The organism is Sporomusa acidovorans, assembly GCF_900101845.1.
GTDB classification, from domain to species: Bacteria; Bacillota; Negativicutes; order Sporomusales; family Sporomusaceae; genus Sporomusa; species Sporomusa acidovorans.
In genome coordinates this window covers 1-57,671 of record NZ_FNAM01000014.1, presented here as the reverse complement: position 1 = coordinate 57,671, position 57,671 = coordinate 1, and the positions used below count along the sequence as shown (strand labels likewise).

Below are 57,671 nucleotides of genomic sequence, written 5' to 3'. Positions count from 1 at the left end.
TTTTTGTAGAAGCGTTTAAAACCCAACTCGGTTAATTCTTCCGCAACCCGGTATACGCGCTCATAAGCAACATCAGGCGGCACCTTACGCGAATCGGTATTAACCGATAACACGTCAATTCCGGTACAAGGACTTACTAACTCATAATCAAGCATTACTTGCGTACTATAACCAAACTTTCGAAACTGAACTCCCGCGTCACTCGCACCCGTAAGGTTATCTGCAATGATTGCCAACTGCTCCATCTTCTATCCATCCTCATTTCTAGTAGCTACCTAATGCATTTTTCATGCCAACTTACCAATTATAATTGGGCAGGGGAAAAGTGCAGTATTTATCTGCAATTATGGCACTATCTATACTATTGAAAACGTTGCACCGATTTTGTCTTGATTTCAAAATGAAAGCCAGGTATATAGTTATACTATATTACCTGGCAAAACAGCTATATATTACAGAGGGTTATCCATCTATTGCAAATTGAAATGTTGTCTTTCATTTTGAAATGATTTTATTTTTCGCCAGATTGTTGTCGTACTAATACCCAAAGTTTTTGCTGTCAGTTCATGACTGCCCGTTTCTTTCAAAACTTGCATAATGATGGCATACTCTATTTCTTCCATAGTCCCTTTCGGTACCGTTCTAACGTCATCATTCAAACATTGCCTGCTTATATCCAAAACCTTGTTTACATCTTCGGCAGTCACAAGGGTATCTTTTTTTAGAATCATTAGCCGTTCAACAACACCTTCCAGTTCCCTTACATTCCCCGGCCACCGGTAGCGCGTGAGAATGTTCATCGCCCCGGCACTAAATTGCAACGTTTTTTTTAACAACTTAGCCGCATATTTTCTGCCAATAGTTTCAACAAGCGGGGGTATATCCTCCGTTCTGGCAGAAAGCGGCAATAATCGCAATTGCAGGATACTCAGACGATGATAAAGGTCGCGGCGAAATGCGCCCTTTTCGATCAACTCCGGCAGATTTCTGTGAGTCGCCGCGATAATGCCTACGTCCACAGGGATAACTTTATCCCCGCCAATTCGCATAATTTCCCGCTGTTGCAGCACCCGCAGCAATCTGGCCTGCATACTTAACGATATTTCGCCAATTTCATCAAGAAAAATTGTCCCCTTATCCGCTTGTTCAAACAGGCCTTTCTTGCCATTTTTGCGGGCACCGGTAAACGCCCCGGACTCATAGCCAAAAAGCTCGCTTTCCAGTAAACTTTCCGGCAACGCGGCACAGTTCACGGCAACAAACGGTCCCTGGCAGCGCGGACTATAGTTGTGGATGCTTTGGGCAATAATTTCTTTGCCGGTACCTGTGTCGCCATGAATCAAAATTGTCGAATCCACACACGCATAACTTTTAGCAGCTTCTAAAGTTTCCTGCATAAAGGGATTGGCAGTAATAAAGTCCTCAAAATGATAAACCGCCTTATAGCCGCTTTCATCCAGAGCCTTGTTTGCTTTATCCTTATCTCTGACGGAAAATGGTACTTCGTTAATGGCTAATACAGCCCCCACGGTTTGACCGCCAATAAGCATCGGTACGATCCTGCAGGTAAAGCTTTGGTCGCCGCTTGTCAAAGGTGCAACTCTTGTCTGCCCATACCGCAAAGTATCGTCAAGATTGATATCAGGCAGAACAGCGGCAGCAAGCTTGCCGACAATCTGCTCCCTGCTCTTATTTAATAGCCGCTCCGCGGTATGATTGATATAGGAAATCCGCCGCCTGCTGTCAACAGCAATAATCCCTTCACCGGTAAATTCCATGATCGCTTTAAACTGTTCCAGCTTAACTCGCTCTACCCTCCCGGCCATCACCAGCTCGCGTGCCTGCTGCAGCGCTTTAAAAACGGTTTCCCGTCCTACGGTTACCTGGAAACAAGGAACAGTATGAAAAGTAGAGACCGGTTCACATGGTTGATTATCATCAATAATAGTAACTTCCTTGACAACAGCTGCAATTTCCGACAGGTCTTCCCTCTGCTCACCGGACAGATTTTTCGTCTCTATACCCAAAATAGCGGCAACCGCGGCAGCGTCAGTCCCAATCGCGTCGCCAATTAACCCAACCACCGGCTGGGAACTCACGGTTTTCCCGTTGTTTATTAGCCAATTTTTAACTGCTTGCAGGCACTGCAACAAATCAAGCAAACTGGGGCGGAGCGATACCGTCGGAATATTGACCGTTGTTTTGATTGTCTCGTTAAAAGTCGCATAACAGATGAGCGCATCCGCCCCTCTTTCGCTGAGCTGCTGCCCGATGGTAACGACGTCTTCCTTGGTGGCCACTGCCACGTGGATTTTTTCTCCCCATTCGCCGAATAAGTCCAAAGCTCGCAAAGTAAAATTCTTGTTGGGAGCAATCAATGCGATTTTATTTGTCAGCAATGGTTAATCCCCTCCCACCAACATCGTACCTGAAAAGAAGCTTGCCAACAAGTATTTTTTACTAAAGTTTCATCACCGCACCCTTAGCGGCCGAGCTTGCCAGCTTGGAATAGATGCCTAAATAACCGTGGGTAAATTTAGGCTGCGGCCTTTGCCATTTTTCCAGTCTCGCCTTGATTTCCTCGTCGGCAAGGTGTAAATGCAATAATCCCTTAGTAATATCAATGGTAATCTTATCACCATTTTCTACAGCGGCTAACGGCCCGCCTTCAGCCGCTTCCGGTGAGATATGCCCTACAAAACAGCCGTTATTCGTACCGGAAAAACGCCCATCGGTAATCAATGCTGTCTTCTTGGCTAATCCCATGCCGTAAATATATTTCATCGCCTTGTACATTTCCCGCATGCCCGGGCCGCCTTTCGGTCCTTCATAACGGATAACCACAACATCACCGGTGGCAATTTTACCGCTTAATATCGCCTCTTCCGCCGCCTCTTCACAATCAAAAACCTTGGCACTGCCTGTAAACACATGCATAGCCGGATCAATGGCGGCCGGTTTTGTCACGGCGGTAGCCGGCGCCAGATTTCCCCGCAAAATAGCCAGTCCTTTTTGTATGCTGAACGGTTTATCCAGCGTACTGATTACGTTATGGTTACAGGGATATTTAAATTTATAGTCGGCAAGATTTTGTTTTACGGTATTGCCGGTTACGGTAATGCACTCCTCATGCAAGAGATGCTTTATCTCCTGCATAACTTTCGGGATGCCGCCCGCCTGATGGAAATCTTCCATATCATATTGCGACGCCGGATTAACTTTGGCGATCTGCGGGGTCGACTGACTGAGCCTGTCATAAGCCTCCATCATTGTCTCAGCCTCAATTCCTAATTCTGCCGCAATCGCCGACAGGTGTAAAACAGCATTGGTCGAGCCGCCGGTAGCCATCAAGACCCGGATAGCATTCTCCAGCGACTGATAGGAAATAACTTTGTCGGCCGTAATCTCTTTAGTAACCAAAGCTACTATGGCTTTGCCCGTATTTTCCGCCAACCGTAAGCGATCGGCATAAACGGCAGGCACAAGCGCCGCTCCCGGCAGGGACATGCCTAGTGCCTCGGCCATACAGCACATCGTATTGGCGGTTCCATAAAAAGCGCAGGACCCGCAGGTCGGGCCACATAATTCCTCAAGTTGTTCATAAGTTTGTCCATCAATTTTATCACTTTTTAGCATCCCCAGCGCTTCCGACATAGTCGTCAAATCGGATTTGCGGCCATCAAACTTTACGCCGCCCAACATCGGCCCGCCAGCCAGAAAAATAGCCGGAATTTTAAGTCTGGCGGCCGCCATTAACATGCCGGGTACAATTTTGTCACAAGATCCAAGCAGCACAATTCCATCCAGCCGATGGGCTTCCACCATGATTTCAATATCATTAGCGATAAGATCGCGGGAAGGCAGAATATAGTGCATGCCGGCATGTCCCTGCGCCGTGCCGTCGCAGGCGCCGATAACGCCAAATTCGGCAACAGCCCCGCCCGCCCGGTAAATTCCCTTGCGCACATGTTCGGCAATTTGCCGCAGATTGGCGTGCCCCGGCACCAGTTCATTCCAGGAATTAGCAATTCCAATAACAGGTCTGCTCAAATCATCATCAGAAAACCCCACTGCTTTAAATACGCTGCGGTTGAAACACCACTCCGGTTTGCTTAAAATATCATTGCTTCTATTTCCCATTCTTCCTGTTCCTCCTCCCGATATATTGCTTCGATATAGTCGAATATAGTTCGTATTGTTCTGTAAAAAAATAATATAAATATACTACAGGTAAATAAGCTGCACAGCCATTATTTATTGCAAAATCAGATTACAGCAGTTCGACATTATCATTCATAGTTTGACTATTTAATTATTCGTTAGTCTATTCCATATTCCTGCTTAGAGACTATCTGCCAATAGCCCTACAGAACACCTGCCTTCTTCAGTAAGTTTTGGATTGTCTGTAGATGCGCAGGTGTCACTTCCACAGCCGGTTCTTTTACCGTCGGGACGATCGGTTCCCCCATCACGGCAACAGCAGCCTTAATCCCGGCAATAAAAGGCTGGGTTACATCATAAAGATTCATAAGTAAGGAAATTTGCGCCTGGGCTGCCCAAACCTTATCCAAATCTTTGGCGGCGTAAGCCTTCATCAAAGCGGCAAAGACCTGCGGCACAATATTGGTCAACCCGCTTAAAACGCCATCCCCGCCTGCCGTTAAATTGGGAATCAAATATTCGTCATAGCCTGATAAAACGCTGAAATCCGGCCGTACGCTTTTAACCGTCTGAATCATTTTTCTGGTATGACTGATTGTATCCACTGTATCTTTAATTGCCACAATATGATCAAATTCTTTAACTAAACGAACAACCAGCTCCGGAGCAAGGTCATAGGCTGTCCTGTCAGGAAAATTGTAGAGCATAATCGGTAAAGACGTGCTTCTGGCGATGCCGGCATAATAACGGAAGATGGTGTCCGCCTCAAGTTTGAAATAGTAAGGTGAAATAATCACCGCCGCATCAGCGCCCGCCTGCTCGGCAAAGCGGGTCAACTCAATAACCTCTGTCTGCACTGTGCCACCGGTGCCAATAAGTACAGGCACCCGCTTATTGACTGTTTTTACGGCAAAAGTAATAAACTCTTTTTTCTCTGCCAGCGAAAGTGCAAAAAATTCACCGATACTGCCCAGAAAGAGAATTCCATTAATTCCATTGTCGATCAGCCGGTTAATATGCCGCTCATTTCCCTTAAAATCAAGTTTGCCTTGGGCATCAAAAACGGTAATAATCGGTGATAGTATTCCTTTAAACATGTGATCACCTCAGATTTATATTTTTAATGTAAACTAATGTTGATCAGGAGCCCGCCTTGCCTGCAGACGCAGTAAATGCGCTTGGCGACTGGTGATAATGCTTTTTGAAAACACTGCTAAAATAACTGGCGTCACGAAACCCAACCATCCGGGCAACCTCATTTACCGTATACCGGCCTGTCAGTAAGATCTCTTTGGCTTTTTCCAGACGAATATTGGTTAGGTAGGTTGCATAGCCTTCACCGGCGTATTTCTTGAATATGCGACAGAAGTACCCTGTGCTCATGAATAATTTCTCGGCAAACTGCTCAAGCGTAAGATCTTTATGATAATTGGTATTAATATACTCGATTGCCCATTTAACAGCCTGTTCAGCCTGATTTTGTTCCAAAGAGCCGCTATTGCTCTCCAGCTTATCGATCAAGACGCATAAACATTGTTCCAAATCATCTACGGAAACTGCCCGGTTAACTTCAGCAAGAAAGTTCTTGCGGAGCTTCCCGGCCTCATCGGCCGAAATCATGTACTCCGCATATTTTTCGATAAGGTTGTTGGCAATTTTTATAATGGCGGCATACATATATTCAGGCTGACAAAAGCTTTGTTTTGCCTCACTCAAGAATTGACGAAACGCCACTTTCGCCTTTTCGGGTTTACGTTCCAGCACATACTGCCGAATCTGTTTCTGGATAGCTTCGCATTCGATTTCTTTAGATCCTTCAACAGTGCCGTCAATGACTAACAGGCCCTGTTGACGCCAAAACATTCCCGCTTCCCGTTTCTTTTTCGCATGTTTATAATCCCTGCCAATTTGCGAAGGATCTGTCACCAAACTGATTCCGGCGCAAATTGTAATGGCATACTTGCTTTCCCAGTCTTCAAGTCGATTTTGCAAGGCCCAGCGCAGCCCATGATCCCAATTGGCAACAAGCATCACGATTTCATCACTAAAGGAAGCAAGAATTGCCTGTTCCCCCAGAAAGTCCTGTGCTTCCTGCAGCAGATGCACCTCAATTCCCACAGGCAGGTGTTCCGCATTAAACCAATAGGAAACCGAAATAACTGCCTGTGGCGTAAAATCATCCTTTTTCGAGATACTTCTGAGTATTTTCAAAGCATTAGGATTTACACTATCGTTCTTTAATAAGTCAAACAATCGCTGTTGCGCCACCACAGGTCTGTCCTTGGCGATTTGCTGTTCCAGGCGTTCCAGCCGTTGTTTCGACATCCGCTGGCTCAAGGCGGCGGCAATGCCTTTGCGAAGAGTCTCAACCAACTGAGCCGGCTTGATGGGTTTAAGCAAATAATCGGCCACGTGTGTTTGTACTGCCTGGTGGGCGTAATCAAACTGGCTATAGGCGGTTAGGATATAAATCATGGTTTCCCGATACTTTTTCCTGATAGCTTTAGCCGCCTCAAGGCCATTCATAATCGGCATATTAATATCAAGGATAACAAATTCCGGTTGATGCATGTCGACCAAATGTACGGCCTGTGCGCCATCTTCTGCCTCACCGCAAATTTGAAAAGGCAAATTGTACTGTTTGACAATATAGCGCAGGTATTGTCGCACCGCAGGCTCGTCATCGGCAATAACCATTTTGTACATTTGTACTCCTCCTAATCACTCGCGTTGAAGTTATAACGGCAACACAATCCTGGCCAAGGTTCCGCCCGTCTTAGACCGGCTTATGGTAAACTCAAAAAGTTCTCCGTAATAATGCTTTAAGCGCAAGAAAATATTTTTAATGCCAATTCCTTTCAGACTTGGCGGATCATACTCGTGATTAGGGAGTTCCCGCACTGCTGCCACAATATTATCCGGTATGCCGCAGCCATTGTCCTGAACTTCGATAACCCCGCAGGGTCCTTCTTTATAGCCGCGAATAACCAGCTTTCCTTCCCGGCGGACATCCTTAAAGCCGTGCAATATTGAATTTTCTATAAGAACCATGATGGTCATAAAAGGGATTTTAATTTCTAGAATCTCAGGCTCAATGCTAATGGTAACCGTAAATTTCTTAGGAAACCGTGTCTGCTGAATAAAAAGATAATCTTTAATATAGCTTAACTCTTCTTCAATTGTCACTAATGAATCGGCCTTTCCCAGGCTTAAGCGAAGCAGATTGGAAAGCGAGTAGGTTAAGGAAGCCAATTTGCTGGCGCCGTCCATTTCAGCCTGCTGCGCAATAGTATTTAACGTGTTAAAAAGAAAATGGGGATTGACTTGCGACTCTAAAAATTTGAGCCGGGCCTGACTGAGCGAGTGATGCAGCAACGCTTGCTTCTCTCTCTCCTGCGATAAATTGATTCGGTAGTCGCTTAATTCTTTTTCTTTCAACGAGTTGATCATTAGCTGAATAAGCGAAGCACTCACTAATGACAGCGTCTCAGCCACGGAATTCAGGTGATTGCGATGGATAAAGTTCAGTTTAAAATAAGCCTCCTGGGCACTGTCGGCGGCAAACTTATCGGAAATAGGCTCAACCTGGGTTATGTTTGTCGACAGTCTGCCATAACCGCACCCTAAATAACCAAGCACCCGGCCATTAATGATAAACGGGCTTTGGATTGCCGACACACCAAACTTGCAATGAAAAATCCTCTGTTCCATCGGCCGCTCTACAGTTGCCGTGTTTAAAATACAATCCCCTGATTTGCCCTGCATGCAGCACTGACAAATTTCCGGTAAATTTTCTTTGTCGGTTAAAAAATTACCAGCCGTGTCGATAAGTGTCACGGTCATTTGCACAGATTGCGCAAACTTTTCAACAATAGCATCCAGGTTAATTAGTTTAGCCACTTCACTAAGTTCAATATCCCAGCTACTAATTACCTCTTTTAACGGCTTAGGAATTGTTGAGTAAACAACACTCAAAAAAGAACTCTGCTGCTGCGAGGTATTCACAATTCGATGCTGACTGCCCTCACGGACATAGCCGACTTTACCTTTGTCCAGCTTTATTTTCCGCTCATTGCACCAATGAGTTGTTTCGCCCTCAAGGCCAATAATAATTTCCGTAAAACCGGAATGCATATGGGACAGTTGCTCCGCGCCGGGATAAACCGTTGCTACGGATACAGTCGGCTGAAGCTCGGCATTGCCCGGATCCAACTGCAGCCAGTGCTGCTCGCCCCAATCGAACTGCTGATCGCCAACAATGTCCACCTGAAAAGTTTCTTTTATTTTGTTAGTAACATTACTGGACATACAAACTACCTCGTGACCTTTTCTAAATATGTCTGTCATCGCTAATTATTTACTCCATTTGACAATAAAATTCCTGCCTAAGCGCTAAATATACGAAAAGACTTGGGGCTTGTGCCAAGTCCCTCAGGACGCCGGCAGAAGCCACCTGTACCCCTTTAGGGGGTATAGTCGTTCTTACTTTTTATCAGAAAGGTTAACCTTTCTGATAATGGAAAAAAGGGCTGCGGGGGATATCTCCTCCGCAACCCCTTTTTACTTTTCACAGAACTACTTCGCTACCGGGGTTGATGCATCAGTAACTCCGGGTTCGCTTTTTTTGCCAAGAGCAAGTACAGATAGCGTTCCCATAATGGCAAAAGATGCCAGGAAGTACATGCTCAAGGTCGTGGAACCGCCGCTCATATCTTTGAGGAAGCCTACGACATAAGGCCCAATAAAGCCTCCCAGGTTAGCCGTCGAGTTAATGATAGCAATACCAACTGCTGCCGTAGCCTCTGTCAGATACATATTCGGGAAAACCCAGAAAGTGCCGACAAAGCAGTAGATACCCATCTGGCTTAAGCAAATAAGCGCCATAGATATATACAAATCATTGGTCATAGTCAAACCGATCAAGCCGAAAAAGGATAGCGCGATCGGCAGAGACCCATGGTACCGGCGTTCTCCGGTATTGTCCGAATGGCGGGCGCAAAGCACCATCGCAACTACCGCAAAGAAATAAGGAATAGTGGAAATAAGGCCAATGTTAGTGATACTCAGCGCCTTTGACAGGCCTTTAATAATCTGCGGCATCCACAATCCCAAGCCGTATAAGGCGATAACATAGCACAAGTAGCAGAAGGACAGGTGCCAAACTTTGCCCATTTTGAATACTTCCCATTTGTTGGCAGGCACTTGCGCCAGTTTTGCTTCATGCTCTTTTTGCAATTCGGCAAGCAGCCATTCTTTCTCATCTTTGTCCAGGAATTTTGCCTGATCCGGACGGTCAATCATCGTGAAATAGGTTATAAACCCAAGCAGTACCGCCGGTGCTCCTTCAATGATGAACAACCAGCGCCAGCCGGCTAAGTCCAACCACATAACATTATCCATGATCCAGGTCGAAATCGGGCCGGTTATAATATTGGCCAACGCCATACCGCACATAAAAATGGAAACGGCGCTGGCAAAATACTTGCCAGGGAACCAGAAGGTTAAATACAAGATGATACAGGGATAAAAGCCAGCTTCAGCAACACCAAGCAAAACGCGAAGAATGGCGAACTGAGTTGAAGTGTGAACAAAGCCTGTAAATACAGTAACCAAACCCCAGCTGATAAGAATTCGGGTAATCCATTTACGGGCTCCGACTCTGTGCATAATAACATTACTAGGAACTTCAAAAAAGAAATAAGCAATAAAGAAGATACCAGCGATAAAGCCAAACATACTTGGGGTTATACCCAATTCCTGATTCATTTGCAAGGCAGCAAAACCGATGTTTACTCTGTCAATCATCGCCATGATATACAGCAACATCAAATACGGCAATAAATGCCAGCGCAGCTTGCTGATTGTTTTTTCCACATTCACTGTTGTACTTGCCATAATGTCCTCCTTTTATTTTTGAGTACCTTATTGATTATTCTGATTTTATCACCTCCAACGGTACTATGATGACCCTGGCCAGGGAAACCTTCAATCAAAAGATTTATTATCTTTACATATTTGCCAATTGTCGCTCAATTACCTCTGTAGTTTATTGATGAGCATCATGAATATATTGCACTCCGCATTCCATTTTTGCCCATTACAGCAAATTTACGGCAAAATCGAGCCATATCTCCTTATATTTCCCGTTTATATCCAAAAAAATCTCTTTTCGCGGCCTTGGCGAGCACAGCCTCGGCATTTTCTATCTCACTCAGTTCTATAACGGTGGTTATATCCGCCAACCCCGACTCCCAGTACACAGCGCAGCGACAGCAGTAAAAAAAATCCGCTAAAAACTTAACGGATTGCCGCTTACCACCGTTTCTATAACGGCATGCGGCAAACAGAAAAGCCTTAGCGGACTCTTACATCACTTGATTACCGCAAAATAGGCAGTGTATTGGCCCCCTGCGGCATCACGGTATAGGTGGGTTTCGCCACACCGCATTTTTCTCTGGCGATTTTGAGTGCTTCTTCAATGCTGGTTGTAGGAATCATGCCGGTTTTGCGGACAAACTCGGCATTTTCGGCACGGGTTATCATGATATAGGTGGCATGATTACTGCATTCCACTTCTTTTAGGGCTACCCAACCGGGAATCCCAAAGTCTGCACGCAATGCTTTTTCCATTGACACCTTATCGTCATATTTAAACCAGCGGGAGAATTCCTCCGGCTCATAAATATCGGCGCACTCGCTTAACAGTACGACCACACCGCCTTTTTTTACGGCATAATAGGCATTATCCATAGTTTTGCCGGTTTGATATAAATTAATATCCTTTGGGAAGCCGCCTGCTGTGGTAATGACAATATCGGCAAGGCTGTCAATTTCCACACCGTAAAGCTGATCCACTAATTTGCAGCCTTCCTTCCAGGCAGAAACCCAGTTGCCGGCGAATACGCCGCCAAATTTTCCCTCAGGCGTCGGCACCATATTGACAATAAAGTCTGGTTTAACAAAACCGGCAATTTCCATCATATCTTCATGCAATTCATTCCCCAGTGTTTTCCTGGAGGCAGCATTCGGATTAGAACCGGCGCCTACCTCACGGCCAAGTCCCCATAAATGGTTCTGGCGAATGGTTTTTATGGAACTGATGCCGGGAATAATGCTCTTGCGGCCGCCGCCAAATCCAGCCATATAGTGATAAATAATACCGCCTGTCAGAATTAGGCGATCGGCATCGGCCGCGATTTTATTAATGGAAACTTCGGTGCCTGTACTCGTTTTCCCTAAATACACCATATTATCGGCATCAAAGGCATCATGATTTACGATTTTAATTCGATCATAAATTTCTTTGCCGCACAGTTGAACAAACTCTTCTTCGGTATTTTTACGGTGTCCGCCTACGGCGATGATAATGGTAATATTGCTGTCCGGTACACCGGCTTTGTTCAAAGTGGCAATCACTTCCGGCAATACCAGCGGCATCTGCTGCCAGGCGCGGGTAATATCGCTAACGGCGATTGCCACGGTTTCACCAGGCCTTACCAGTTCAGCAAGCGGCGGTGCATCAATGGGCTTAGCCAAGGCCTGGCGCACAGCCCCCGGAATATCGCTAATCGGCGGATACTCTTTACCAACGATTTCGTGGAGCAACTGTTCACTGGGGATAGAAAAACTCATCTCTTCCTTGCCATACTTCAACGTAAATTTTCTCATCTTCCTACACCTCTATCACATTTATTTAACTATCATCTACTGATGCGCACCGCGGGCCACATGCGCGGCAAACTCAATGGCGGCAGTCATGCTGCCGCTATCGGCTAATCCCTTGCCGGCAATATCAAACGCTGTTCCGTGGTCAACCGACGTGCGGAGAAACGGCAGACCGACCGTAACATTGATGCCATCCTCAAAACCTAAAAGTTTAATAGGAATATGCCCTTGGTCGTGATACATAACAACGACAATATCGAATTCCTTACGGCGTGCAGCCCGGAAAAACACGGTATCAGGCGGAACCGGGCCGGTAACCTGTATCCCCTGTGCCTTTGCCGCTGCTATTGCCGGGTTAATTTCCTCAATTTCTTCCCGCCCAAACAAGCCATTTTCGCCTGCATGCGCATTAAAGCCGGCAACAGCGATTCTTGGGGTTTCAATTCCCAGCAGACGCAACGTACGATCGGCCAAAGAAATAATTTTAAGCACCCGTTCCCGGGTAATAAGGTCGGCCGCTTCCCGCATCGAAACATGCGTTGTTACATGAATGACCCGCAGGGCATCGCCGGCCAGCATCATGGCATAATCGTCGGTATGGCTGAGCTGGGCCAGAATCTCAGTATGCCCCGGAAAATTATGCCCGCCTTTATGGAGAGCTTCTTTGTTAAGCGGCGCCGTAACAACGGCGGCTACCGTCTTTTGCATGGCCTGTTCAATCGCACCCGCTAAATATTCGTAAGCGGCGTGACCGGCTCTGGCATCCACCTGGCCAAAAGGAAGATCTGCCGGAATATTGGCAAAATCCAGAACATCAATTTTTCCATATTGATAATCGCCTTCCCGGGCACCGACAACCCGCTGTATCACCAGCTGGCTACCAACAATGCCGGCAGCCAGCTTGATTCTTGCCGCATCGCCAAACACCAGCGGACAGCATAATTGATACACTTTTTCATCATTTAAAGCCTTCACAATGACTTCAGGGCCACAGCCTGCGGCATCCCCCATCGTAATAGCCAAAATTGGTCGTTGTTCCATTGCGTTTATCTCCTTTGCATTTGCTCAAGTGCCTTGACTAAAACATCGGGAGTACCGAATGCACCTGCTTTTGTGAGAACATGTATTGTTTTTCCTGTTGCTGTTTCCATTTCACCAAGCGGCATGGCCGGCGCCAGTTCCTCCAGAATACGGATGCCTGTCACGCCAAGTGCCTGACAAACGGCAGCAGCCGTGTCCCCGCCGGTCAAAACCATACAGGATATTTCCTGCTTTGCCAATATGGCAGAACCCAGCCAACCAAGGACTTCAGAAACACTTTCGCTGATCTTTGCCAGTGGCATACCATATTTTGCACCAATACTTTTAGCCTGCTCCAATGCATCTTCCTGGTAGCCTGAAGCCAGCACAACATTTTTCCCGTTGGCTAAATGAATAAGCGCATGCCGTAAACAGGAATCAAAATGAGCTTTCTGCCAGGGAAAACTACTAACGATTACTTCGACCAACACATAATTTTTGTCCAAAAGCCGTTTGACTTGTTCTCTAGTTACTGAGCTGATACTACCGGCAATAACCAGCACCGGCTTTTTCTTCTCCGCTTTTTTACTTAAGCCCAGTAACAGTTGCGGTATATACTCAGCCAGCCCGGCCGATCCAACCCAGAGAACGCGTTCCGATATTTTAGACACAGCCTGAATAGCTATGGGAAAATGGTCTTCCTGCCAGGCATCGCAGCTCACAATCCGGCAGCCTTCAGCCAAATAGCCCCGGATAGCCGCAATGATCGCCTCTTCCCCCTGACAAATTTCCTTGATGCCAATATGCCCTACCTTGCCACCGGACTGTGCTGCCAGCAACGCCGGCAGTATAGTTTCATGAACAGGACACTTGGGGTCGCAAGCAATCTCCGTGGCTGCCAGCGGAACTCCCTGCAGAAGATGATGTCCTCCCACTGTTGTGCGCCCATTCTTAGGAAATGCGGGCATTACAAAAGCAAAGTCATGAATTTCCAAGTCGAGAATGGCGTTTAATTCAACACCGATGTTTCCGCGCAAAGTAGAATCAATCTTTTTATAAAAGTGAGAAAAACCGGCAGCCTGGGCCTGTTTTGCCACTTGGTTTACCTTGCGGTAAGCCTCTTCGGCAGGCAGCGCCCGGCTGTTCGTGTCGGCAACCACAACCACTTTGCCGGTAGAACTTGTTATGGAGTTCCCCTCTAAAATAACTTCTGTTGATAATCCATTGCGCGCAAACTGTAACCCGGTATCGTTCGCGCCAGTCAAATCATCGGCAATCACGACTATTGACTTACCTGCTATGCTCAGAATTTTTTCCCCCTTTATTTGGTCATTGTTCGTATAAAGTAATTCCCCAAAAAAAGAGTACTTCTCTTTGCATCTCGCAAAAACCTCCAGAATATAGGGTTTACCTGTATCGTGAAAATAGTAATTAATTTTAACTGTATCATGTCCAATAAAGATTTATAGGCAGGGTGTTAGTAAAAGCGGAAGTCAAGCGCCAGCGGTGGAGCGTTACTAACGCCCTGCCAGAAAGAAATCTTTATTGGATTTCCTATGCAATGTGCAAAAAAGGCTGGAGGAAGTTCCCCGCAGCCTTTTTTTAGCCCTTGCTTATTTATCCGATGACTAACCCGTTCTAATACTCCCGTCCTCTGCAGACGGGAGTAAAGAACGGCTAAGTCCCTGGATAATTCGACTAAGATTCAGATGGGGTTAACCCCCCATCTGAATCAAGTCTCATTTACCCAACAAAGCAAGAAACTCTTTTACTTCTGCTTCGCTCATCTTGTAGGTATGCTCATTATCGTCAGGGAATTGACCCTTTCTGACTTCTTCCGTATAATCTTTAAAAGCCTTTGTCAGGACTTCGCCGACACTTGCATATTTCTTGACGAATTTCGGCGTAAAGTTATCGTACATGCCAACCATATCCGCATAAATCAGCAGTTGTCCGTGCGTATAAGAACCGGCCCCGATACCTAAAATGGGAATACCTGCTTTTTCGGTAATAGCCTTACCGACAGCAGCGGGTACGCCTTCTACCAGGATAGCGAAAGCGCCGGCTTCTTCAATAGCTTTTGCCTCCTCAACAAGCTTCATCGCTGCCGCAGCGCTGCGGCCCTGCGCCCGGTAACCGCCGATTTGGCCCATGAACTGCGGCGTTAAACCGATATGACCGAATACTAAGATACCGGCTTGTTGAATGGCTTTAACCCGGCGGGCGATCAGCTCACCGCCGCCCTCAAGTTTAATACTGTCAACACCGGCTTCTTTTACCAAACGGCCGGCATTGGCTATAGCTTCTTCATCAGACTTCTGATAGGACATATACGGCATATCGCCGACAATAAAGGTATTAGGCGCGCCACGGCGGACAGCCTGGCAATGGCGGACCATATCATCCATGGTTACCGGGAAAGTAGTATCATAGCCCAGGCTTACCATGCCAAGAGAATCGCCAACCAGGATCATATCCACCCCGGCTTTTTCTTGCATTTTGGCAGTGAGATAGTCGTAGGCAGTTAACCATACAATTTTCTCGCCTTTTTCCACCATTTGTTTGAAATCATTAATTGTTTTTTTGGCCATTATCCATCCATCTCCTCATATATGCTAAGAACTTAGTAAAGGCGTTTCAAATCCTCATCCTTCATAGTGAAGCAATGTTTTTCCTCGGGGAAAGTGCCATCGTCAATTTCTTTGCACCAGGTGTCAAACACGTCGACCATTTGCTGTCCCATTTGTGCATACTGTTTAACGAATTTGGGTACAAATTTGTCAAAGATGCCAACAAGGTCATAGGCGTTGAGGTTGTGTCCGTTGCAGTCAGGACCGCCGCCAACACTGATGGTCGCAGCATGAATTTTTTCCGTAATTAATTTGCACAGGCTGGAAGGCATGCATTCAAGCACCATGGCAAATACACCGGCGTTATCAATGGCCTGGGCGTCCTGCATAAGCTTTTCAGCAGCCTCCGCGCTTTTACCCTGAACTTTAAAGCCACCCATCATGGCAGCGGTTTGCGGCGTTAAGCCGATGTGCCCCATAACCGGTATACCGGCGTCTGCAACTGCCTTTACTGTTTCGGCGATTTTAATGCCGCCTTCCATTTTAACACAATCGGCACCGGCTTTTAACAGGATACCGGCATGGCGAATGGCTTCGTCACGGTTAACCTGGTAGGATAAGAACGGCATATCACCAACAATAAAAGTATTGGGTGCGCCGCGACGGACAAGTTTTACATGATACAGAATATCTTCAAAATTTACCGGCACAGTGCTGTCATGGCCCTGGATAACCATTCCCAGGGAATCGCCCACTAAGATAAGCTCGGCGGCGGAACGGTCAACAATACCGGCCATCGGGTAATCATATACGGTAATCATTTTAAACTTCTTCCCGTTTTGCTTGGTCTCCAGAATCTGAGGAATTGTAATTTTTGTTTTAGCCATTTTTATAGCCCCCTATAATTATCGTTATTATTTAAATACGGCGCCATCCATTGCTGATGAAACCATTTTTGAATAGCGATCAAGATAACTGCCCTTAATAACATGATCTGGATTCATCGGTTTCCAGGCTGCTTTACGGCGGGCCAGTTCTTCATCGCTTACATGCAGATGAACAGTACCTTTAGGAATATCGATTTCAATCATATCGCCCTCTTCAATTAAGGCAATCGGGCCGCCTTCGGCTGCTTCCGGCGAAACATGTCCCACCGCAGCACCGGCTGTAGCACCGGAGAAACGACCGTCAGTTATCAGGGCAACTTCCTTGGATAAGCCCATGCCAACGATGGCAGCCGTAGCGGTAAGCATTTCCCGCATACCAGGGCCGCCTTTTGGTCCTTCGTATCTTACGACAACGACATCACCCGGTTTAATCTGTCCGCCGTAAATAGCCGCCACTGCAGGTTCTTCCTGATTAAAGATCCTGGCAGGTCCTTTATGGTGATACATTTCCGGAACAACAGCCGCGCTCTTGCAGACTGAACCATGAGGTGCCAGGTTGCCGTACAGCAACTGCAAGCCGCCTTTGGCCGAATAGGGATTGTCCATGGGTCTGATGACCGTGTTATTGATCACCTTAGCTTCACTAACATTTTCAGCAACGGTTTTACCGGTTACTGTCATTGCATCTTTGTGCAACAGGCCATTCTTACATAATTGCCCCATCAATGCCGTTATACCGCCGGCATTATGCACATCGGCAGGATAGTGGCCATTATTGGCAGGTTTTATTTTTACAAGATGAGGAACTTTTTGGGCTAGTTCGGCAAAGCAATTCACATCAAAATCAATACCGGCTGTTTTGGCTAATGCGGTCAAATGGAGAATGGTATTCGTGGATCCGCCAATAGCCAGGTCTACCGTAATTGTATTTTCAATAGCTTCTTTGGTGACAATCTGGCGCGGTAAAATTGATTTATTAAAAAGCTCCATAATCTTCATACCGGTTTGTTTGGCCAAAGCCAGTCTTCTGCCAGTCCCGGCCATACAGGTTGCTCCCGGCAGGCACATGCCAAGCGCTTCGGTAAGGAAGTTCATCGTATTGGCTGTTCCCAGCAAGTTGCAGGCACCGCAGCCAGGCAGCGCGTCTCTTTCTCTTCTTGATAATTCTTCACGGGTAATAATTCCTCTGGCCACATCGCCCTGAGCGGCCATCAAATCGGTGTAACCGATTTCCTGGCCGTCAACGCAACCGGTCGCCATCGGGCCGCCGCTAATCATAATGGCCGGAATGTTGAGGCGAACAGCCGACATTAGTAAACCTGGAGTTATTTTATCACAGTTGGTGATAAGCACCATAGCGTCATATTGATGACCGTTGACCATACATTCTACCGAGTCACAAATTAATTCCCGGCTGGCCAGCGGGTAGTGCATGCCATAGTTGCCTTGCGCAATCCCATCACAAAGACCAATGGTCGGGAATTCAATCGGCGTACCGCCGGCGGCAATAATACCTTCCTTGACGGCCTTGGCAATGCTGTCCAAATGAACATGTCCGGGCATCGTCTCATTCTGCGTATTTACCACAGCAATGAGCGGCTTATCCAAATCTTCCGGCAGAAAACCCATAGAATAGTACAACGCGCGGTGTGTTGCCCGTTCTAATCCCCTGGTGGTTATATGACTTCTCATTATTATGATTGCCTCCTCTTTCTAATATACATCTTCTACATACATACCAGCATCAACCAACAAAATTCTGCATACCCGTATTCTGTTTGCTATACCTATTCCTCTAGTGCATCGTTTCTACCTTCTGAATTTTTTGACATCACCATTAGGAATCTTGTCTTATTGCCTAAGCCCATTTCAGGAAGCACTAAACTAATTCACTGTTCATAGGCGTAAAGCATTTTTCCCTCAACCGGACAGACTTGCTCATTCACTATCCGCATGCGGATTATCAATGATCAGCACTAAAATCAAGATAATTCCTTCCACAATATATTGAACCCCAATTGGCAAACCGCTTATAACCATAAGCGTTACCATTAACATCAGCATCAGTGCGCCAAAAGCTGCTCCGACAGGCGACGCTTTGCCGCCTGCAACTAATGTTCCGCCAATGACTACCGCCCCAACCGACTGCAGCATATAAGCCTGTCCCATTTCCAGGAACGCTCCGTCTATCCTGGCGCCAATTAAGGCCCCCCCTGCTGCTGCCAGCAAGCCGCTTATCATATAGGCAATCATAATCGTTTTATTTACGTTGATCCCGGCAAGAAAAGCGGCAAGCCTGTTTTGTCCTACTGCAATGAGTGCCCGTCCATAAGACATCTTTTCAAAGCTAAACACAATCATCAAGAGTAAAACAAGCGCAAATACTATAATAATTGGAATCCCTAAGAATCTCCCATTGGCAATGGTTGTCAGAACGACACTGGTTTTATGCGAAGAATAGCTGGATGAATAAACCAGTACTGCCGAATTGACGATAAAACCAATAGCCATTGTAGCAATAATAGGGGGAATCTTGAAAATTATGATGGAAATAGCATTTAAAAAACCAATCAGCAGCCCGACAGCCGCTATAATTGCCATAGCCAGTATTAAATTACTTTCTACCCCTTGGATAATTCCAAAAGACATAAAAGCCGACAAAGTAATAACATAAGGAATTGACAAATCAATTCCGCCATCGCCTGAGGTGATAGCGTACATCTGCCCAAAAGATACAATAGCCAGCAGCGATGCCAGGGCCGCATTGACTAAAAGAGACTGAAAATCCAGTTTTGACAAAACCAGACCTGTAATAAGCCAGCAGATCAGACTGCCAAGGCAGGCCCAAATCCAGGGTTTATCTTTGCCTATATTATTAATAGCAATTTTCATTATTCTTCCTCCTAATAGCGACCCGGATTGCCAGAATGATAAACATGAGACATCCTTGAACTGCCGGCTGATAGTTACTGCCAATATGAACAAAGCCGACCAAAGCACCGATAAGCGAAAGAGTTACCGCACCAAACACCACGCCAAACGGTTCGACAATTCCGCCGACAAGTTCACCTCCACCCATGATCACAGCTGCGATACTGAGCATCGTATAAGAGGATGCGGCATTCGCGTCAGCGGCCGTTGTTATTCCTGTCAATGAAATGCCTGCCAGGACACCAAAGAAACCCGCCAGCGTATATAACGCTACTTTTGCTTTCATTGTCGACCAACCGCTTCTGGCTATAGCTTTGGGATTATTGCCAAAGCCTCTGAGAACCGTTCCATATTTAGAACGTATAATAATCAAATAAGCGACAACGGCAATGACTAATGTTAGTACAATTGATTCCGGTATAAGCGGAAATTCCATGTTAAAAAAGCTGACCAATGCAGCCGGCGCACTACCACCGGGCTTTTCCATAACACTTAAAGCAATACCAAGCCAAATAAAGGATGAGCCCAATGTTACAACAATAGCCGGAATTTTTCTTATATGAATGATGGCTCCTAAAACCGCATACCCTGCTATCCCCAAAAACAAAATAAGCATTCCTAAGAATGGATTAGAAACCAGTATCGTGGCACTGATAACATTTGCAAATCCCAAAAATGCCCCCATTCCCAAGTCTATATCGCTGGCAGCAATAATGAACATTTGGCTTATGGATGCCAAAATTAAAGGTATCGCCGACCCAATGAGCAGATTGATGCCAAAAGCCGTAACAGCGTGTGGATTAATATAGCTGATAACCGCAACAATAAGCGCCAAGGCTATGCAAGGCATCGCCGTCCGTTGCCTGCTGAAAAAATTGGCAATCTTATGCTGGTCTTTGCTATTGTTTTTTTCTTTATTTTTACGATAATCATCCGCAGTGATAAACGACGCATCAATAATATTAGCCTTAGAGATTTCATTGTTAGCTAATTCTTTAACTAAATAGCCATCATGCATTACCAGCACTCTATCGCATTCTGTCAATTCTTCTTCTTCTGTGCTATGCCAGATGATTAACTTTCCCTGGTCCGCAGCTTCACGATAAAGCTGGGCAAGCTGCCGTTTGGTTTCCACATCTACCCCGCGGCTTGGATCATCGAGAAGTATAATATTGGCATCAGACAAAAATGCCCTGGCAATTAATGCTTTTTGCTGGTTGCCGCCGCTCAAACTGACTAAGGGGACATGTATGTCCGCTGCTTTGATCTTGAGGCGCTCAAACCATGTTTTTCCCCATTGCTCCTCCTGTTTTTTATCAACAAGCCTGTCTTTATTAAACTTCGTCAGCGCTGTTATACTCATATTTTCCAAAATAGACCATAATGGGAAGACACCTTCTTTAGACCGGTCACCGGAAACATACGCCACTGTGTCATGAATGGAAATACACTTGTTTTTTCCCGGCTGCCGGCTAGCCTGATAAAGAATATTCAAAAGCGCCTTTTGGCCGCTGCCTTCTAAACCAGTAACCCCGATCACTTCACCGGCATACATTTTCGTGCTGATGTTATGAACCTGATCATTATCTAAGTTGCTTATCTCGATTTTGAGATTTGCCTGCTCACGAGTTGCATTCCTGTTTTCCGTTTTGCTTGTTTGATTTTTCTCCGCCTGTGATACGCCGCCCATCTGTTGAATCAAAATTGCCTCATTTATATCACAGGATTGATTGGTACAGCTTAGCCGGCCATTATTCATTACGGTAACATTGTTACATATTTTTAAAACCTCCTGCAGCCTATGAGAAATAAAGATAAAAGCCATGCCTGTCTCCCTTGCCTTCAGAACAAACTGTATCAATTGCTCGGTCTGTTCAGCGCCTAACGAAGAAGTAGGCTCATCCAAAATAAGCAACTTTAATTCCGGATCACAGGCTGCTCTTGCAATTTCAATCATTTGTCGCTGAGCGATAGAAAGGTTTGATACGGTTTCTGTCGTATCAATGTTATTTCCCGGAAAAACTTTTTCCAAAAATTCACGCGCCGTCTCGTTTGCCCGTTTTCGCCAGTTGCTTCCCTTAAAAATCTGATGCTGTTCAATAAAAAAATTCTCATAAACTTTAAGGTTCGTGCAAAGCGAAAGCTCCTGATACACCACGCGAATACCAAGTTGGCGTGCAACCGCAGTCGAATATTGGGCGCTATTTAATTCCTTTCCTAAAAAATTAAGTGAGCCTGAATCGGGTTTTGTTACGCCGGCAATAATACGCATCATCGTACTTTTTCCCGCACCATTGGCTCCAACCAACCCCAATACTTCGCCCTTGTTTAATGATATAAACATTTCGTCAACTGCTTTGGTAGCGCCATAAGTTTTCAGTATGTGGGACGCCTCCAACAACACTTCTTTTGTATTTGTTTGGGTCTTAGATTCCTCGCTGATCATGAAAGGCCTCCTTTATGCTATTTTAAAATGTATTCTTATTCCAACGTTAGTTACTTACAGCCTTGTATCTTTTGAAAAATGAACCTTGAGTGTTTGCTCAAGGTTCATCATCAAACCGCACTTATAAAGTTAGCCAAAGGAGATCTTAAAAAGCAATTGTACGAACCCCTTTATCCAACTTTACTGCTTATTTTTTATTTAAGAGATTTTGATAAACCCATTCCTTCGAATAATCAGGACTTACAATTGTCCCCGGCTGCATGCTCTGATATTTTTGCAGATCTTGCTGTGAAATTTCAGCAAAAGGCATAATCATATCTTTAGGAACATTTTCGCCATTAGCTAATGCAATAGAAAGCCAAACAGCCACACTGCCAATTCCAGGAGTAGAACATTCTCCCCAGGTTGTATATCCGTTTTTCTTATTTTCTTCATACCACCATTTTACAAACTCGGCAGATCCATTAGCGAGAATTTTGGGGACAGGTTTTCCTGCTGTTTGGAAAGCCTGGACAGCACCATAATCATCGCCGCCGCTTTGTAAAATTACAACATCAACATTGGGCAAACTCGGCAGAATACTGCTGATCTGAGAATTTGTTACAGAAGTTGTGCACTGACCGTAAACGGTTCCAACCACTTTCATATCCGGCTGGTTTTTTAATACTTCCATAGTGCCTTCATACATGTCATTATCAGGGGCCGAGCCTGCAACACCACGGACAATCAAGACATTAGCCTTCCCGTTAAATTCCTTAACCGCATAGTTTGCCATGTCACGACCAAATTTAGGAAAATCGAAATTCAATTTATAATTATCTTTCTCAGTTGCAATGGAGTCAAACGACAGTACCTTAATGCCAGCCTTTTCCGCCTTCTCAATCACGCCATTCATGGCTGTGGGAGAAAAAGAATCTATGGCAATAACATCAACATGCTTTAAAATCAGGTCATTCATTTGTGTCATTTGCGTTTGTTGTGTGCCATCGCCATTAAGGATAATATAATCGGCAATTACTCCTTCCGCTTTAGCCTGTTTGGCGGCAGCCTCATAAGCATCAACCATTTGATGTCTCCAGGTATTGCCATAGAAAGAATTAGATATGGCAATTACCGGCTTTTTACCTGAGTTTTTTTGTTCTGTCTTACTTGAAGGTTGTGAATTGCTGCAAGCAGCACTGACTAGAAGAATACCTAAAGCTAAAATTACTAACAAAATGCGACTCATTACATTCTTCAAAATAAATTCCTCCTCTTATTTAGTCCCGGAAAGCGATAGTTCATAAATATTTCATGCAATCACCGTCCTCTGGCTCAAGTAAAGGCTGCCAAATAATCTGAGAAAATCACCCCTTCAACTTATACGTCAAGGTTGTACACCGAAATTGCATTTGTAGCGAATATTTTTTCCAAATCGCCCTGATTTTTTATAAGCGACTTATATTTCGCCATCTCGACAGGTATGTTGCTTATGGAGTCAGAAGAAAACAGTATTTTGCCACAGCCAACCTGTTTAATCATTTTTTCCACGCCAAGCACGCCGACCCAACTGGGTTCCAGATAGACATTATCATATTTCTTAGCAATATATGTCGCTTGTTGATTGTGCATCTCAGAACCGGCATGAGCAAGTACAACAATAACATCTTTAAAACTTTCAAGCGCCCCGGTTACACTGATTGGATCAGAAAAAGGTACACCGGCGCCGGTGTGAATCATTAAAGGAACCTTGAGTGCCCGGGCAATCTCAAAAGTATGTAAAGCATCCCGGGAAGAGGGGTGAACAGCGTGGGCGATAGGCGTTATCTTTAGCCCGACAAATCCTAACTCTTTTATACAGCGAGTAGCCTCCTTATCATAATCCTCCGGCCTAAAATGCGGGTTAATGGAAGCCATACCCCAGAAACGTTTATCCTTGCTTTTTGTTAATTCATAAATTCGATTATGAATTTGGCGGGTATCCTCAAGATATGGCCGGCATATGTAGGGCTGCACAATGGCCCCATCGATACGATGCTCCTTATAGCCTGCGATCAACTGCTCCTCGGATTGCTCTTCATCAAAAACAACATCATGACCTAAATGTGCATGTACATCAATTATCACTCAATTCACTCCTTTTATAAGATTAAAACATCTTAGCTTATAAGCTAAGGAGACTTCACAACATAATAAAAATAACCGGAAAAAGTTGATTGTTTTGCATAAATAGTGTATATCTTGCAAATTTTTCTATTATTCTATAGTTTTTACAATTATCTTACAATTACCTCCAGATTATATTGATATCCACCATAACTTTTTTGACTTGTTATCTAGCTTATTAACAGTTTCTTAATATTTGTAAACCGAACAATTCGCTATATTAAATTAACCCCCGCTCTCTTATCATCATTTGCGAAAGCGGGGGTTCTTTATAAGTTACACCTATGTAGTGCCAAATTAGTAATTCAGCCCATTTTTCCGGGGTACAACACTAACCCTAAATCAACGAACAAACTTAAACAAATTCAGTCCGATTTCCTCACTAAATTGTCTTTCAACCCGCCCCGCAATTACATCAACTATCAATTCGCAGGTAGCCCCCACCCAGGCCGCATTCAGGTGTCCGCCAAAAGCACGGTAAGAAGAGTCGGTTAAGCTGATATGCAAATGCGGATAAACCGTACCGTCTTTTTGGGTAATTGTACCCAGCAGACTGACGATTTCCATCTGCCGGAAAATTCCTGAGGATGATATTCTTTGGTATCCTGCATAAAAATGCCGACACTGACTTTATTGACCGCGCCGATGGCGGCAACCGAAGCCAATCCTATGTTCTGCTGCTCGCAAAATTGTTTAACCGCAGCAACAATCTCTTCTCCCTTGTCAAGCCGCATTGCGATTTTTGAACCAAAACGTGCATATTCCATAAAAATCCTCCTCCTTACCCTATATTTCGTTTTGTATTGTAAGAGAACCTCCTATCTGCTGATAAGAGGTTCTCGCGACTACCGCTTCACTTCAATTTGAGCCAGCTTTTCATAATATTTGACCAAACTGGCATGATCGGCTTCACCCAGGCCGTCAATTTTCAGTGATTGCATCATTTCCATCACAGCGGCAGTAAGCGGCAGTGGTACGCCAACCTCGTGAGATGTTTCCAGTACATTATTTAAATCTTTAATGTGCAGGTTAATTCTAAAACCGGGATCAAATTTACGGTCCATCATTAACGGAGCTTTAGCGTCAAGAACTGTACTGCCTGCCAACCCGCCCCTGATTGCCTGGTACACTAATTCGGGCTCGACGCCTGCTTTACTGGCCAGCACCAGTGCTTCCGACACAGCCGCAATATTAAGAGCCACAATAATTTGATTGGCTAGTTTAGTGATATTGCCTGCACCCACATCACCGGTATGCACCACCGAACCGGCCATTGCCTTTAATACGGGACAGCATTGATCAAATACCGCTTTTTTGCCTCCAACCATGACGGAAATCGTACCGTCAATCGCTTTCGGTTCCCCGCCGCTTACCGGTGCATCAAGCATTTCCACGCCTTTTTCCGCTAGTTTTTGCGCCAGCTCACGGCTAACCAGAGGCGCGATAGAGCTCATATCCGCTACGATCAGGCCTTTATGGGCGCCTTCAATAATACCGTTTTCCCCTAAAACAACCTCTTTTACATGTGGTGAATTGGGCAGCATGGTAATAACGATGTCGGCTTGCTGAGCCACTGCTTTAGGAGTTGCCGCCGCTTGGGCACCGGCAGCCACAACCTCGTCGACTGCTTTTTGGTTCCTGTCCATAACTACCAGTTCATAGCCAGCCTTGAGCAAATTCTTACTCATCGGCTTGCCCATAATCCCCAGTCCAATAAATCCAATTTTCATTGTGCATCTCTCCTTTGTTTTCATTTACATAATGCTGGTTAATCAATGCCAAATCCAAAATCTTTATAGGCAATGTTGCCGGATTTAACCGTCATTTGCGGGACCAGCAACATCGACCCCATACATTCCTGTCCATAGATATCCACAAACTTAACTTTGCGATTTTCCAGGCGGAAGATAGCGATATCCGCACAAGCGCCCGGGGCAAGTGTCCCAATTTCATCACTCATATGCAGGCAGCGGGCCGGTGTAGCCGTACAGGCGGCCACAACCTGCACAAGCGGCATCCCCATAGCCAGATATTTTGACATCAAAAAGGGCAAGCCAAAGGCAGGTTGCCGGTAGAGATTTAAAGGAGTCAAATCCGAACTGATAATATCCGGATAAAAGCCCGCTTTAATCGCCGGCCAAGCGGTCTTGAAGGCAAAGTTGCTTCGCCCGTTGGCAGCGTCAAACATTACGCCTTTGCCCTTGGCCGCAGTAACCGTTCTGTTAATCATTCCTTTTTCATCAAGTATGCCATTACCCATGCCATGATAGACGTGGGTAAATACGTCTCCCGGCCGTAACCGTTCAACAAGCTCGGCGATTGTACAAGGAGGGTCATTAGGGTGAACCATAATAGGACAGTGATTCTCAGATGCAATGCACAGCGTCTTTTCCAGTGCCGCCAGTCCAAAATTCTTAACAATTCCTGCAGTAAAACGGATTTTAATGCCGGCAAGAACCGCTCTGTACTGTTGAAATAAAGCAGCGATTTTCTCACTGTCAAAACAGCCAGGGTCCAGGTTTTCGTCATATTTTACGGTAGTCTGGCCGGCGGAGGAAATATTGAGATAGGCAATAATTCGTACCATACTGGTACGTATCACCTGATGATAAAACGCCTCAAAGTTGGCACTGCCGGCGCTGCCACCATCCACTGCCGTGGTGACACCCGAAGGTAACAAGCCAACATCCGGCGCAATACTGTTTTCCGTACCACGATAAAAGACATGGGTATGGAAGTCGATGAGTCCGGGTGTGACAATACACTCACGGGCATCAACGATTAATTCCGGCTGATAGTGCGTTAGATCATCTGCCGGCAGCAACTTCTTGCCTTTAACAACGATGTCGGCAATGGTATCGACAGCCCGCAACGGGTCAATCACACGACCGCCTTTAATAAGCATATCGCATTTCATAGTCATTCTCCTCTAATACCAAATCACTCGTAATAAAGATCAAGCAGATACAGAAGCCGTATTATCAGGAATTGGTTTTACAAAAAATGCAATAGCGAGTAGGCCAATAATTGCTAAGCCACCGGCAACCAAAAAGGGAATGGTAAAGCTGCCTGTGGTTTGTACCAGATAGCCGGTAGCTGCCGGGCCGATAATACCGGACAAATTCGATAAAAAGTGTACAAAACCACCTACCCCGCCAACATTTTCGCCCCGCACCGTATCCTGAATAACAGCCCAGAAATTAGCTGTCGTTAAATATTGGAAGAATATCGATACAGACATCAGCGCAACCACACTGGTAACGGATGATACCATCCCACTAAAGCCGACGCCAAGAGCGGAAGCCAGCAGCGAGACAACAATGACAATTTTTCTGGAAAACATCAGATTACCGGTCTTTTTAAACACCATATCGGAAATAAAGCCGCCGCCAACCTGTCCCAAAAAACCAACCAACCAGGGAATAACCGACACAATCGCCATGTTCTTAATGCTGAGATTATGGGCCATAACTAAATAACTGGGGAACCAGGTCAGGAAAAAATATAAAATGTAGTTACTGGCAAAAAAGGCAATAGCCGTGGCCAGGACAGTAGGCTGTTTCAAAAAATAGCTTAAAGGAAGCTTGGCGGCTGTCGGCGAAGGTTTGGTCTGTCCTGCTTCAATAACCTTCAGTTCTTCAGCCGAGACACGTGAATTTTCCCGGGGGTAATCGGTAATTAATTTTGACCAGACATATGTCCAGACCAGTCCCATAACCATCAAAACAAGAAAGGGAGTACGCCATCCCCAATTAATTGCCATGAAACCTACAATCGGTCCTGTTAATGCCGCTCCCAGAGACATACCGCCTGTCGCAATCCCCACGGCACGCGCTCTTTCCCCGGCCGGAAACCAGTTATTAATCGTCTTGTTATTTCCCGAACCGATAGGTCCTTCCCCCAAGCCAAACAGAACGCGTACCACATACAAAGACCAAAAGTTAAAAACGGCTGCCGTCAGACCGCCAAAAACAGACCAAACGGCCATCGCTCCGCCAAAGATTTTCCTCGGACCATAAATATCGGACAAATAGCCCCCCACAAAATTAAATAAAGCATAGCCTACGAAAAAACTACTGAATATAAGTCCCATATCGGCAGGATTAAGATTAAATTCCTTGGAAATATAAGGTGCCGCAATAGACAAAGCCGCTCTGTCCACATAATTAATAAAGGCTGCGCAAAATAGCATTGTTAGGACAACATGACGGAAATTACGAAACATACTATTTCCCTCCTATTTTATCACTCAATTAACTTATTAGTAGTTTTGAAGACAATAATAACGGAAAAAGATTTATGTAAGCGCACCGATTTTCAGCAAAATTTCTTTAATTTTTTCTTTATTGGCATCCGACATATGCTGAATCGGTCTAATGGGATGACCAACGTCGACACCCATAAGATTAAGCGCATCTTTGGGCACTACCGGGAAGCTGCCCAGACTGTAGGCATTGCGGAACAACGCCAGCCGGTACTGGGCATCAAGTGAACCTTGGAGATCGCCGGCCATATATTTGTCGTATATTTCCACAACAAGTTTCGGCAGTACATTAGCCGTTCCGGCTACGCAGCCTGTGCCGCCATAAACCAAAGTCGCCAAAATCATGGTATCCCGCCCGGCCATTACGCTAAAGCCTTTGCCTTGTGTGCGCCTGATATATTCGGCTGTGAGTGTCATATCGCCGCTGGTATCTTTCGCTCCCACAATATTAGGTACATCAGCCAGTTTTTCGATAAGTCCGGCCGACATATTTACACCTGTCCGATCAGGATTGTTGTAGAGAATAATGGGAATGTCCGCAGACTCGGCAATCGTTCGAAAATGATCGTATAATTCGGTTTCCGTAGGATTAATAAACATAGGTGTTAAAACAGTAACAGCGTCCGCGCCGGATTGCTTGGCCATGCGGGTTAGTTTTACACACTCTTTGGTCGTAATGGCACTTGCACCGACATAAACCGGCACCCGGCCGTTGACCTGTTCCAAAGTAGTTTCCACTACCCTTACCTTATCAGCATAATCAAGACCATAAAACTCGCCCGTACTTCCCAGCACAAATATTCCATGTACGCCGCCATCAATAACATATTCAATCAAATTGCGCAAAGCCCGGATATCCAGTTTTTCCTCCGCATCAAGCGGAGTAATCAGCGGCGGCACAACTCCTTTTATTTGAAACATCGCCACTCCTCCTTATATTTTGAATCGCGTTCCGGCCTGCGCACATCAGGTGATCGGCGCAGGGTTAAACACGCATAAATCATTATGCAGCCCCCAATGATCTGCCCAAGTCTTTTTACGTCCGCCGGCCACCTCCAGAATAAACTTGAAGACTTCCCAGCCTACTTCTTCAAGCGTCACTTCGCCGGTAGCAATACGTCCGGCGTTGATATCAATCAAATCATGCCACTGTTCCTTTAAGGCATTGCGTGTGCCCACTTTAATAACCGGCGCCATAGCAAGACCATAAGGCGTACCGCGGCCGGTGGTAAATACCTGCAGATGTATCCCCGAGGCTAACTGACAAGTGCCGCATACAAAATCACTGGCCGGTGTCGCCGCATAAATAAGCCCTTTTTGTCTGACTTTTTCTCCTGGCGATAAAACACCCATAATAGCACTTTTACCCGACTTGGCGATTGAACCCATAGATTTTTCAACAATATTGGCTAAACCGCCTTTTTTATTGCCCGGCGTAGTATTCGCACTACGGTCTACCTCGCCAAGTTTTAGGTAATGGTCATACCACTTCATTTCCCGGATCAAATCACGGCCCACTTGTTCATTAACCACGCGGGGAGTCAGCAGATGCACAGCATCGCGTACTTCGGTGACTTCAGAAAACAACACAGTAGCTCCCGCCCGCACCAGCAAATCAGCTGCATAGCCTACAGCCGGATTGGCCGTAACACCCGACAGGGCGTCGCTGCCGCCGCATTGGAGTCCGACGATCAAATCGGCGGCCGGACAGGTTACACGCCGGCGCTTATCGAGGCGCTGCAAACGTTCTTCAGCCGCCTGCATGATCTTTGTTACCATGCTGTCAAACCCCTGATAATCCTGCAGCGAAATAATATTGATCCTATTGCCGCCGGGAGCGATTTTTTCCGGCGACAGCTTCTCACATCCCAGACCAAGAACCATAATTTCCCCGCCAAAGTTAGGGTGGGTTGCCAGATTTTGAATCGTCCGGATGGGCACAACCGCTTCCGGCGCATTAATCGCCACACCACAGCCATAGGCATGGTTGAGGGCCACGACTCCGTCAACATGCGGATATTTAGGAAGGATTTCGGCGTTAATTCGTTTAACTGCATAATTAAGTACGCCAACCACACATTGTACACTGGTGCAAATGCCCAAAAGATTTTTGGTGCCGACACTGCCGTCCGGATTGCGATACCCTTCGAAAGTATACCCCGCCAGCGCAGGCAAGACTTTTGGCACTTTCGTGGCCAACGGCAATTCGTCAAGCCCCGGGGCAGTTGGCAACTCAACTAAAGACTCCTGCACCCAGCTGCCTTGTTTTATCGCTTGCGCCGCATAGCCGATAACCTCACCATAGCGGATAATAGCCTGACCGGGCTCTAAATCAGTCAAAGCCACTTTATGCCCCTGAGGTACCTGCTGCAACAGTTTAAGTCCACTGGGAAACACCGCCCCCTCAGGTACTCCCCCGTCATTCGCAACAACAGCCACATTATCTGTTTCGTCCATTTTTATATATAAGGGAGCTTGTCCTATTTCTGCCATATATCCTTGTTTCATCCTTTCACCTTAATTTTCCGGAATTCCGCTAGCTAGCTAGTAAATATAAAACCTTCTGTCTTTCGCTAATTATAAATTGCAATTTTTATGCCAATTTAAAAACCATTGAATATACTGTATATTCCGTTTTAGGAATTAGCACAAATGTAGTATTTCTTACAACATTTGTTGCGTTATCACAACATTTGTTGCAGTAATTATCGAAATACGCTACACTAGCTATGAGCCTATGCTGTTATCGGCGTTTCATAAAAGGGGATTATAAAAAATGTCACGAATCGTCTTCATCGCTCCTGATAAATATCTATTTTTACAAGGCAAAAAAATCATCGAGGAACTTGGCTTACATAATAATGTTGATATTTATTTAGCCAGATTAAATCGTGCCGTCCGGCTGACTAAGCGGTTGCAGAATGAAGCCGTCGATGTAATCGTTTGCCGGGGCGGTACCGCTCATGTCATTATCAAATCCGGAGTACGCATTCCGGTTGTTGAAATTGTAATAACCGGCCAGGACCTGGCGCAGGTTTTTTATGAAGCCAAAAAACTGACCAATCTTCCCCGTCCCAAAGTGGCCATTCTGGCTTTTAAAAACATGGTCTACAACATTGAAAACCTGTCAAAGATCCTGAATATTGATCTGACGATCTATCCGCTGGAAGAAACAGACGATATTCCGGCCAAAGTTGCTGAAGTTGTCAAAACCGACACCGATGTTGTTGTCGGCGGCATTAAAACACTCATTTTAGCCAAACAGGCCGGGGTAAAGGTCTTGCCGATTCGTTCCAGTGAGTTCGCCATACGCAACGCTTTTATCGAAGCACGGAAAATCGCCCTGGCCCGTAAAATAGAAAAAGAGCAGGCGCAGGAATTTAAAGCATTGATCGATTATTCAATTGAAGGAATTATCAGCATCAATCAGGATAAAATTATCAAAGTGTTCAACCCGGCTGCCGAACGCCTTTTAAAAAGGCCGGCTAAACAGGTCTTGGGGCAGCGAATTGATTCCATTCTCACCATTATCGATGTGGAACCTTGTTTAGCAAACGGCCGGGAGATTATCGGTCAAACCATTCAGCTTGGCCCTGTATGGCTCAGTTTTAATGTCGCCCCTATTATTGTCGACCACAGAATCATTGGCGCTATCCTCACCTTTCAGGATATTACCCGCATTCAGGAAATTGAGGCGAAAATCCGCAACAACGTATTGGCCAGAAGAATGGCGGCAAAATATACCTTTACGGATATCCTGGGAACTTCCGAACAACTGGCCGAAGCAAAAAGAATCTCGCGGGAAATTGCTTTGGTTGATGCCACAGTCTTAATTTCCGGCGAATCGGGAACAGGCAAAGAACTGTTTGCCCAAAGTATCCATAATCAAAGCAGGCGCTGTAACGGCCCCTTTGTGGCCATCAACTGCGCCGCACTGCCGGCCAATTTGCTGGAAAGCGAATTATTCGGCTACGTGGAGGGCGCCTTCACCGGCGCTACCAAGAAAGGAAAACAGGGCTTATTTGAAATGGCCCACCGGGGCACAATTTTCCTCGATGAAATTTCCGAAATGGATAAATACGGTCAAAGCCGCTTGCTCCGTGTATTGCAGGAAAAACAGGTTATGCGTTTAGGCGATGATAAATATATCCCGATTGACGTCAGGATCATTGCGGCCACAAACAGGAATTTACAACAGCTGGTTAATCAGGGTGAATTCAGGCAGGACCTATTCTACCGGCTCAAAGTGCTTACCATCCACTTACCGCCACTGCGCAAACGCATCGGCGATGTAAAAATCCTGATTGAACACTTTTTAGCACTCTACAACCGGCAATATTTTAAAGATGTTGCTATGACCGCCGATGCCTATGCCTATCTGACTGCTTATCACTGGCCGGGTAACGTGAGAGAACTGCGCTATTTCATTGAAAGACTGGTGGTCATTTCCAGAGAAGCCGTTGTCAGCCAAGAGGTAATTCAAAAGTATTGGGAAGATAGGGAATTAATTGGGGAAACACCCACTCAGCAAATGGACATACTCCCGCCGCAGTCTGAAGAAGCAAACATCAAAGCAGCCCTTGTCCAAAGCCATGCCAATATAACCAAAGCTGCCGCATTGCTTGGTATAGACAGAAGTACACTATACCGAAAACTTAAAACCTATAAAATCGCGATAAAGAAAACATATTAAAGCCTCTGCAGCTTCTCCACCGCAGAGGCTTTCCTCGCATCGACCATATTACGGACCATAACACTTTCCTAAGTTACGTGCTTTTATATCGATTAAGCCGGCAATACTTATTTACCTTGAATCAATAACCACTAGACCAAACTGCCACCTCACGGTGGCAGTTTTTTCTTAACACTAGTTATAAAATTTAAGTGACATAAATGACTTCCCTATAGTATAGTGTAACTATATAATAGACACTTGATAAGGAGTTGGTTATTTTGTCACTTTCAAAATATGAAATATTCAGTACGATTGTTGAAGTTGGCAGCCTAACCAAAGCCGCGGAAAAACTCAATTTAACCCAATCAGGAGTCAGCTATGCCATTTCCACACTGGAATCAGAATTTGGATTTTCCCTACTTAAGCGTGATCGTTCAGGAATTAGCCTAACAAGTAACGGCGAACGCATTCTTAAACATGTCCACAGAATTTTACATGAAGAAGATCTTCTGCGGCAAGAAGCAGCTGCAATTAAAGGTTTTGAAATCGGAACGGTTCGCATCGGAACATTGTCCAGTGTCTCCACAAAATGGCTGCCCGGCATTTTAGCGCAATTTAACGAGATATACCCCAATATTGAAGTAAAAACATACTTAGGCTGCTATGATGAGATGAATGATTGGATTGCCAACGGGACGGTAGACTTTGGCTTTGTATCGCTGCCCATCTCCAAACCCTTTGAGACCATTCCCTTAAAAAAGGACAAGCTAATGGCCATCTTGCCGGCCACTCACCCACTTAGCCGGCAAAGATCAATTTCTTATTCGCAAATCAAAGAAGAATCCTTCATCATGCCGCAGTGGGGCAGTGACGATAATATCAAACGCATTCTCAATGAAAATAAGTTAAATTTACAGATTAAATATGAATTAATGGAAGAACGGACCATTTTAGCCATGGTGCAACGCGGCTTGGGTATCAGCATTCTGCCTGAATTAATTTTAGACAATATCCCCGAGGGTGTGCGTGTCGTCGACATAAAAGAAGCCGACTGCCGCGTCCTGGGAATAGCGGCTCTCTCCTGGAAGCACATTTCCCCTGCCGCTAAAAAATTTCTTACATGTGTCCGCTCCTGGCTGCGTGAAAATAATCTTCTCGACTTCGAATGATATATACAACGTGCTAAAGATTTATGCAGGCGGGTGGTGTGTTGGCAAAAGCGGAAGTCAAACGCCAGTGGTGGAGCGTTGTCAATGCACCGCCCACCTGCGCCTGCAGTATTCTTTAATGCGGAATATATAGAAGGGGCTGCCTTTAGAAACAACTCATACATTATGATAATCAGCAAAAGGTGTACTATTTAGCTGAAGTTTTTCCGGTCTTGCACCGGTGATTTTTTCTTTGTTAATTTCTTTCCAGAGATCTACGTTCTTAATACCGACCTTATCAGGATCAAAGAAGGGTACCTGATCTTTCTTACGTTGTTCCTCATAGTCATTCAGTATAGCAACGACCTTCGGGAACAAAAACCACAGCATTAACACATTCAGCCATACCATCATACCGCATGCCAGATCAGCTGCCGCCCAGGCAACGGACGAAGTGGTGGTGGAAAAATAAATATACACCATTAGTACCATAACCTTCATAACCAAATAAACATTTTTACGTGTGCTCTCGCTGGCATTGCCTAAGATATAAGACATACCGGTTTCAGCTTGATAATAATAGCTGAGTATTGTCGTAAAAGCGAACAATACTACCACCACACCCATAACGAATTCGCCCAGACCAGGCATGAGTGTACCAACAGCCTCCTGGGGAAATACGATACCATTCTTACCGGCAGCAGCTAATTCCGCCATTTTAACAGAACCGGAACCGATATAGCCGGAAGCCGTATTGAAGCAGTCAGTAACCAGAATCATGAGTCCTGAACAGGTACATATTATGATGTCCATATAGATACCGAAGGAATTAGCCAAACCCTGACCGGCAGGATGTGCCGCCTCAGCCGCAGCCGCAGCCGGAGTTTCTTCACCCATACCGGCACCGGATGCGAAGGTGGAGCGTCTAATACCCATAGCAACCGCACTGCCCATCATCCCGCCGAATACCGAGCCTTGATCAAATGCAGATAAAAAAATCCAACTAAACATGGTCGGAATTCTATCATAATTAGCAATTAGTACAACTGCCGTCAACAGTAAAAAAAGACCTACCTTTATGGGAACAAGAACCCCAGCAAAGCTGCTGATACGTTTGATACCACCGAGGATGATGATGCCCAGAAATATTGCACCAACTATGCCGGTCATCAACGGGGAAACCCCCAAGCTGTGATTTAAGCCTTCGCCGATCATATTGGCCTGAATGCCAGGCATACCGAATAACATTCCCACAACCGTGACCATAGCAAACAGCTTGCCAAACCATTTCCAGCCCAAGCCTATTTCTGCACAATAGTATGCACCGCCGCGGTACTCACCATCAACCCGAATTTTATATAACTGTCCCAGTGAGCATTCTGCAAATGATATGGCGGCAAGCAAAATAGATGTAACCCACATCCAGAAGATTGTACCCGGACCTCCCAAATAAACAGCCACTGCCACACCGGCGATATTACCGACACCAACACGGGCAGCCATGGTAGTCCAAAATGAATTGAAGGTGGAGATGCCGCTTTCCGAGCTTTGGTTACTTACCAGATTTCTCACCATATCCTTTAAATTACGGACTTGGGTAAGGCGGAGTCTGATGGAAAAATATACGCCTGATACAACAACAAATACCAACATAGCTGATGACCAAACATAGCCATTTAAGAGGCTAAGTATATTTCCAATATATTCCATATTAAAAATTCCCCCTTATCATTAAATAGGATGATTAATGGTATAAGGATTCCTTTTGTTTACTAGAAATAGTAATCCAATTCGCAGCGGAACCAATTCGTACGACTACCGGCAGGGACAGCAGTCTGATAATCTACTGCATCATTGTCGGCAAAATATTTGGCATCATAGTAGCGCAAAGACAACAGCATATTCTTGGCAGGAACATAGGTAAAGCGATAAACCAACCCTTTCATCCCTGCGCCAACCCAATATGTAGTATAAATAACGGAATTCTTCTGCAAAGCCTCATAGTCAAGAATAAAATTATATGTTCCGGGTACTTTCTTATCATATTGTTTATAAGATACACCAAAGACATAGGCCTTGTTTGCTGTATCAGCGCTAGTTTGTCCATAAGTGCCAAATAAAGTAACATCCTTATTTAACCTTGTAGTTACATTTACGTCATAAACCCGCATAGGGTCAATCCCGTCACTCTTGGAATACCATTTTTGATAGGAAGCCTCCATACTGGTAGCTTTACTCAAACCGTAGTTGAAATCAACAGCGGCGGCTTTAGCATATTTCGAAAGATAACTGCCCGCCGTAGTACATCCAAGAACATTTTCATCGGCTTCCGCATAAATGATCCTGGTTTTCAATTCTTTACCAAAGTCAAATCTAACACCACTGACGACATCATCAAACAATATACCGGAGCCAAAAACATGATCAAATTTACCGGCAGTCATGATTGCGCCGGCCACAGGCCCGGTGACATAGGCACGGGTCACGTCAAAAGCGCCTTGATATCCCGCAGATCCCCAGCTACTGTTATTAGTACCGCCGGTACCTTTATCCTTGTAAAGACTTTTGAAATTTTCCCAACTTACACCAAGAGTCCAATCATCGTTGATTTGGGTTTTAGCGTTCAATCTTAGCGAACTTTTTAAGGTATGATAATCCGCAGCAGGGTTACCATGATTTTTGCCATGCTCATAACGAAGATAGTAATATCCGGAAACACTCGGTACAATCGGTTTATTATCCGGCTTATTTTTTACTATAGTTGAACTGGAATTAACCCCGAGATGATCCAATTCATCTTTAAACTCTGTTGCTAATTTCTCAATTTCTGCTTTTTGTTCTATATTGGCATTGTCGGCATTCGCCATCGCTTCGGCCACAATCATCGCCATGGCATAGCGAGTCAGCGTTTTCTTACCGTGGGAAGTACTGTCGTCATAGCTGTCCACAATACCGGCCTGAGCCAATTTCGCTATGGAATCATAGGCCCAATGCCCGGCAGGGACCTTAACAAAAGGACTAGCGGCAAACGCAGTACCGACAATACCCAGAATAAATACGGAAACGATAAGCGAAATTAACCTTTTTCTCATTTTTTCACTGAATCCCCTTCTCCATATCAATATTATTAAGATAATTCTGTCAGTTTATGGTGTGAACACTCCTTGACCATCTCCCAGATAAAGCAGACTTAGCTTCAGGTGGGGTTTTAACCCCATCTGAAAGTTAGTCACCCTTATCCAGGGACTTAGCCGCTCGCCTGTGCCCTTTAGGGTATAACTCTCACTTTTAGCAGATGAGAGTCTTAGAAGCGGATCAGTCTCAGAATAAATTAGGTTCGCCCTAACACAAATTATAAGCCTGCCAGGCATAGTCACCCATAGTTGGCCAGGCATAGCAACCTACAGCTCTATCAGGTCATGCGTAGTACTGATCATATTTTCATAGCCGTCAGCCGTAATGAGAATTTGATCTTCTATGCGAATACCGCCCCAGTTGGGAATATAAATCCCCGGTTCAATGGTACGAACATTGCCTGCTGCTAAAACCTCGTCGCTGTTCGGACTCATAAAGGGAATTTCGTGGACAAAAAGACCAATGCCATGGCCGATTCCGGTGTAATGATAACCGTAATATTCAGTGCCCTCAATAGCCCTGACAGATTCCTTATACACATCGCGCAGCGGCACACCGGCTTTCATCGCGGCCAGCGAATCTTCGAGCATCCGTTTTTCTAATTCATATACTTCCCGCTGCTTGGCACTGGGCTTACCAACAACCACCGTTCTGGTCATATCCGACATATAGCCGTTAAACTGGCAGCCAAAATCCATGAGTACCAAATCGCCGTACTCAACTGCTTTGTTTGACGGAATACCATGCAATAGGGAAGTCCTGGCCCCTGAAATCAGGATATTGCCATAGGGCTGCGTATCCGCCCCTTCCACAACCATATACATAGACAGCTTGGCCGCAAGCTCTTTTTCAGTAACTCCCACCCTGATATCTTTCACTATCCGGGAAAAAGCACGACAGGCAATTTCACAAGCGGCCCGCAGATACTCAATTTCCTGCGGAGTTTTGATGGAGCGCATTTTTTCAATAACACCGGTAGCCGGAACAAGTTCAGCCCGAACATTCTTGCTGAAATCATGGTACTGGTCGTAACTTATTGTGCCGCCTTCAAAGCCGATCGCTTTAAGATTATGTTTTTCCGCAAGATAATTAAGGGCATCACCTATCGTTTTGCCCGGTGTCCGCCAAACATATTGCTCATAAGCCGGACATTCGATTCCAGCCTGTTCGGTATAGCGGAGATCAGTGATAAAATAGCATTTTTCCCTGGTAAGCAAAAGGTACGAATCGGCGCCTGTAAAGCCGCTGATATAACGCACATTTTCTCTCGCTGCGATGAAAAATCCGTCCAGTCCCGCCTTTTCCATATAAGCAAGCAATTGTTTTTCCATAGTAGAAATCTCCTTTTTTGTATTAACGCTGATATACTATTTTACCGCCAAGATAGACGCATTTGACATGATTGAGGGCAGTGATATCCTTGGCGGCATCACCCTCAACAACCAAAACATCGGCTTCCAGTCCCTTGACCAATTGACCTGTGACCCCGTCCAAGCCGAGCACCCTGGCAGGATTAGCAGTTGCCGTACGGATGGCCTCCAGCGGCGTGATCCCATACTCCACCATATAAGCCAGTTCCCGGTTAATTGGCAGCGGCGGCGCCCCATAGAGAACCATATCACTTCCGGCCAGTACCGTAACACCCGTGTCATATAGTTTTTTGAAATTGTCCCGGTAGGCGAAGGCGGCAGGCCCAAAATAGTCACAATCACGGGCTGCGGCCGCGGCGACCGGATTAGACAGATCCCCGCCCTCTTCTTTAATTTTCAGGCAATACTCGTACAGATACGTGTAGGCGGTGATGGTCGGTGTCCAGGCCTGCCCCTTTTGGGCCATTTTTTCGGCCTGCTCTACGGTCATGAATGTCCCATGCTCAATGGTGTCAAAACCCGCATTGATACACATTTCAATCGACGGCTGCGTACCGGCGTGCACAGCCGTTTTGATATTGCGGCGATGGCATTCATCCACTGCCGCCTCCAGTTCCTCCTGCGTAAATTCCGGGATATTGGAACGGTGGCTGGTCAATAACTTAATCCAGTCAGCTCCATCCCGGCGTTGACGGCGAATGGCAGCACGAATATTATCCGCCCCATCCACCTGTTCAATCCCATCGGTATGGCCGTGCCCACCGCTCATGCAAATACCGGCATCGGTATGAATAATCCGCGGCACCGCAACATACCCTTTTTCCCCGGCCAGCCGGAGTTGTTTGCAGAGGTTATGGGGTGAACTAAGATCCCTAACGGTGGTTATCCCCAGAGTAAGGGCAATTTCGGCCTGCTTGGCCGCATAGTAGGCGATAAGAAAATCATCATAATTAGCCAGATCAGGCTGGCTGTAATAATAGCCCAAATGGACATGCATATCGAACAAACCGGGAAGAATTGTGGCGTCGCCGTAATCCACTACGCTTTCGCCCGGATACCGGCCTACGACTTCCCGGGCCGGTCCCACATCCCGGATTTTCCCCTTGTCCACCACGACTGCGCCATCTTTCAGCAAGGTAGCACCATCGCCGGTAATCAGATTTCGCGCTAAAATAATCATGTGACTTCCTCCTCATATCGTAAATTTTGAAAAAATTAAACAAAACTAATTAGGAAGCTTGAGCGTTTGAACCGGTAAGAATAGCAGTTGCCTTTTTATCGAAAATCCAAAGCAAAAGCCCCACAAAGCAGGTCGCCAAACCAATCCCCGTAAAATACTGAGCTTCTTGACCAACATGATAGAAATTAACCGCCAATGAGCTTAATCCGGCCCCGGTAGACTGACTCAGCTGCCATACAGTCATCATTTGCGCAGTAAATGCCTTGGGAGCTACGGCACTGGCGGCAGCCATACCAACCGGCGATGTCAATGCCTCGCCCCAGATAATCAGGGCGTAGAATATAATCAGCCATAGGGGACTTACTTTAACATCCGCCGCGTAGAGAAGAAACGGAATAACCATAAATAGCGGGCCTAATCCCCAAAAAATTGTACCAATACCGAATTTCAACGGAGTAGATGGCTGTCTGTTGCCCATTTTTATCCACAGCCAGCTGCACACGCTGCCAAAGATGACGGCCATGACTGCCGGTATCGTCTGAAAAGAGGCCGGCGTCAGCGTGATTCCCATAAAATTGAGGTCTACGCGCTCGGCCGCATAGATGGCCAGAATAGAAGTAGACTGCCACCAAATCATCTGGGCAAAACAGTTGCAGATAAATATCCCGATAAACGGGCCGATGCGTCTTGCTTCTTCCCGGGAAGTCTTTTTGCTGGTAATGATGATGTATAAATAACACATGGGAATAAAGATACTGATAGCGCTCACGCTGTTGCAAAATAAGGTCGGGGTCAGAATACCGCTGGCAAACAGGCCGCCGATAACGGCTACCAACAGCACGATAACGGCCACTATTCTTAAAATAAATCCTGTCCGCTTATCGGCCGGAGCAGGATCATCCGGTTCCAAGCCAGCGGTGCCAAATACTTTGTTAGCAGTCAACATATAGACGATAAGACCGAGGCACTGAACGCCCGCCGCAAACAAAAAGCCGGCATGATAATTCAGCAATAGGGCGATGGTGCCGGTAATTACAGGGGCAACGGCACCTACATTGTTCATTATATACATAATGCTGAACCCGCTGTCCCGCCGGCCGTCGCTTTTGCTGTAAAGCTTACCGGCTAAAGCATACAGGCTGGTGCCTGCGCACATCGACGCCACCAAAAGGCAGCACTGACTGGCAAAGTACAACACCGGTCCACCCGGATATGCCAGCATAAGGTAACCAAGGGTCTTTACTGCAAAGTTAATATATAAAGCCTTGCGAATGCCAATAAGGCGGTCAGCCACATAGCCGCCGACAATGCCGGCGATAAATGACAATGAGCCATAGATACTAACAAACTGTGCGGCGTTGGCCTGGCTAAAATCCAGTCCCCCTTTTGCCGCCGTAGCATATAAATAGTAGATTAGAATAGCGCTCATGCCATAGTTGCCAAACGCCTGCGCCAGTGCCATAAAGGACGTAGTCCCCATTCCTTTGGGATGCCCTAAGAATCTTTTATCCTGTAAAAAATCAACTGCAACTACGTTTTCCCGACTGCTCATTATGCCAAGTCACCTCTTTGTATTTTATTTTTAAAAACAAAATTCTTATACACCGCCCGCCTGCGCCGGCCGTATTCTTTAATGCGGAATATATAGCAATCAATAACTCAGGCATTTTCTGACATTTCCGTACTGGATACATCCCCGTCACCATGAATCATGCGACGCAACGACGCTACTCCTAGAAACATCAAAGCCGCCGCAGCGGCACTCATACCGCCAATTTGTAAAAATACCTGGGAATAAATTGATAAGGTTTGCACAGGATCCGTAACCCCTTGCGGTGCAGCCGTCAAAGTTGCTACCCAGCCGCCTGTAACCCCGGAAATCGCGGTAGTCAAAAAGTAAGCCCCCATGGTAAACCCAATCATATGCTGAGGCATCAGTTTGGAAATCATCGACAACCCCAGGCCACTGATTAACAGTTCGCCAATACTGATGAGCAAATAAGCAAGCACCAGCCACCAGGGAGAAACAAGGGCCTCAGAATTAGCAAAATAACGGGCGGCAGCCGCTAAAATCAAAAAGCTGGCAGCACAAAAGGACATACCTGTCGCGAACTTAGCCGGCATTGATAAATCCCGGCCCTGATTGCCGTAATAATTATAGAGAAAGGCCAGTACCGGACTCACCGCCAAAACCCAGAACGGGCTTAAGGACTGGAACACTTCAGGGTTTTGAACCTCCATCCCCAAAAAGACATGCTCGACATTCTTAATGGCAAAAAAGTTCAGGGAAGTGAATACTTGCTGGAAAAGAGTGAAGAACACAACCGCCTCGGCCATCAAAACAACGGCAACAATCATTTTGCTGCGCTCAATCCCCTGGCTTTTAAAGATTTCTTTAAATATGATTAAAAAAACAGTCACAACAACGAAAAACAGTATCCAGTGGGCTACTGTCAGGTTGCTGAGCATCCAGGTCGAGGCGGCAATTAATACAGCCAAACTCGCAATAACCACGGCGAATTTTGTATAATTCAGCGGCTGCAGCCCTACCGGTGAGTCTACCCCTTTAAGTAAATGCCGGAAGAAAACAAATGTCACGATTGCCAGAATTAAGCCAATAGCACAAAGATAAAAACCAACACTCAATCCGTATTTCCCACCAATAATCGGTACAAACAGCATGGAAAAAAATGAGCCGATATTGACAGCCATATAGTATAACGTAAAGGCCCCATCCAGCCGGGAATCATCCTGCGCATACATCTTCGACATCAGGCTGCCCGGATTGGCTTTGAACAGGCCGCAACCCACAGCCACAAAAGCAAGGGCGGCAAAGACAATCTGTTTATTCGCACCGGCTATAGCCATCAGCACATAACCGATCATCAAGGTTAAAGCTCCTAAAATAACGGTACGCTGAGTTCCCAAAACCTTATCGCCCACATAGCCGCCAATGGCAACAAAGCCATATACCATTGAACTAAAAGCGCCAAAAACTACAAAAGATTCCGCATCAGACATACCCAAACTTTTGACAAAAAATACGGCTAATACCGACTGTAACCCGTAATAACCCCAGCGTTCCCAAATCTCCAGAAAGAAAATAATGCTAAATGCTCGTGGTTGACTAAAAAGGCCCGGACTTTTAACGTCCTCACTCATACAGTTACTCCTCCTTATTTTTTTGAATACTTAGAATTGCATAACCTACCAAACCGCGAGCAGATTTGGCCTCTCCTGCCACCATGCAGCCAGGGCCACTCAGAGAAAACATATACCTCACCCCTGACTGCACAGCTTACGGAGATTCTAGCTACATCCGGTCAATTCCCGGACAGACCGTAAAGATTGCCCTAAAAACCAGCATGTTCTGTCCGTTCGATGATTTCGTCCTGTAAGGCCTTTGTAAGATTATTGAAGTAATCGCTGTAACCGGCAACCCGCACAATCAGATTGGTATACTTTTCCGGACTTTTTTGCGCATCCCGTAAGGTAGCGGCATCAACGATATTAAATTGAATATGGTGACCGTCCATTTTGAAATAGGCGCGAATCAAATCCTTGAGATTTCTTAAACCGGTTTCCCCTTGGACTACCTGAGGTGTAAATTTCTGGTTCAATAACGCTCCGCCGGTTCTTAACTGATCCATTTTGGCCGCCGATTTAATAACCGCCGTAGGTCCGTGTTTATCCGCGCCCTGCACGGGGGAAATACCTTCGGACAAAGGACGCCCGGCCTTCCTGCCATCCGGCATGGCGCCAATGACTGCCCCAAAATACACATGGCAGGTAGTCGGCAGCATCTCGATTCGATAAGTCCCGCCATTCGGCGTTTTACGGCCATTGACAACTTCATGGAAAATTTCGAAGACTTTTAGCATAATACGGTCCGCGTAGTCGTCGTCATTACCGTATTTCGGCGTTTTGTTCAAAAACAACTGACGCTCTTTTTCATGCCCCTCAAAGTCGGCCTGTAATACAGCCAGCAATTCAGCCATGGAAATATTCTTATTATCATACACATGATAGTTAATTGCCGATAGGCAATCAGTAATACTGCCGATACCAACGCCTTGGATATAGCGGGAGTTGTACCTGGCCCCACCGGCATTATAATCCCTGGCATTTTCGATGCAATCCTCAATAATGATTGACATAAAAGGAGCAGGCATATACTTGGCATACAATCTTTCAATAACGTTATTGCCTCTGATCTTAATATCGGCAAAATGTTTGACTTGTTGCTTAAATGCCGCCAGCAGTTCGTCCAAAGAACCGAATTGGGTTGCATCGCCTGTTTCCAGGCCGATCTTTTTGCCTGTTTGCGGATCAATGCCATTATGCAAGGTAATCTCTAAAATTTTTACAAGATTGAAATACCCTGTTAAAATATAGGCCTCTTTACCGAAGCAGCCAACCTCCACACAGCCGCTGGTGCCGCCGCCGCGGGCGTCTTCCAGGCTTTTTCCCTGGCGGAGCAGTTCTTCCAGTACGGCGTCGGTATTGAATACGGAGGGAAAACCCATTCCTTCCCGGATAACCTCAGCCGCTCTGATCACAAACTGGTCGGGATTCTTCCTGCTGACCTGCACATTGGTGCTGGGCTGCAGGATTCTCATCTCCTGAACAACATCTAACAGCAAATAAGATACTTCATTGACGCCGTTGGTGCCGTCCGGCTTGATACCGCCAATATTAATATTGCAAAAATCCGTATAAGTGGCACTCTCCTGCAGAGTTATGCCCACCTTGGGCGGCGCGGGCTGATTATTGACTTTTACCCAAAAACATTTTAGCAATTCTTTCGCCGCTTCCCGTGTCAGGGTACCGGCCTTGGTTTCCCGTTCATAAAACGGATATAAATGAATATCCAGTTTGCCGGGGCAGAAAGAATCCCATGTATTTAACTCTGTAATGACGCCCAGATGGACAAACCAGTACATCTGCAAAGCTTCCCGGAAAGTTCTTGGCGCATAGGCCGGAACATGACTGCAAATTTCCGCAATTTCTTCCAGTTCCCGCTTTCTCACCGGACTTTCTTCTTTGCCGGCCAACTCTTTGGCCATGGCTGCATGACGGTGGGCAAACGTAATGATTGCGTCACAGCAAATCGCCATGGCCGTCAATTCCTCTTGCTTGTCATAGGCCTCTGGATCCTGTTGGAAATCCAGCGTTTGCAGCCTTTTTTCAATCTTCTTTTTAAAGTCCAGGAAGCCGTTTTGATAAATATTGCCGCCCGCAACCGTATGCCCCGGCGAGCGTTGTTCCATAAACTCGGTATAAATTCCGGCTTCATAGCAGTCTTTCCAGGCCGGTGTCATTTGCGCGAACATTAGGTCACGTATGGCTTTGCCACGCCAGAATGGGATAATCTCTTCTTTTTGAATATGTTTGGTTTCCTCATCGACGCGAAAAAAAATTTTATCGCGTTTATCGATAACATCAAAATCTTCAACCGTATGACAGCATAATTCCGGATACGTCGGTGTCTCCTGCGGACCGGTTCCCCGCTCCCCGACAATCAACTCCCCCTCATTGATGCAGATCGTCTTGTTTTCCATCAGATGCTTGAACGTTAGCGCCCTTAGCACCGGCACAGAAACCTTGCCGGCATGTTTTTGATACGCTTCTGTTACCAACCTAGCTCTTTCAATGGATAAGCGCGGAACCGTATTCAGGCTCTGCTCCCTTAATTTTGCGATTCTGTCGTTAACATTAATCCCTGTCGTCATTTTGTTATCATCCTCCTATATTTATATGTAAGCCAAATGCTTTCAGGATTTGTGTAACGGCATCCATTTGTTGATCGGCAAGCGATGGCAGATCAGCTAACGGATACGGTTTCCCCAGCCTGTCATATTTGCCCATAGCAATATTGTGATAAGGCAATAGATAAACATCCCGCAGGTTCAGCGACGTTAGCAACTCACCCATGCTTTTCAGGTTGTCCTCATCGTCATTAATGCCCGGGATAACAGGCACACGAATCCAGATGTTACTCTGGGTGGCTGCAAGCTTTTTAAGATTCTCCAAGATTAATTGATTGGATACCCCTGTGTATTTTCTATGCTTTACTTCGTCCATAAGCTTAATATCATAGAGAAACAAATCTACATTGCCCGCTATCCGCGCCAGGGAATCCCAGGATGCGTAACCGGATGTATCCAGAGCTGTATGAATCCGCCTGGCTTTACATGCCACAAGTAACGCTTCCAGAAATTCTATCTGCCGTAAGGCTTCCCCACCTGAAAACGTAACCCCGCCGCCGGATTCTTCATAAAAAATGCTGTCTTTCTCGATTTCCTGCATAACATCGTCTGCGGTTCTTATCTGTCCAACTCTCTCCATTGCACCGGTAGGGCAGGCGTCCACACAACTTTCACACAAAGTGCATTTTTCCGGATTTCTGGTTAAACCATGACCGGAAAATGCAATTGCCGCATGCGGACAACTTTTTACACAGTCTCCACAGCCAATACATTTATCCTGCCAATAAACGATTTCCTGTTTTGCCGCCAGACTTTCAGGGTTGTGGCACCACCAACAGGCTAACGGACAGCCTTTAAAAAAAATCGTGGTGCGGATACCCGGACCATCATGAATGGAATACTTTTGAACATTGAACACCATACCTGTAGCCAAATAATCACCCACTAATCGTACCTTATTGTTTACATATAAAATTGTTACTTGGTTTAACCTGTTTGCCATACTATATTGCAAAAAACCTGCCAAATATTGCTTACTCGCAACAAATCCAGCAAGCCCGTGCTTTTCTGACCATTTGTTATATTAAGAAAATTTTTAAAACGTCCCATAAACGGTACATTGTCTTACGGCAATGTACCGTTTATGGGACGTTTTGCATTAATAACAAATTACGAAAAATTATTATTTACGACAACCTGCCAATCAATATTATACTTCTTGATTTTGTTATGCAGGGTTTGACGTGGAATATTCAGTATTCGTGCCGCTTTGGCGCCATTGCCGTTAGCCTGCCTGATAGCCTTGCGAATTAATTTTTTCTCATACGCATTTAGATTTTCCACCAGCGAGGCAACCGGCAGACCTTCCGACGTATCCTCCGCTTTTGGTTGGGCTATGTCGGCAGAATGAATAATATGGGCAGGGATATCCTGGATATCCAGTCTGTTGCCCTCAACAAAGTTCATCATACTCTCAATTGTACATTTCAACTCCCGGATGTTGCCCGGCCAGGGATACGTCTGTAAAACATTTAAAGCAGCCGGCGTAATTGTTTCCACGTTTTTCTGCACTTTTTCATTATAGAGGTTAATGAAGAAAGCGGTAAGCGGCGCAATATCCTCTTTTCTTTCCCGGAGCGGCGGAAGGTTCAAGGCGATAACGTTCAACCGATAATACAAATCTCTCCGTAAAATATGCTTCTCGACAATTGCGGCAGGGTGCTCATTGGTGCAGGCTATGATTCTTACATCGACATGCACCGTGCTAATGCCGCCGACCCGCCGAACAATGCCGTCCTGCAGAACGCGCAGCAACTTGCCTTGCAATTCCATATCCATGGAGTTAATTTCATCTAGAAAAAGCGTGCCCCCGTCGGCAAGTTCAAACAGTCCCGGTCTATCCTTCGCGCCGGTAAAACTCCCTGCTGTCGTGCCAAACAGGATACTGTCCAACAGCGTAGTCGGCAGCGCGGCACAATTTTGCGCAATAAAAGGCTTATTTCTCCGCTTGCTGCTTGCACTATGAATAGCCTGCACCAGAACTTCTTTGCCTGTCCCGGTTTCTCCGTACACTAATACGGGAGAACTGCTGTCCACAATTTTCCTGGCTTGTTCTTTTATTCTCCTAATTGCGGTACTATTGCCGATAATGTCATCAAACGTATACACGACACCATTGCCTCGATAGGGCTTCTCATTGCTTTTTTTCTTAAATAACTCTGACTGCAAATTTATAATTTTTTCCGATAGTTCTTTGACTTGGGTTAAATCCCGATAAATCTCAAGGGCACCGATGATCTCCCCCTGTTCGATCAGAGGGATCGTTGAGGTCAGGGTGGACACTCTCCGCCCCTGATAATTCATATACGACTGAACATGATCAATAATCGGCTGCTTATTTCTCAGTACCTGGTAAAAAGTACTGGTTTCCGGTGATAGATCGGGAAAGATCTCTAATATATTTTTACCAATAGCCTTCTGTTGGGTAATACCTGCTATACTTGTTGCCGGCTCATTATAAAAAGTTACCTTTGCATTTCTGTCCACCACTATAATTCCTTCGTCCAAATGTTCCAGCATAGATTCTAAAAGGAATTTATAGTCCACTATGTTCATCCTCTCTGTAAAGATATTAGTATATACACCTAACTTATTTACCATGAAAATACAAAGTCCTGCCATAGGGAAGCATCAAAAGATTTGAAGCTTTCTATTAAATAATTCAATTTATATATACCCGCCATAATACCCATGCACTAAGAATGCTGCTAGGCAATAAAAACCACTCATCCGCGATGTATCAGTTTTTTTGATATAACACTAAAAAAAATCCCGTTTGTCATTTCACCGTAACTCATTTATAGTGTAATTAAGAAAAATCGCTATGCCTAAACAAATGAGTTACCGAAAAAAAGGTATAGTTGTTCTCAAACTATAAACATAAACTGTTTATGACCAAACTCGGATGGTAAAAAAGTTACAAGGAGGAATAATCAACATGAGCAATGGCTATTATCAAATTAAGTTTCCCGAAAATGAACCTGTAAAAGGCTATATGCCGGGATCACCGGAACGGGCTGCCTTAAAGGCGGAGCTGGACAGACAACTAGCGAATCCGGTAGAAGTGCCGCTTATTATCGGCGGCAAGGAAATCCGTACTGCGAATAAAGGAAAGATCATTTGCCCGCATGATCACCAAAAGATACTTGGTGAATATTATATAGCCGGCGAGAAAGAGCTGCTTATGGCGATTGAAGCCGCTGAAGCCGCCAAAAAAGAATGGGAAAACATGCCCTGGGAACATCGTGCTACCATCTTCTTAAAAGCTGCCGATTTGTTGACAGGAAAATACAGGGCAAACTTAGCGGCTTCCTGTATGCTTGGACAAAGCAAAAATCCATTTCAGGCGGAAATTGACATTATCTGCGAATTAGCGGATTTTCTGCGGTTTAACCCGTACTATGTCCAGGAAATTTACAAACAGCAGCCCAATAACACCGATGGTGTCTGGAACCGTGTAGAGTATCGTCCGCTGGATGGTTTCGTTGCCGCCATCACGCCGTTCAACTTTACCTCGATTGGCGGTAACCTGCCCACAGCCCCGGCAATGGTTGGCAACACCGTATTATGGAAACCTTCCTCAACTGCCGTATTGTCCAATTACTACTTCATGCAAATCCTGATAGAAGCCGGCCTGCCGGCCGGAGTTATCAACTTTGTTCCCTGCAAAGGCAGTGATTTCGGCAAAGTTGTTGTCAGCCATCCGCAGATGGCCGGATTCCACTTTACCGGCTCTACCGGCGTATTCAATGGCATTTGGAAACAAGTCGGCGAAAATATCAGTAAGTATGTTTCCTACCCGCGGCTTGTTGGCGAAACCGGCGGTAAAGACTTTATTTTTGCGCATGAATCCGCAGACATCGAAGCCCTGACCTGCGCAATTGTGCTTGGCGCTTTCGAGTACCAGGGACAAAAATGTTCGGCAGCATCCCGCGCTTACATTCCGGAAAGTCTCTGGGGTAAGCTTAAAGGACGCCTGACAGAAGAAATCAGCAAAATTAAGATGGGCGACGTCCGTGACTTCACCAACTTGATGAATGCCGTTATCGACCAGAAATCCTTCAATAATATCAAAAGCTATCTTGATTATGCCCGGCAGTCCGCTGACGCCGAAATCATCATTGGCGGTAAATGCGATGACAGCGTGGGCTACTTTGTAGAACCTACTGTAATCCTGGCGAAAAAACCCACCTTCAAAACGATGGTGGAAGAAATCTTCGGACCGGTAATGACCATTTATGTATACCCGGATGATCAATTGGATGAAACATTAAAACTTTGCGACACGGCAACCGTCTATGGGCTGACCGGCGCCGTATTCGCTCAGGACAGAGCCGCCATCATCAAAATTGCCAAAGCACTTGATCATGCCGCCGGCAACTTCTACATCAATGATAAACCGACCGGTGCGGTTGTTGGCCAACAACCATTCGGCGGCAGCCGCGCGTCCGGCACCAATGATAAGGCCGGCAGTGCCGTTAACCTCAATCGTTGGATCAGCCAGCGCGCCATTAAGGAAACACTGGTTCCCCGCACAGTCGTCAATTATCCGTACATGTCAGAAAAATAAATGTAAAATGCCAGCCAAAAAACAGGCAGGAGAGACTTATAGCCTCCCTTGCCTGCTTTTTTAATAGCCTTTTATGATATCACGGATGATTTTCTTCTTTTTTACATAAAATAGTTAGTTACAGAATAGTAATATTTATTCTGTAAAAAACAAAAAGTTACAAAAATAAAGGGAAAATACAGAATATTGTAGAAATAATGTAAAAAACATCAATTCATGGAGGTGTATCAATGAATAGCCTACGTACAAAAGTAGTTGTGGCCATATGCTCGATCTGCTTTTTCGTAGTAACTGTTTTGGTTGGGTATAATTTATACCGCATGAAAATGGATGCGGCAGCCAACATAGCCGTCATGCGCCAAACTATGATGGAACAGTTTGAAAGAAGTCTGAAGCTGCAGGTCGAAGGCGCAGTCAGTATCATCGACTCCATCTATAAAGAGCAGCAAAAGGGGCTCTTAACCGAACAGGAGGCTAAGAAAAAGGCGACCGATATTGTTCGTGAAATCAGGTATGACAATGGCAATTATTTGTGGATTGATACGTACGAGGGCTTTAATTTAGTCTTGCTAGGCAATAAAAACTTTGAAGGCAAATCACGTTGGGACTTTAAGGATGCTAAGGGCAATCTGGTATTGCAGGATCTGTTTAACGCGGCCAAAGCAAACGGCGGCGGCGGATTCAGCGATTATTGGTTCCCGAAACCGGGTCAAAACGATCCTCTGCCCAAACGGGGCTATATCAAATTCTTTGAACCTTATCGTTGGACAGTCGGAACAGGCGCCTGGTATGACGCCATTGATGCGGAGGTCGTCAAACGGCAGCACCAATATGAAAGTGATGTAAGCCAGGCAATGAGAACGCAGGGAATCATCGGCATAATTTCATTACTTATCGCGTGCGGCTTTACCTTATTGTTAGTTCGTTCGTTAATTAATCCCCTGGCCCACACGCAGCAAATCGTGCATGAAATGGCAGCTGGTAAATTAACCGTCGCTGTTCATGATAATGTTGCCGGACGCAAAGATGAAATCGGCAGCCTGGCAGCCGCGTTTAACCATATGAATGCGAATTTCCGCAAGCTGATCACCCAAGTCGCCCAGTCGGCAGAACAGATTGCGGCTTCCTCCCAGCAGTTTACGGCAAATGCCGACCAGTCCGCGCAGGCGGCCAACCAAGTAGCTTCCTCGATTGTCAACGTTACCAGCGGCGCGGAACAGCAAAGGGCCGCGGCCGGCGATACCTGCACCATGGTTGAAGATATGGCGGCGAGCATTGGCAATATTGCCGCCAATGCGACCCAGGTGTCCTCCCAGTCCGCTATGGCTGCAGGCAAAGCACAGGATGGCAAAAAGTCGGTTGACCAGGCGGTTAATCAAATGAATCAAATTGAACAGACAGTCAATACTTCCGCCACCGTTGTTGCCAAACTTGGCGAGCGTTCCAAAGAAATCGGCCAGATTATCGACACCATTTCCGGCATCGCCGGCCAGACAAACCTGTTGGCGCTGAATGCTGCGATTGAGGCCGCCCGGGCCGGTGAACAGGGAAGAGGCTTTGCCGTTGTGGCGGAAGAAGTACGGAAATTAGCCGAACAGTCTCAGGAAGCCGCCAAGCAAATCGGCACGCTGATCACAGAGATTAAAGCCGATACGGATAAGGCCGTGATCGCCATGAATGAAGGTACCCGCGAAGTGCAGGCGGGAACCGACGCCGTCAATACTGCCGGGCAAACCTTTAGCGAAATTGCCGCCATGGTCACCGCTGTATCCAGCCAGGTAAAAGAAATATCGGCCGCCATTGAACAAATGTCCGGCGTTAGCCAGACCATCGTTACTGCCGTGCAAAAAATTGATGAATTCAGCAAATCTGCTGTTGCGGAAGCGCAGACCGTTTCGGCGGCTACCGAAGAACAATCAGCCTCCATGGAAGAAATCGCTTCCTCAAGTCAGGCCCTCGCCAAAATGGCGCAAGATCTTCAAAATACCATTCGGCAATTTGAAATTTAATCAATCACATATACATAAATAAGGGCAAGATCAATTTTGAAAGTTGATCTTGCCCTTATTTCGTTAAGAAGCTATCTTATCCGCGATAGCCGGCCGCTTTCCCGCCGGCTGTCATGACTGGCTGCTCTGCCGGCAATAGGCGAAAGAGCACTAAATTAAACAGCAAACATCCCAGCACCGTTACCAGCGTATCACCAATATAATGCTGCCCACGCAAAATTTGATATACCGCCATAAAGATGCCGACAGACAAACCGGTACCTCCCAGCAAAAGCCGGGTCCTTAGCTGCCTGGACACAAAAAACAAGGAAAAAAGGGCAAATCCGCCGGCAGCATGACCGGCCGGGAACCCCTGCCCCCTTTTCTCCTGTTTAAAATCGGCAGGATAGGGAGATAAAGGCTTAACATAAGGCATTTTACCGCCATAGCGTTCAATTTGATACGGACAATACACATTGGTTACCTGTTTTCCCGTACTGACAATGAGTGGACAAAACATCATGCTGATAATTACACAGGCCAAAGGCCGGCGATAGCGTTGCAGATAAGCAAATGAAGCTTTGTAAGATAAGGCAAGCAGAACGATAAGCGTTATTGCAAACAGTGTCAGGAGCACTTTAATACCGGTATACAACAACCAGCCATAGTGGGTATGAACGTCCTCCAACAACCATTTGCCGGTCTGAAAATTAAAAGCATAGTCCTGCACAAACAAATCAAAATTCGTATATTGGATAATAAGCAGATTTAAAATAAACAGCACCAGCGTCACCAAAATAGCGCGGTATTGCCGAAAAAAAGTCATTGGCATCACTCCTTATGTGCAGCACCCAAGCCAAAAGGCCACCTGTGAGCTGCCTCTCAGGGGAGCGAATGGTACTTGCCTTCTTTATACAACATGCTGGCCCCCTGGTACCAGGTTATAGCCTCTTTGAGCAGCTCAGGGTCTGGAGACTGCTCCTGATATTCCCCTGTCTGATAGTTAATTTGATAAAAAGAAACCTGATTTTTAGGTTTTAAAATAACCAGATGATCGCCCTTGGCATAAGCAATATTCTGATAGGTGCTAATAAAAATACGTTCCCGGCCGGCCGGCAGTTTCATTATATCATAACCCATAAATTTTGAGGTATAGGAGAAATTGAGTAATCCCAAAAGAGTTGGCGCAACATCCATTTGGCTCATTAACCGGTCAACCCGCCCCGGAGCAATCAAATTAGGCGCATAGACAAAGAGCGGAATGTGATATTTTTTGATCGGGACTTCGGTTTTGCCGGCGCTCGAAGCCTGGTGGTCGGCAACAATGACAAATACGGTATCATTAAACCAGGGGTGTTTCTTGGCTTCTGCCAAAAAATTGCCAATCGCCCAGTCCGTGTACTTAACGGCCCCGTCACGATTAGGTGAAGGTTTGTCAATCCTCCCGTCCGGGTAAATATAGGGCCGGTGATTCGAAGTAGTCATAATCATTTGAAATACTTTTTCACCCTTGGCATACGCCTGATCAAGATTTTCGACCGCCTCGCCGAAAATAACCTCATCCGCCACTCCCCATATTGTTTCCGTCATAATTTTTTCTTTAGGAATGCTGGTACGGTCAAGAACCTGGTAATTATTTTTTTGATAAAAATCATTCATATTATCAAAATACCCATAGCCGCCGTAAATAAACCAGCTTTTATAATTGCGGCTGTTTAGAACCGAACCTAACGTAAACAAATCATCATTATCAGGACGCCGCACAATCGATTGTCCGGGAGTCGGCGGAATCGACAGCGTAAGGGCCTCCAAGCCCCGTACCGTTCTGGTTCCGGTAGCATATACATTCGTAAAAAACAGGGATTCCTGAGCCAGTTTATCCAAATTAGGCGTCAGCCCCTTGGTATTGCCAAACACTCCAAGATAATCAGAGCTGAGACTTTCCACGGTTATAAAAACAATATTCGGATGCTTTTCCGGACCGGCAGTTGTGATTATTTTCGTGAAATCGGCCGGATCGTTGCTTTCATATTGACTGTTGGCTTCCTGCAAAAGCTGTCTAAGCTCCGGCATAAGCTCATCATTCGAAATGGTCTTATAATAGCGGACATAATCAAGTTCGTTGTTGCGGAAAGCCGACAAAAATTCATAGATGCCGTTACCGGCCAATTCGTTATTGATAATATTGCTACTGACGTTCTTCAGGTTGCCGCTAAGTGAGAAAAATACAATAACCGGAAATAACAGCGTTGCGGCTACTATCCCCAGCCGCCGTTTGAAGGAAAGTGTCGTATTCCAACATATACCTTTTCTTCTGATAATATAAGTCAGAATACTGGCTCCCAGGCCAATCCCAATAAATAGCTTTTTAAGCGGATACCCCTCTGAAATCATGCCCGCGACCTCTTGCGTATAAACAAGATAATCAACAGCAATAAAATTGAACCGGGCCTGGAACTCATCCCAAAAATAGTACTCTGTGACCGTTAATAACAGTATGATTGCTGTTGCCAGCCAAATCAGGCCGGTCACTACAACCTTATTGCCGGCACCGGCAAAAAAGCGACGTGGAACCAACGCTAGAAAAATGAGCAAGGGCAGTAAGGCCTGGCCGATAACTGCGATATCATAGATGCCGCCAATCGTAAAGACCTTAATCATTTCCCAAGGTGTCGCCATAATCTGATTATGTGAGAACATGGCCAGCCGTCCCCGCAGCAGCATATCGATAATGAACCATACTGCCCCCAGGGCAGCAGCCGCGGAAAACCGGCCGAAAAACTGCTTATTCAACCTCATCGCACTACTCCTCATACTATGTAATCAAAAACATCCAATTGTAAAACAGTTTATTATAACATCCTATTATGAAAATAAAATGAAAATCGTATCGATTTCCTTTCTTTTTAGCACCACTCCGATAAATATATCATCTTTTTAAATCACTTTCTATCGAAATTTTAAAAAAAATGAAGATTGTTGTCTTATATATAAGAATCCTATCGTTACAGGTTCATCATTTAAAAATGCACAGTTCTTTCTCAAAACAAAGAAGCCGCCCGACAAACTATTTGCCGGGACGGCTTACTTTAGTTACTTCTATAATTTTTCCGCCTGGGCAGGTGTTCCGTCACAGGAGTCAAATAGTTTTCTAACACTGTTGGACGCAATCAGAAGTGCCAGCGTAATCAGCGCGATAGCCACCACTAACTGCAGTCCATCTGTCAGGAAAGAGAATCCGCCGGTATAGATGATCTTATTGACAATACCGTAAATTGACATAAGCAAAGCAATCAGGGTAACGACAAACATGAAGCCCATCGGGATATAGAGCATTTTCCCCTGACGCCCTGTGACTTTCAGGAAAACAGCCAACGCAATCAAAACCAAGGCTGAGCACAGTTGATTAGCGGCGCCAAATAACGGCCAAACATTCATATAACCGCCGAGGCAAAGCAAATAACCAAAAAACAGCGTAATTAACGTCGCAAAATACTTATTGGTTAACACCCGCTGCACAGGAGACATTTTTGCCGGATCGGTTGTGGCATCGGTAAACAGCTCCTGAAAGCACATCCGCCCAATCCGGCCGACAGAATCCAGAGTAGTCAAAGCCAGGGCCGAAACGCACATAGTAATTACACAGGTTGCTACATGACGGGATAAACCGAACATGGACAAAAAGTTAGCCACCGAACCCGAGAATATCTGAAAAGGCGTACCCTTCGGCATGACACCGCCGGTAGCGGCCGCGCCGACCACAACCAAGGAAACAACTGCTAATACGGTCTCGACCATCATAGAACCGTAGCCCACAAACAGCATATCTTTTTCATTGGAAATCGTTTTAGAAGAAGTGCCGGAAGATACCAAGCTGTGGAATCCGGAAACGGCGCCGCACGCGATGGTTATAAACAGAATCGGAAACAAGGGTTTGCCATTCACCTCAAACCCGACAAAAGCAGGAAGCTCAATCGTAGGATTGGTAAAAACAACGCCAATAACGCCACTGGCGATCATCCCCAGCAGTAAAAACGAGCTTAAATAATCGCGCGGCTCCATTAAGAGCCACATTGGCAAAATGGCCGCCATAAACATATAAGCAAAAACAACATAAATCCAGGTAGTTTTATCAAAATAAAGCGGATAAGCAATTCCTGCCGTCAGCATGCCGAGAATCAGGATAATCCCTACTGCCAGTTTAGTCTTTTCGGAGAGCGGATGATTTTTTAAGAACCAACCGAAAAAAATAGCTACAACAATATACAACATAGAAATAGAGGCGGCTGCCGCATTGGGTGTGGCAAGTGTGCCATTGGCAGCAAAACCATTAAATGTGCTGGCCACAATATCGGCAAAAGCAGCGATAACCAATAAGGTAAACAGCCAGGAAAAGAGCAGAAACATCCTTTTGCCGGTTTTGCCGATGTATTTTTCGATCAGCATCCCCACCGACTTGCCTTCATCTTTAACCGAAGCATATAAGGCCGTAAAATCCTGCACAGCCCCAAAAAAAATGCCGCCAACCATTAACCACAGCATGACCGGCAGCCAGCCGAACATGGCGGCGATAATCGGACCGGTTACCGGGCCCGCACCGGTAATAGAAGAGAATTGATGAGCAAAAACAGTAAACTTAGAAGACGGAACATAATCATTGCCATCTTCAAAACGATAAGCCGGTGTTGTGGCCTGAGGGTCAATCCCCCATATTTTGGTCAGCCAGCGGCCATAGATGAAATAGCCGGCTGCGCAAACAACTAATGCAATCCCCAATAATGTTAAACCTGTCATAATAGCAGAAACTTCCTTTCTTTTTTATGGCTGCGCCCTACCTTCTCATGTCGCGATCATGGAACAGCATGGCAGCAGTGCTTAAAATATATACAACGTGCTAAAGATTTTTGCAGGCGGGTGGGGTGTTGGCAAAAGCGGAAGTCAAACGCCAGTGGTGGAGCGTTGTCAATACACCATCCGCCTGCGCCTGCGAAATTCTTTAATTTACGGAATATATAGTTTGAACAAAATAAAAAATTCTTCATCTTCTTCACGTATTACCGTGTCGAAGACGAAGAATGATTCTCCGCGTTACCACTTCATTTGCTGATTACTCAGCCGCCTCTGTCATATCAGAAATAGCTAATATGCTTCCTTTTAACGGTAGAAAACCGGCTCCTGCCTACTTACCTTTCAGCATGCTGCTCACAGAGGAGAGAATATGAATTTTTTCCACCGTCTTCCACCTCTCGACGGCTCTCTGTAGGAAAAAGATTTCACTTTTTTAGTTCTGATCATTGCATTTAAGATATTCTATTGTTGAATAATATAACACCATCAATATTTTTTGTCAATTAAATTGAATTTTTTATCTTTTTGTCCGTTTCATGAAAATCTTTGTGCGTTCAACAAATACTACTCGTCGATTGGCTGGTCTCCGTAGTTTTGCAATTGAATAGCTAAAAAGCACCTCTCTAGCCCAGATATTTCGGGCTATTTTTGTGTCAATATTTTTGGATTTTAATGTTGTGGATTATCGTGGATTATGGTATAATATAAGGAAGTGGAGGTGTTTGACATGTTTCTCAAGCAAAGCATTAGCAACGGCAAAATATATTTGTCCTTCGTCCAAGGTTATCGCGCCGACGGCAAGGTTAAGCAAAAAACCATTGAAAAATTGGGCTACCTTGATGATCTGAAAAAATCATATGATGATCCCATTGCCCACTTTAAGTCGATTGCCAAAGAACG

Annotated in this window: 39 protein-coding genes, 1 pseudogene and 1 other annotated feature (1 of these 41 running past the window's edge); of the genes and pseudogenes, 4 read left to right on the top strand and 36 right to left on the bottom strand. The window is 45.6% G+C overall.

All coding sequences use genetic code 11. The features are described from left to right. From BLR65_RS11500 to garD, 24 genes and pseudogenes are all read right to left on the bottom strand, one after another. Nucleotides 1-245, bottom strand: partial view of a four-carbon acid sugar kinase family protein gene (locus BLR65_RS11500; protein ID WP_093794332.1) — the start only. It extends 1,000 nt beyond the left edge of the window; 245 of the gene's 1,245 nt are visible here — the first part of the coding sequence; its start codon is at nt 243-245; its stop codon lies beyond the left edge, outside the window. Nucleotides 246-470: 225 nt separating this feature from the next. After that, the gene (locus tag BLR65_RS11495; RefSeq protein WP_093794331.1) at nt 471-2,399 is read right to left on the bottom strand and encodes a sigma 54-interacting transcriptional regulator; all 1,929 of its coding nucleotides are present in this window, start codon (nt 2,397-2,399) and stop codon (nt 471-473) included. A 61-nt stretch (nt 2,400-2,460) separates the two neighbouring features. Then, nucleotides 2,461-4,140, bottom strand: a complete 1,680-nt coding sequence (ilvD, locus tag BLR65_RS11490; RefSeq protein WP_093794330.1) for a dihydroxy-acid dehydratase — start codon at nt 4,138-4,140, stop codon at nt 2,461-2,463. A gap of 224 nt (nt 4,141-4,364) precedes the next feature. After that, nucleotides 4,365-5,258 (bottom strand): 4-hydroxy-tetrahydrodipicolinate synthase, encoded by an 894-nt coding sequence (gene dapA, locus BLR65_RS11485; RefSeq protein ID WP_093794329.1) that lies wholly within the window; start codon nt 5,256-5,258, stop codon nt 4,365-4,367. Nucleotides 5,259-5,301: 43 nt separating this feature from the next. Next, nucleotides 5,302-6,867 (bottom strand): response regulator transcription factor, encoded by a 1,566-nt coding sequence (locus BLR65_RS11480; RefSeq protein WP_093794328.1) that lies wholly within the window; start codon nt 6,865-6,867, stop codon nt 5,302-5,304. Nucleotides 6,868-6,897: 30 nt separating this feature from the next. Continuing rightward, nucleotides 6,898-8,469: a histidine kinase gene (locus BLR65_RS11475; protein ID WP_169716771.1), complete on the bottom strand. Its 1,572-nt coding sequence runs from the start codon at nt 8,467-8,469 to the stop codon at nt 6,898-6,900. A 267-nt stretch (nt 8,470-8,736) separates the two neighbouring features. After that, nucleotides 8,737-10,056 (bottom strand): MFS transporter, encoded by a 1,320-nt coding sequence (locus BLR65_RS11470; RefSeq protein ID WP_093794326.1) that lies wholly within the window; start codon nt 10,054-10,056, stop codon nt 8,737-8,739. A 239-nt stretch (nt 10,057-10,295) separates the two neighbouring features. Then, on the bottom strand, nt 10,296-10,421 hold the full coding sequence (locus tag BLR65_RS31400) for a hypothetical protein (RefSeq protein ID WP_281241529.1): 126 nt from the start codon (nt 10,419-10,421) through the stop codon (nt 10,296-10,298). A 118-nt stretch (nt 10,422-10,539) separates the two neighbouring features. Next, entirely contained in the window at nt 10,540-11,829 is a 1,290-nt protein-coding gene (larAH10, locus tag BLR65_RS11465) for an NPN-dependent 2-hydroxyacid racemase, LarAH10 family (protein WP_093794325.1), read from the bottom strand. Nucleotides 11,830-11,865: 36 nt separating this feature from the next. After that, complete coding sequence (pdxA, locus tag BLR65_RS11460; protein ID WP_093794324.1) at nt 11,866-12,867, bottom strand: 4-hydroxythreonine-4-phosphate dehydrogenase PdxA; 1,002 nt, start codon at nt 12,865-12,867, stop codon at nt 11,866-11,868. Nucleotides 12,868-12,872: 5 nt separating this feature from the next. Continuing rightward, the gene (locus tag BLR65_RS11455) at nt 12,873-14,126 is read right to left on the bottom strand and encodes a four-carbon acid sugar kinase family protein (RefSeq protein WP_245692709.1); all 1,254 of its coding nucleotides are present in this window, start codon (nt 14,124-14,126) and stop codon (nt 12,873-12,875) included. A 459-nt stretch (nt 14,127-14,585) separates the two neighbouring features. Next, entirely contained in the window at nt 14,586-15,437 is an 852-nt protein-coding gene (gene panB / locus BLR65_RS11450) for a 3-methyl-2-oxobutanoate hydroxymethyltransferase (protein WP_093794322.1), read from the bottom strand. Nucleotides 15,438-15,469: 32 nt separating this feature from the next. Beyond that, the gene (panB, locus tag BLR65_RS11445) at nt 15,470-16,303 is read right to left on the bottom strand and encodes a 3-methyl-2-oxobutanoate hydroxymethyltransferase (RefSeq protein ID WP_093794321.1); all 834 of its coding nucleotides are present in this window, start codon (nt 16,301-16,303) and stop codon (nt 15,470-15,472) included. 27 nt (nt 16,304-16,330) lie between these two features. Continuing rightward, complete coding sequence (ilvD, locus tag BLR65_RS11440) at nt 16,331-17,995, bottom strand: dihydroxy-acid dehydratase (protein ID WP_093794320.1); 1,665 nt, start codon at nt 17,993-17,995, stop codon at nt 16,331-16,333. A gap of 246 nt (nt 17,996-18,241) precedes the next feature. Beyond that, nucleotides 18,242-19,195 carry an ABC transporter permease gene (locus BLR65_RS11435; RefSeq protein WP_093794319.1) on the bottom strand — a complete coding sequence of 318 codons (954 nt, stop codon included), beginning with the start codon at nt 19,193-19,195 and terminating at the stop codon, nt 18,242-18,244. Beyond that, nucleotides 19,179-21,680: an ATP-binding cassette domain-containing protein gene (locus tag BLR65_RS11430; RefSeq protein WP_093794318.1), complete on the bottom strand. Its 2,502-nt coding sequence runs from the start codon at nt 21,678-21,680 to the stop codon at nt 19,179-19,181. The genes BLR65_RS11435 and BLR65_RS11430 overlap by 17 nt, the downstream gene beginning before the upstream one ends. A 187-nt stretch (nt 21,681-21,867) precedes the next feature. Further along, nucleotides 21,868-22,920: an ABC transporter substrate-binding protein gene (locus BLR65_RS11425; protein ID WP_093794317.1), complete on the bottom strand. Its 1,053-nt coding sequence runs from the start codon at nt 22,918-22,920 to the stop codon at nt 21,868-21,870. Nucleotides 22,921-23,039: 119 nt separating this feature from the next. After that, nucleotides 23,040-23,786, bottom strand: coding sequence for an amidohydrolase family protein (locus tag BLR65_RS11420; protein WP_093794316.1), 747 nt, complete (start codon nt 23,784-23,786; stop codon nt 23,040-23,042). Nucleotides 23,787-24,167: 381 nt separating this feature from the next. Continuing rightward, nucleotides 24,168-24,559 (bottom strand): annotated as a pseudogene (locus tag BLR65_RS30875) (PPC domain-containing DNA-binding protein). A gap of 111 nt (nt 24,560-24,670) precedes the next feature. After that, a complete protein-coding gene (gene garR, locus BLR65_RS11410; RefSeq protein ID WP_093794315.1) occupies nt 24,671-25,555 on the bottom strand; it encodes a 2-hydroxy-3-oxopropionate reductase in 885 nt (294 codons plus the stop codon). 38 nt (nt 25,556-25,593) lie between these two features. After that, complete coding sequence (locus tag BLR65_RS11405; protein WP_169716770.1) at nt 25,594-26,742, bottom strand: metallo-dependent hydrolase; 1,149 nt, start codon at nt 26,740-26,742, stop codon at nt 25,594-25,596. 39 nt (nt 26,743-26,781) lie between these two features. Next, nucleotides 26,782-28,050, bottom strand: coding sequence for an MFS transporter (locus BLR65_RS11400; RefSeq protein WP_093794313.1), 1,269 nt, complete (start codon nt 28,048-28,050; stop codon nt 26,782-26,784). 72 nt (nt 28,051-28,122) lie between these two features. Beyond that, nucleotides 28,123-29,010, bottom strand: coding sequence for a 4-hydroxy-tetrahydrodipicolinate synthase (gene dapA / locus BLR65_RS11395; RefSeq protein WP_093794312.1), 888 nt, complete (start codon nt 29,008-29,010; stop codon nt 28,123-28,125). Nucleotides 29,011-29,055: 45 nt separating this feature from the next. Next, entirely contained in the window at nt 29,056-30,597 is a 1,542-nt protein-coding gene (garD, locus tag BLR65_RS11390) for a galactarate dehydratase (RefSeq protein ID WP_245692706.1), read from the bottom strand. A 268-nt stretch (nt 30,598-30,865) separates the two neighbouring features. Between garD and BLR65_RS11385 the strand changes: the two genes are divergently transcribed. Together BLR65_RS11385 and BLR65_RS11380 are read left to right on the top strand one after the other, a co-directional pair. Then, the gene (locus BLR65_RS11385; protein ID WP_093794311.1) at nt 30,866-32,782 is read left to right on the top strand and encodes a sigma-54-dependent Fis family transcriptional regulator; all 1,917 of its coding nucleotides are present in this window, start codon (nt 30,866-30,868) and stop codon (nt 32,780-32,782) included. A 260-nt stretch (nt 32,783-33,042) separates the two neighbouring features. Continuing rightward, nucleotides 33,043-33,933 carry a LysR family transcriptional regulator gene (locus tag BLR65_RS11380; protein WP_093794310.1) on the top strand — a complete coding sequence of 297 codons (891 nt, stop codon included), beginning with the start codon at nt 33,043-33,045 and terminating at the stop codon, nt 33,931-33,933. Between the two features lie 156 nt (nt 33,934-34,089). Here BLR65_RS11380 and BLR65_RS11375 read toward each other — a convergent pair whose 3' ends face one another. The 9 genes from BLR65_RS11375 to BLR65_RS11335 all read right to left on the bottom strand — a co-directional run bounded on the left by BLR65_RS11375 (nt 34,090) and on the right by BLR65_RS11335 (nt 47,912). Then, entirely contained in the window at nt 34,090-35,622 is a 1,533-nt protein-coding gene (locus BLR65_RS11375; RefSeq protein WP_093794309.1) for an alanine/glycine:cation symporter family protein, read from the bottom strand. A gap of 62 nt (nt 35,623-35,684) precedes the next feature. After that, nucleotides 35,685-37,004 (bottom strand): hypothetical protein, encoded by a 1,320-nt coding sequence (locus tag BLR65_RS11370; protein ID WP_093794308.1) that lies wholly within the window; start codon nt 37,002-37,004, stop codon nt 35,685-35,687. 309 nt (nt 37,005-37,313) lie between these two features. Beyond that, the gene (locus BLR65_RS11365) at nt 37,314-38,378 is read right to left on the bottom strand and encodes a M24 family metallopeptidase (RefSeq protein ID WP_176772734.1); all 1,065 of its coding nucleotides are present in this window, start codon (nt 38,376-38,378) and stop codon (nt 37,314-37,316) included. Between the two features lie 22 nt (nt 38,379-38,400). Next, on the bottom strand, nt 38,401-39,597 hold the full coding sequence (locus BLR65_RS11360; protein WP_093794306.1) for an amidohydrolase family protein: 1,197 nt from the start codon (nt 39,595-39,597) through the stop codon (nt 38,401-38,403). 49 nt (nt 39,598-39,646) lie between these two features. Next, nucleotides 39,647-41,149 carry a peptide MFS transporter gene (locus tag BLR65_RS11355; protein WP_093794305.1) on the bottom strand — a complete coding sequence of 501 codons (1,503 nt, stop codon included), beginning with the start codon at nt 41,147-41,149 and terminating at the stop codon, nt 39,647-39,649. A gap of 107 nt (nt 41,150-41,256) precedes the next feature. After that, nucleotides 41,257-42,759: an oligopeptide:H+ symporter gene (locus tag BLR65_RS11350; RefSeq protein ID WP_093794304.1), complete on the bottom strand. Its 1,503-nt coding sequence runs from the start codon at nt 42,757-42,759 to the stop codon at nt 41,257-41,259. Between the two features lie 191 nt (nt 42,760-42,950). Continuing rightward, nucleotides 42,951-45,329, bottom strand: coding sequence for a trans-4-hydroxy-L-proline dehydratase (gene hypD, locus BLR65_RS11345; RefSeq protein ID WP_093794303.1), 2,379 nt, complete (start codon nt 45,327-45,329; stop codon nt 42,951-42,953). 7 nt (nt 45,330-45,336) lie between these two features. After that, a complete protein-coding gene (locus BLR65_RS11340; protein ID WP_211285091.1) occupies nt 45,337-46,308 on the bottom strand; it encodes a glycyl-radical enzyme activating protein in 972 nt (323 codons plus the stop codon). Between the two features lie 167 nt (nt 46,309-46,475). After that, complete coding sequence (locus BLR65_RS11335) at nt 46,476-47,912, bottom strand: sigma-54 interaction domain-containing protein (RefSeq protein WP_211285090.1); 1,437 nt, start codon at nt 47,910-47,912, stop codon at nt 46,476-46,478. Between the two features lie 391 nt (nt 47,913-48,303). Between BLR65_RS11335 and pruA the strand changes: the two genes are divergently transcribed. Continuing rightward, the gene (gene pruA / locus BLR65_RS11330; protein ID WP_093794302.1) at nt 48,304-49,935 is read left to right on the top strand and encodes an L-glutamate gamma-semialdehyde dehydrogenase; all 1,632 of its coding nucleotides are present in this window, start codon (nt 48,304-48,306) and stop codon (nt 49,933-49,935) included. Nucleotides 49,936-50,165: 230 nt separating this feature from the next. Next, a complete protein-coding gene (locus tag BLR65_RS11325; RefSeq protein WP_093794301.1) occupies nt 50,166-51,944 on the top strand; it encodes a methyl-accepting chemotaxis protein in 1,779 nt (592 codons plus the stop codon). A 76-nt stretch (nt 51,945-52,020) separates the two neighbouring features. On the opposite strand, the gene BLR65_RS11320 is transcribed toward BLR65_RS11325, so the two are convergent. The 3 genes from BLR65_RS11320 to BLR65_RS11310 form a co-directional block, all read right to left on the bottom strand. After that, a complete protein-coding gene (locus BLR65_RS11320; RefSeq protein ID WP_169716769.1) occupies nt 52,021-52,749 on the bottom strand; it encodes a phosphatase PAP2 family protein in 729 nt (242 codons plus the stop codon). 56 nt (nt 52,750-52,805) lie between these two features. After that, nucleotides 52,806-54,722, bottom strand: a complete 1,917-nt coding sequence (locus tag BLR65_RS11315; RefSeq protein ID WP_169716768.1) for an LTA synthase family protein — start codon at nt 54,720-54,722, stop codon at nt 52,806-52,808. A 300-nt stretch (nt 54,723-55,022) separates the two neighbouring features. Continuing rightward, complete coding sequence (locus BLR65_RS11310; protein WP_093794298.1) at nt 55,023-56,717, bottom strand: carbon starvation CstA family protein; 1,695 nt, start codon at nt 56,715-56,717, stop codon at nt 55,023-55,025. Nucleotides 56,718-56,984: 267 nt separating this feature from the next. Beyond that, nucleotides 56,985-57,227, bottom strand: a binding site (T-box leader). Nucleotides 57,228-57,671 lie beyond the last annotated feature (444 nt).

What these genes read in the sequence shown, in the direction of transcription:
- ilvD (WP_093794330.1), bottom strand. Translation starts at nt 4,140, where the DNA reads ATGGGAAATAGAAGCAATGATATTTTAAGCAAACCGGAGTGGTGTTTC.
- dapA (WP_093794329.1), bottom strand. Translation starts at nt 5,258, where the DNA reads ATGTTTAAAGGAATACTATCACCGATTATTACCGTTTTTGATGCCCAA.
- BLR65_RS11480 (WP_093794328.1), bottom strand. Translation starts at nt 6,867, where the DNA reads ATGTACAAAATGGTTATTGCCGATGACGAGCCTGCGGTGCGACAATAC.
- BLR65_RS11475 (WP_169716771.1), bottom strand. Translation starts at nt 8,469, where the DNA reads ATGTCCAGTAATGTTACTAACAAAATAAAAGAAACTTTTCAGGTGGAC.
- BLR65_RS11470 (WP_093794326.1), bottom strand. Translation starts at nt 10,056, where the DNA reads ATGGCAAGTACAACAGTGAATGTGGAAAAAACAATCAGCAAGCTGCGC.
- larAH10 (WP_093794325.1), bottom strand. Translation starts at nt 11,829, where the DNA reads ATGAGAAAATTTACGTTGAAGTATGGCAAGGAAGAGATGAGTTTTTCT.
- pdxA (WP_093794324.1), bottom strand. Translation starts at nt 12,867, where the DNA reads ATGGAACAACGACCAATTTTGGCTATTACGATGGGGGATGCCGCAGGC.
- panB (WP_093794322.1), bottom strand. Translation starts at nt 15,437, where the DNA reads ATGGCCAAAAAAACAATTAATGATTTCAAACAAATGGTGGAAAAAGGC.
- panB (WP_093794321.1), bottom strand. Translation starts at nt 16,303, where the DNA reads ATGGCTAAAACAAAAATTACAATTCCTCAGATTCTGGAGACCAAGCAA.
- ilvD (WP_093794320.1), bottom strand. Translation starts at nt 17,995, where the DNA reads ATGAGAAGTCATATAACCACCAGGGGATTAGAACGGGCAACACACCGC.
- BLR65_RS11435 (WP_093794319.1), bottom strand. Translation starts at nt 19,195, where the DNA reads ATGAAAATTGCTATTAATAATATAGGCAAAGATAAACCCTGGATTTGG.
- BLR65_RS11430 (WP_093794318.1), bottom strand. Translation starts at nt 21,680, where the DNA reads ATGATCAGCGAGGAATCTAAGACCCAAACAAATACAAAAGAAGTGTTG.
- garR (WP_093794315.1), bottom strand. Translation starts at nt 25,555, where the DNA reads ATGAAAATTGGATTTATTGGACTGGGGATTATGGGCAAGCCGATGAGT.
- BLR65_RS11405 (WP_169716770.1), bottom strand. Translation starts at nt 26,742, where the DNA reads ATGAAATGCGATATGCTTATTAAAGGCGGTCGTGTGATTGACCCGTTG.
- BLR65_RS11400 (WP_093794313.1), bottom strand. Translation starts at nt 28,050, where the DNA reads ATGTTTCGTAATTTCCGTCATGTTGTCCTAACAATGCTATTTTGCGCA.
- dapA (WP_093794312.1), bottom strand. Translation starts at nt 29,010, where the DNA reads ATGTTTCAAATAAAAGGAGTTGTGCCGCCGCTGATTACTCCGCTTGAT.
- garD (WP_245692706.1), bottom strand. Translation starts at nt 30,597, where the DNA reads ATGAAACAAGGATATATGGCAGAAATAGGACAAGCTCCCTTATATATA.
- BLR65_RS11385 (WP_093794311.1), top strand. Translation starts at nt 30,866, where the DNA reads ATGTCACGAATCGTCTTCATCGCTCCTGATAAATATCTATTTTTACAA.
- BLR65_RS11375 (WP_093794309.1), bottom strand. Translation starts at nt 35,622, where the DNA reads ATGGAATATATTGGAAATATACTTAGCCTCTTAAATGGCTATGTTTGG.
- BLR65_RS11370 (WP_093794308.1), bottom strand. Translation starts at nt 37,004, where the DNA reads ATGAGAAAAAGGTTAATTTCGCTTATCGTTTCCGTATTTATTCTGGGT.
- BLR65_RS11365 (WP_176772734.1), bottom strand. Translation starts at nt 38,378, where the DNA reads ATGGAAAAACAATTGCTTGCTTATATGGAAAAGGCGGGACTGGACGGA.
- BLR65_RS11360 (WP_093794306.1), bottom strand. Translation starts at nt 39,597, where the DNA reads ATGATTATTTTAGCGCGAAATCTGATTACCGGCGATGGTGCTACCTTG.
- BLR65_RS11355 (WP_093794305.1), bottom strand. Translation starts at nt 41,149, where the DNA reads ATGAGCAGTCGGGAAAACGTAGTTGCAGTTGATTTTTTACAGGATAAA.
- BLR65_RS11350 (WP_093794304.1), bottom strand. Translation starts at nt 42,759, where the DNA reads ATGAGTGAGGACGTTAAAAGTCCGGGCCTTTTTAGTCAACCACGAGCA.
- hypD (WP_093794303.1), bottom strand. Translation starts at nt 45,329, where the DNA reads ATGACGACAGGGATTAATGTTAACGACAGAATCGCAAAATTAAGGGAG.
- BLR65_RS11340 (WP_211285091.1), bottom strand. Translation starts at nt 46,308, where the DNA reads ATGGCAAACAGGTTAAACCAAGTAACAATTTTATATGTAAACAATAAG.
- pruA (WP_093794302.1), top strand. Translation starts at nt 48,304, where the DNA reads ATGAGCAATGGCTATTATCAAATTAAGTTTCCCGAAAATGAACCTGTA.
- BLR65_RS11325 (WP_093794301.1), top strand. Translation starts at nt 50,166, where the DNA reads ATGAATAGCCTACGTACAAAAGTAGTTGTGGCCATATGCTCGATCTGC.
- BLR65_RS11320 (WP_169716769.1), bottom strand. Translation starts at nt 52,749, where the DNA reads ATGACTTTTTTTCGGCAATACCGCGCTATTTTGGTGACGCTGGTGCTG.
- BLR65_RS11315 (WP_169716768.1), bottom strand. Translation starts at nt 54,722, where the DNA reads ATGAGGTTGAATAAGCAGTTTTTCGGCCGGTTTTCCGCGGCTGCTGCC.
- BLR65_RS11310 (WP_093794298.1), bottom strand. Translation starts at nt 56,717, where the DNA reads ATGACAGGTTTAACATTATTGGGGATTGCATTAGTTGTTTGCGCAGCC.